The following is a 53,750-nucleotide window of genomic DNA, read 5'->3' as shown; positions in this document are numbered from 1 at the left end:
CCATTTTATAGGGTACAGTTCATAGCAGATAGGCACCTTTCCTTTTCAACTTAAATATAATCTACATGACTCACCCTGAATCCCTTTTTCTCTATCTTTTCAATTAATCGCTTTAATTTTTTTTCATTTAACTCATCCGATATATTTACGATAACACGGCGAATATATTGATCACCGTTATCAAGAGTAAACAGTCCACCGATATTATATGCTTTTAATAATGTCCCAAGCTCTTTAATTGTTCCCTTACAATCTTGTGTTGCAATTGTTAATATATAACCACCCGTCCGCATACCGAACGAATCCTCAATGACATCAAATACATTAGAATGTGTTAAAATGCCGACAAATTCATTATACTCATTTAAAACCGCTAAAAACGGGAGACGACGAATAACGTAAAAAGCTCTAAAAAAAGAATCCTTTTCAAAAATAAACGAATTTGGACTTTCCAGTACATCTTCTGTACTTACATCCTCTAATCTGCTATTACACTTCTTTTCTAAAAGATCTACTTTATAAATAATCCCCGTGAATTCCTTCTCATTTTCTGCTAATACAGGAATTGCGCGAAATCCCGTTTCATTCATAATTTGTAACGCCTTTTCACCAGAATCATTCGTTTTGCAAAATGTCACCTGCTGTTTTGGCAGAAAATGATATTTAACTCGCAAAATATGTTCCTCCTTACATGTCAACATGTAATCTATATATAATAAGGAGACCTATATTTTATGAGTAAAATCTCTTTTTAAAACGCTTTCATTTTTAAGGGATGATAATCTCTGTGAATACATCTTTATATAACAGAACTTTTTGCCCCTTTTATCATTAAAAGCTTTACGTGATAGTTCATTAAATACTCTATACCTTCCAACCATTTTTTCGCTTCTTCTGGAGTTTTCCCCCACACGATCATTCCGTAATTATGAACAAGGACTACTCCTCCACCTTCAATAAAATTCGGAACATTATTTTCTAATAAATTAGCGAATTTCTTTTCATCTTCTACAATTGGAATTGTCATTTCTGTAATACCGTCTTTTCCAAAAACACGTTCCACACTACGTTTTTCGAATGTTACTTCTCCTTCTTTCCCATATAGCTCTGACATTAAATGACTATCTACAGTCTGTACTTGTAAAATGCATTCTGCACTACTTTTTTTATAAATATCCGCATGCATAAATGACTCTATAGCTGGTTTTTCTTCGTTTTCAAATACTGGCTCACACATGCAATTTACGACAATAAAATCTTCTTCAGAAAATACCCCTTTATCTCTTCCCTCTACATTCACTAAAAATGTTAATGGCTCTTTTGACGTACACATCGATAAACTAATTTTCGTACCATAAAACCAATCGCGAAGTGCCAATTCTGCTTTCACATCTTTTAATTCGTTCCATTTTTTCAGAAAAAATAACATTTCGTCACCCCCGGCGTAATATTAATATAATATTCAAATCCTTTCTATATAAAAGGAATGTTTTTTGATTATTCTAAAAATTTAATTGAATTATCACACGAGAATGCCTTTTTGTCAATATGGTTTCAGCACCTATCGGAAAAATAGGCCTATCACATGTAAACACTCCTGTCTATTTAGCATTTGATTTTGTACATATAAAAAATACGTTATTCTTCTTATTAAAGAATAACGTATTTTTCTCATTTATTATTTTTTTATTGCCCTATACAGAAATTGCGCATATTGCTCACGTGTTACGAAATCATCCCCTAAAAAGTTCCCATTCCCGTCACCTTTTGATATATTATTATCGACTAATGCTTTCACATATCCTTCTGCCCAATGACCTGTTGGTACGTCTGTAAAGTTCTCCAAATTATTTTCATTTTCATTTAACTGAAATACTTTTTGTAATACTACTGACATCTCGTACCTAGTTAATACTCCTTCTGGACGAAACTTACCTGTACCATCTCCTTGCATAATTCCAGCTTGTGCAACTGTAGCAATATCTTGCTCAAACATATGCCCTTTCGTATCAGTAAACATCTCTTTCTGCTCTACTTTATTTTCTAATTTCAAGTACCTTTGTACTAAAGACGCAACTTGTCCACGAGTAATACTATCCCCAAATCCAAATTGTCCATTTCCATATCCCTTGAAAATATTTTCTTTCGCTAAATAATGAATTGCTTCTTCTGACCAATGTCCTTTTGGTACATCTTTAAATTCTACTCCCTCTACTTTCTCATCTTCTTTAGAAGTATTGTCTTCTTTAGAATTGTTGTCCCCTTTACTTTCTACTACATTTTGAATTACAGATCCTGTAAAGAAGATTCCTGTATCCGCAAATGGATCTTTCACTCCAAATTCATATACTTTCTCACCTGGTGTACTCCATTTCACTACACCATTACTATACGTACCACCATCACTCTTCAGACGGATTTTTGTAGATACCTCGCCGTCTTTTTCGTATATAGGTACTTTTACTTCTTTATTTACTTCTGTATCCTCTAAAAAGACTTTTTGGTTTTGGACATTAATATAAGCTTTCTTACTTAGTTCTATTACTGGTCTAACATCGCGGATTTCATTTGCAACAAAACTTAAATATACTAACTTATTCAACTTACTAACTGGCGATAAGTCTGAAATATAATTTGCTTCTAAATCAAGTTTTTGTAAGTTTACTAGATTTGATAATGGAGTAATCTCCTTTAACTCATTATTAGGTAAATCTAATTCTGTAAGCTGAGTCATTTTAGCAAGTGGTGTCACATCTTCAATTTGATTTTTACCGATAAATAATTTATTTAATTGATTCATTTGATCAATACCCGATAAATCTTTAACCTTATTACGCGTTAATACTAAGTCCTTTAAAGGTAATGAATATAACGGTTTAATATCTTCAATTTGATTACCTGCTAAAGTTAAGTATGTTACATTTTTCAATGCGCTTAATGGAGCAACATCCGTAATTTTATTATTTGCTAAATTCAAGTAATCTAGTTGTTCCATTTTCGCTAATGCTGTTACATCTTCTATTTGGTTGCCTGATAGATATAAACTTTTTACATTTTTCATTTCAATTAGTGGTGCAACGTTTGTAATTTTATTATTACTCAAATCAAGAGATTCTAAATTTTCCATCTTAACAAGTGGTGTTACATCTGAAAATTCATTACCACGCAAAGCTAAATGATTTAATTGCTTTAAATTCGCAAAGAACGACGGATCTGTTATCTTCGCATTCGCAACTGTTAAAGATTTTAAATTTGGCATATATTTTAATGCACTATAATCCAGAATCTCATTCGTGTTTAAAAACAAGTCCTTTACTTGTAATAACTCTTCTTTCGTAATTGGTGTATTTAAATCTTTTCTATTAAATACTTTTTTATTAACAAGTTCTCTTAATTTGTTATCTGTTATCATATTTTGATTATCAACTGGATTATCTGTTTCCGTATTGCCTGAATTAGAGTTATCATCTGGTTTCTCTGTTTCTTTTTCACCTACAGTTGGATCTTTAATTTCAAATTGAACTTGATATTTGTGATCATATCCAATAGCCGGAATAAATATATGCATTTGCATATTGTGCTTCTGCTCAAATTCGCCAATTTCAAATTGGACTACTTTCGTTCCATTTTTTCTTTTATCTTCTGACAGAACTTTCACATCATGAAATACACCAGGTTGATTTCTATCTTCTATTCTAAAATATTGAAAATAATCGCTATCTTGTATTGTTACAGTAACGATTTTTTTCCCATCTTCAATTGCTACTTTAGGATTTTTTATGTACTGAGAAACCATAGATGGCTCATCTTTTTGATCCTTATATATTTTAATCTCAGTATCATACGTGCGATCACTGGCTGCTGCTAACGCTGGAGTAGAATACGCAGCAAATGGAATAGCTAATGTTGTTGCTACTACTAGAGCTTTAATATAACTTTTTTTCAAAATAATATCCCCTTATCTTATATATATTCCAATTGATAATTACTATCAATTGCTAACATAATAAATGATAATGAATCTCATTATCATTGTCAACAAGAATATTACATTACGTTTATATTTCCATAGATAAAAAATAAAAAACCCTTTACTCAAAGGGCTTTTTTGCCTATCGTATGAAGGATTTCACTTTTTTCTTTTTCATTAATAACACCAATTTTTTGCAAAATGTTTGCATACAATACAAGTTTATTATATATCCGTTCCGACATACTTTCCCTTCTTTCCTTCGACCAACTTTTTTTGTATTGGTAAATTATATGAACGAGATGAGAAAATGTGTCCACTTTTTGCATAAATACAAAGCTTTTATTTTTTTACTTGCTGATAGTAAAACTCCCACCTAAAAATTAGGTGGGAGTTTAAACGTATTCAATTCATTTAGCAAACTGTCCATTGAATATTATGCTTTTTGACTTCTTCTTCAAAACTATAGGGCATTTTCTTATCACAAATAATATGTTGAATACGAGAAAATCCTGCTATTCGGTAGTTCCCTTTTACGCCTACCTTTGTATGATCGCATAAAATATACGTTTTCTCAGCTAATTTCATCATCGCTTCTGACAGTTTCGCCTTTTCTAATTCAAAGCTAGAAACCCCAAAACCTTGCAACAACCCATCAATCGAAACGAATGCTTTATGAAAATGAAATTGATGAATTACTTGCTGTGAAATAGACCCCGACACACGTGAATGTTTTGGAGATACTTTCCCGCCTATAAATAAAACTTCACCGTGAAACATCTTTTTATTAATAGAAGAAATTAATTGTGTTGCTACTGGAAATGAACTTGTTACAATCGTTAAATTTTTACGATGAACAAGATATGGCACCATTTGAAGTGGTGTACTTCCATCATCAATCGCAATAACATCTCCATCTTCCACAAACGTTGCTGCTTTATACCCAATTCTTTTCTTCTCTTCTATATGCAGCATCTCTCGTTCTAACATCGGTGCCTCTATCCCAGCTCCCGGAAGTTGAACGGCTCCACCGTACACTTTCTTCAATTTTTTTTCACGATCTAATTCTTCTAAATACCGACGAATCGTCTCTGTTGATACTGCGAACTCTCTCGCTAATTCTGAAACTTTTACTTTTCCTTTAAACTCTACCTTCTCAAGAATTGTCCTCTTTCTCTCTTCACCTACTACAGACATAGCCTCACCCCATTTATATCTACCTCATAAACTGTCTTACTTATACAAAGTTATAATTTTCTTTTTCAGTGAAAATCTCTTCATGAATATAAATACCGCGCTTTTCTAGTTCGTCAAAAATAATTTGTGGATTTTCGAAAGCTTCTTCAGGAGTAATAACACCGACTTTATTAACTACTCCTTTTGCAATTAACTCTGTAGCGATTCCAAATGGGATACCAACATTTCTTGTATAGGCCCTTAATTTCTCCCAACCTACTACAGAACCGTCAGATAGCGGATGCGTATGGTATAACACATGCCTTTGTTCTTGATTATTTTTCATACCTACTACTTCTACATGAAGTGCATAACCATAAAGCTCTGTTGCTTGTCCTTCTTTCGATTTTAATAGATACTTCGAAATACAATCCATAATACCAATTTCTTTACCGTTTATTTCAATTTGATCATTACGCAATATACCATAATCATATAAAGCACGAACGAGCTGCATATTTTGCTCTGGCCAAGTTCCTCTTGTTTCAATAAGTTGTACACCTTTATCTTCCAGTGCCTTCGCTAACGTAATCGTTTCTGAATGCGGGATTATATACTGCATTGTTTTTCCGTAAGGTGCTGGTAATTCAATTTCTCTCGGGCGCGCAAACGGAGGTACTTGCTTAAATTCACCTTCCTCATACACTGTACGCGTCGGCAAATGTGGATCATATTCATATGTCGTTGTCTCTGTAATTGATGCAGAAAAAGCAATTGGACGATACGAGCCATGACTTACTCGAACTGACTCTACAGTATCTAACTGATTTGCTGCATACATGGCCATCATTTGCGTTACACCTGGTGTCATACCAAACCCAGGTAAACATGTTGTTCCATGTTGAACAAATTTGGAGTGGGATTCATTTTCTTCACCAAATCCATTTAAGTTCACACCGTGACAACCGGCATCTGCGATACAGCGAGTAGACAATCCATTTAACTTTATCGTCGTACCATCCATTACAATGTTATAGCCCTTCATTTTTGCGACCGTATCCTCATGATTTGTCACATCGACTTTCACAAAATCAACACGAGGATCATTTAACCACTCTACTACTTTTCGGCCTTCCTCTTCATTAAAATCGGCTACCGTAATCGTCTCAAAAGATGAAAATTGAACTAAATCTAAAATTGCTTCACGACAAATTTTACCTGCTCCACCTAAGCAAAATACTTTCACCCTATAACAACCCCTTTAGCAATACTATCAACTAAGCGATTAATATCGTCTTCATGTACATCACCGATATTTCCAATGCGGAACGTATCTACTTTCGAAATTTTACCTGGATAAATAACAAATCCATATCGCTTTAATTCATTATATAGCTGCAAAAATTCAAATCCTGCTTCTGGATAAATGAAAGATGTAATAATAGGAGATTGATATTTTTCATCTACTAATGGCTTAAAGCCCATTTCTTTCATTTTGTGCACTAGTAGTTTTTGATTGCTATAATATCGATTGTAACGGGCTCTTACCCCGCCTTCTTCTTCTAATTCAAGTAATGCCTGATAAAAAGCATGTACAACATGTGTAGGTGAAGTAAAGCGCCATTTCCCATTTTGCTCTTCCATCGTTTCCCACTGATCATATAAATCTAATGATAAAGAACGAGCTTGCCCTTTACATTTCAATAGTTCATCACGATTTGCGATGACAAAACCGAATCCGGGAACACCTTGAATACATTTATTCGCACTACTAATTAGAAAGTCAATTTGCAACTCAGCGATATCTATTTCAATACCACCGAAACTACTCATTGCGTCAACCAGTGTAACTTTTCCGTATTGTTTTCCCAATTTACATACGTCTACAATTGGATTAATAATACCTGTAGTTGTTTCACAATGAACAACTACAATATGCGTAATCTCTTTATCTTGTTGTAATAACTGTTCTACTTCTGCAATATTAGTAGGCTCCCACTCTTCTGTTTGACTGACCACCACATCTATATGTAACATCTCTGCCATTTGTACAATCCGCTTACCGTACGCACCATTTGTACAAACTAGCAGCTTTCCGTTTCTAGGAATAACAGAACCAATTACTGCTTCAACCGCAAACGTACCGCTTCCCTGCATTAAAACTGTTGTGTACTTTTCTTCTTCCTTTGTCGCTAACGATACAAGCCTATTTCTTACATCTTGCACCATAGTGTTATATTCAACATCCCACGTACACCAATCGTATAACATAACTTCTTTTACAGTTTTTGTTGTCGTTAATGGTCCTGGTGTTAATAATAAATAGTGATTTTCATTCATGATCGTGTGCCCCCCTTTATGAAATAATAAGTTCTTGTTTCTCGATATGTTCAATTACGTTTTCGAGCTCCTGCATCGTTTCAATTGTAAAATGAGCCCCATTTTCAACGAAACGATTACGAACTACTTCTATTTTTTCACGAAGATCTAACGGATCCATATTCTCAACTTCCTCTTCCGTTAAACCGAGCTCACTACTACCGAGGATTACACCAACTGTCCACATTCCAGCATTTCTGCCCTCTTTCATATCTGACACGGTGTCTCCAACTTTTATCATATGATTCATTGGGTATACACAGAGTTCCATCGCATTTTTATAACACATCCACGGATATGGACGACCTGCTGGAACATCATTTGGCGTCACAAGAAAATCAGGTTTATACCCTTGTATTTCTGCTTCTTTTGCAACAATGTCCATCATTTCTCTCGTATAACCAGTTGTTGATCCAATTTTAATACCTCTTTCACGTAGTGAAGAAACCACTTCTTTTACCCCATCAATTGGCGTGGCATAGTACGGTAAAATAGCAAAGAGAATTTCTTCAAACTCTTCATACATCTCATGAATATCTTCTTCTGTTGGTAATTGTCCGAAGACATGCTTCCACTCATTCGAAATACGGGGCATTTCCGTTAATACCCTAACATGATCAATCTTCAATAACCCCATTGGTTTGCGAGCTTCTTCTGCTGTAATTTCAACACCGCGTTTATGAAAAATCTTCATGAATACTTCTAATGGTGCAAAACATCCGTAATCAACTGTCGTACCTGCCCAATCAAAAATAACTGCTTCAATTTTCATTCTATCCATCACCCTTCTTACTTATCTTTTTTGCCATTGTGACGTTCGGTTACGAAGTGCTTTCGTTCCCCATTCATATACAACCCTCACTACAATATTTGTAACAACAATAAGTACACTCATTGCAGCTGCTGGTGCTACATTTCCTGCATCGTCCATATTTACAATTGATACAGCAGCTAGTTTAAAATCAGCCGCATATAAGAACACTACTGCCGATACAGTCACCATTGAATTTACGAAATAGTACATAACCATTTCTAAAATAGCTGGTAAACACATCGGTACTGTTACTCGAAAGAAAGTTTTATAAAACGGTACGCTCATCGACTGTGAAACAAGTTCAAACTCTCGGTCTAGTTTCTTTAAAGCAGTCGTTGCGGTAACAAACGTTACAGAGTAAAAATGAATGATATTTACTAATACTAAAACAGCAATTGTGCCATATAAGGAATGAAACGGATTTGTTACTGAAAGTCCTAGAATTTGAATTGTTGGTTGACTAAAGAAAAAGACATATCCTAATCCAAGTACTAATCCAGGAATCGCTAACGGTACAATAGAGAAAAAGTAGCCTACTTTTCTGAAAAACTGTAGCTGTTCTATTTTTTCAATCGCATAAGCGAACACAAATGTTAAAATCGCCCCGATAACTGCCGTAATAGCTGAGACAATTACACTATTTTTAAATGCTTCAATTCCGTCTCCTGTCAAACTTGAAAAATTAAAATGCTCAAGTGTAAAACTCATATTATATGGCCATACTTTCACACTTGCAGCAATACCAACTGCCACAAATAAAAGAATGATCATAAACGTGACTACGCTACAATATACGAATGAAATAACATCTCTTTTCTTATTATTTATTATTCTGTAAGGTACTGCTTTTGAAGATAAGAGATTCGCCTGTTTTCTTTGCGTAATACGATCAACTGCAAATGCAAAAATAGCTGGGATCAATAAAATCATTCCGACAGTTGCGCCCATGGACATATTTTGCTGTCCAATTACTTGCTTATATACGTCAGTAGCAAGTACGTTATATTGTCCTCCAACAATTTTAGGTGCCCCAAAATCAGTGAAACTAAGTGTAAATACAACGAACATCGCACTAATTAATCCGTATTTCACACTAGGTAAAGTAACCGTAAAAAACTGTTTCACTTTACTTGCACCCAACATATTAGAAGCTTCATATAAACGATAATCAGAACCTTGGAGAGCAATTAATAAAATAAGGAATGCTTGCGGAAATGTATACATAACTTCAGCCATTACAATTCCTACTGGTCCGTATAACGGTATTTGTATTCCTTCAAATAAACCAAACATTCCTTTTGTTATTAACCCTTGATTACCAAATAAATATGTAAGCGCAATACCGTGCATCATCGTTGGTGCGAATAATGGTAATAATGCTATGTATTGAAATACGCGCTTTCCAAAAACATTTGTACGAGCGATCGCATATGCGTAAGCGAAAGCGAGTGTAACCGAAATAATTGTTGTAGCGCCCGAAATCCATATCGTATTTTGTAGTGATTGAACTAGCGTTGGTGTTGTGAAATATTTACTGAAATTCGCAACACCAACAAAAGCTCCATCTTTATCATAAAAGGCTTGTGTAAACAGTTGTAATAAAGGCAATACAAGCATGATAAAAAACGCGAGAAGCATACCAATAATTAATAGTCTTTGTATCCACTCTTCTTTACCGATACGTCTCTTAATCTTTTTTTTTGTACTTTCTGCCTTAAAGTTTTCTAACATCTCCATCTATACAATGACCTTCTTTCCATATGACAACATATGATTTTCTGAGAAAGAGATTTGAATTGGCTTTCCTTTTCTAATAGCAGTTTCCTCTACTTCTGATGCCAATATATCCACTACAATTTTCTCATTATAAAGGTGTGTTTTCTCTTCTATGACCCGCACTTCCGTCCGGTATACAGAACCGCGAAATTCCATGCTTTCTACAACTGTTTTAATACCATTATTTTGTACAACTGTTACATGTTCAGGACGAATCGCATGTTCTTCGTTATTTTTCGAAAAGAAATTAATAGAACCAATAAAATCTGCCACAAACGGATTGGCTGGTCTTTGATAAATCTCCTCTGGTGTTCCAATCTGCATAATTTCCGCATGATTCATTACAACAATTTTATCAGCCATCGTTAATGCCTCTTCTTGATCATGCGTTACCATAATAGTTGTTACTCCCACTTTTTCTTGCAAATCACGCATTTCTCTGCGCAACTTTTCACGCACTTTTGCATCTAAAGCAGATAACGGCTCATCAAGTAACAAAATATCGGGAGACAGAGCGAGCGCACGTGCAAGTGCTACTCGCTGCTGTTGTCCACCAGATATTTGAGCAGGATATTTATCTTTTACATTCAGCAAATCCACAAGTTCTAACGCCGATAGCGCTTTTTCTTTTACTTCTGCTTTTCCATATTTTTTTGTTTTTAAGCCGTATTCAATGTTTTCAAGTGCAGTTAAATTCGGAAATAATGCATACGATTGAAAAACCATTCCGAAGTTCCTCTTTCCAGGTGGTAATGCTGTAATATCTTTTCCATTCACAGCAATACTACCTGTTGTTGCCTCTTCTAGCCCCGCTAAAATTCGGAGCAATGTCGTTTTCCCACAACCACTTGGGCCTAATAAACAAACAAACTCATTTTTTTTCACAGTAAAAGAAATATCCTTTAACGCTGTAAATGCATCAAACTGTTTTTGGATGTGTTGAATTGATAAATATTCGCTCATTTTTCTCTCTCCCACTCACTTACTTTTTCGGTTCTGCTTTTTGGCCAAACTCTTTTTCCCATTTTTCTAAAATTTTGTCACGATTTTCTGCTGCCCATTTAAAGTCATTCTTTTTATATAACTTTTCTGTCACATCTTTAGGGAATCCATCTGGAAGTTTATAATCATTTTTAATTGTCGCAAATCCATTTTTCTCGAAGTATAACTTCATTACATCATCTGTAATTGCCCAATCTAAAAATGCTTGCGCTAATTTATCATTTTTAGCATTATCTTTTTTAATAAGTGCGTTCGCTTCTACTTCCCAGCCTAATCCTTCTTTCGGCAGTACAACTTCAACTGGTGCACCTTTTTGTTTCTCTTTCAAAGCACTATAAACCATTGATACACCAACTGGATATTCACCTGCACCTGCTAATTTCGCTGGTTTTGAACCTGAATGAGTATAAGTTGCCATATTATCATGAAGTTTCTTCATGTAATCCCAGCCCTTATCTTCTCCCATAATTTGTAGCCATGCAGAAACTGTTAAAAATCCTGTTCCAGAAGAAGCCGGATGCGGCATAACTAGCGTTCCTTTATATTCTGGTTTCGTTAAATCTTCATATGATTCTGGCATCGGTAAATTTTTCTTCTTCAATTCTTCTTTATTTACAGCAATCCCCGTCATAAATGCAGTATTTCCTACCCATTTTTCTGGTTTTTTATCGTCTTTAAATTGCGAAAGGACACGATCTGCTCCTTTTGGAGAGTATCCTTTTAACATATCTTTTTTCTCTAAAGCTAATAGACTAGACGCTGCAGTTCCCCATACAACATCTGCTTGTGTATTTTTTCCTTCAGCTAGCAATTTCGCTGTAATAACTCCTGTTGAATCACGAACAATGTTCAACTTCACGTCTGGGTACTTCTGTTTAAAAGAATCAAGATAAATCGGTACAAGCTCTTCTTCAATCGCTGTGTAAACAGTTAATGATCCAGATAATTTATCATCTTTTACTTTTGCTCCAGCACTTTCTTCTTTCTTTGCACCACACCCCATTAATAACGAAAATACCATTCCAGTTGCTACAGCTTTAAAGATTGTTTTTTTCACTGTCTCTCTCTCCTTTTACAAATCTTATGTACAACTCTAATATAAACAACTAGTGTAAAAGCAGTATTAAACCAACATTAATCTTTTGTTTGTTGTTTGTTTTTGTGTAATACGTTGCTACTTCTATGTTTTTTCGCATTTTTCTGCTAATATCAAACGTGAAATTTACAAATAATTAAAAAAACCTTTATAATCCCACAAAAAAATGAGGCGTTTGTAAAAAACGCCTCATTTTTGTTTACCTTTTTTTGAATTACGATTTGCATACTTCGCACTATTTTCTCCTTCATACTCTAATGCAAATTCTGCATCTGGTAAGCTTTCTTTCGGAGTTTTATTATTATTAATTGCTGCATTTTGTTTTACTTTTCTTTTTACCAACATACTCACCTGCTCTCACGAAATAACTTTCTATTCTAGTTTGAAACAACTTACAGTAATTATTACTGGGAAGTGTTAACAAGTACATAAGAGCTTATAGATGGAAATACTACATACGAACAAGCCATTACAAAAAGGAGCGATTACTTTGAAAGAAAAAGAAACGATACAATCGCCAATTTTAGACGAGACGCTCCCTCATCAAATGAACTTTCCTTCTTTTAAAGGCACAGGCAAAAAGATGCAACAACCTTTTATAAATCAATATGATGTTGTAATTGGAGACAGTAAATACGATTCCACTAACAGTCCTCTTAATAATTGGAGTGATGAGGTAGATCCTGCCATTATGGCTGGGGAAGAATGGATACATCCTACAAATGATATCGGATGGATTTCAGAAGAAAATCAAGAACTACTTAAAAACGAAGTTGATAAGAAAAATGATGCTTTTATGCATCCTCAATTTGGAATTAACGACTAAAAAACCATTCTACCTAACATAGGTAGAATGGTTTCATACTATCCAATAATAATTCTCTCTTTCGGATATTTATAGCGAGGCGGTTGCTCTCTTCCGCCACTAGCTAATATAAATGTTAAAATACCGACGCGTCCGATAAACATAAGTACAATGAGTACAAGTTTACCAACAGTTGTTAAATCAGGAGTAACACCTGTTGATAGTCCCGTCGTTCCGAAAGCAGAACAAACTTCAACGATTAAGCTCATAAGCGGTACATTTTCCGTAATAGATAAAATGAATAGCGCTGAGGCACATAATAAAATCCCCATCGTCATAACGACAGATGCTTTCAACACGTCCTCTTCATGTAGCTGACGTTTGAAAACTCGGACTGTTCTCCCGCCTCTTGCAAATGTATATAACGATAATATACTAACTGCAAATGTTGTTGTACGTATTCCGCCCCCAACTGAACTTGGAGATGCCCCAATGAACATTAATATACTCATAAATAAAAGCGTTGGTTGTGATAATTCACGTATGTCCATTGTAGCGAGTCCTCCACTTCGCGTCGTCACAGATTGGAATAATGTATAAAATACAGTTTCATGCCATGACTTTCCTACTAAAAAATGATTTCGTTCTAATAGAAAAATCATAATTGTTCCAACAATAACGAGTACAAAAAATGTCGTTGTCGTCAATTTTGTAAATAACGAAAAGCGAAATAGTTGTTGTCGCTTTTTACTAAGGAATTGTTTTACTTCCATTAACACTGGGAAACCGATAGCTCCTAAAATAATAAGCAACATATGAATCATTTGAACAATATAATCTTTTTTGTACGGAATAAGTGATTGTCCTGTTAAATCAAATCCTCCGTTCGTTGTTGCGCTCACAGCGGCAAAGAAACCGTGAAAATATGCTTCTTGCCAAGTCGGGAAATATAGTAAGAACCTTGTACCTAACAGTATTGCTCCAATGAGTTCTATCGAAATAATTACAATTAAAATAGAACGCATCAATTCTACAAGGCCCGATAAATTCCCTTGGTTATGGTCTGCCATAATTAATCTTCTTCTTTGCAAACCAATCTTTTTCCCCGTTATAATCCAGACGAATGTACCAAGCGCCATAATTCCTAATCCGCCTAATTGTAAAATAAGGGCTAAAACAATAATTCCTGCCGTTGTAAACGTATCTGAAATCGTAACAACAGACAGTCCCGTAACACTTACCGCACTAACAGATGTAAATAGTGCATCGATAAATGTCCATTTCACTTCAGGCTTCGTAACAAATGGTAAACTAAGCAAAATTACCGATACGACTACTGCTAGTAAATAAAATACAACGATAAGTTGTACGGGACGTAACTTTTGTAAAAACTTTTTTATATTTCTCATTCCATCACTTCGCTACCTTTTTTCTATCGATTAAATAAAGAAAAATCATCACTTTCTTCATTTGTAAATAACTGCTGAAATAGTTTCGCAAATACCATTCCGTATACAGTTCCATTTCCCCCATACGGCAGTGCGTAATATAAATTATGTATTTTTTTATCTTCTTTTAAAATAGGAAGACCGTCATGACTGCCACCAAATGCTGCTGCCCAATAGTATTCTGCCCGTATATTTTTATACTGCGGGAACATTTCTTTTACAATGTTAATAAGAAGATCACGCTTATGCAATAATTTCGTATCGCCGATTTTTTGAATTTTCAGCGCCTCATCTAATCCGCCTATAACAATGCGGTTTTGATACGTTCGACTATACAAATACGGACGTGCTGTTTCCCAAATTAACGATTGCTCATGCCAGCCTTCAAAATAATCTATCTTATTTGTCACAACGGCATAAGACGTTTCTACTGTTGTATTTTTTTCTTTCTTTCCAAAAATTGCTTCATAACCTGTCGCCATAATAATATTCTTTGCTACTATTTTATTTCCTGTATTCGTGTAACAAATTAAATCATTTTGGATTTGTTTAATATGTAATGCCTCTGTATGTTCGTATATAGTAGCGCCCATTTGTTTCGCTTTATGCAAAAGACTATGCGCTAATAAATACGGATTCACTTCTGCATCACCGCTTGTATATAACGCTGCTTGTTTTGCAAATGAATAACGTTTCTTAATATCAGACTCTGTAAAATATTCAACCGGAAATCCATAATGGCGTAACGTATTATATTCTTCTTGTAAAAATGAAACATCCTCATCTCTACTTGCATAATACAAACTATTTCGCGGAATAAAATGGGGATCAATATCGAGAGTTGGCACAACCTTCTCCATTGTTTGCAGCGCTTCATAACAAAGTCTATATGCTCGTACCCCTTTCTCTTCACCAAATGTATGAATAAGAGAGGTTAACGATTTATCATGAACAAATTGTAATAATCCTGTATTTGCAGCTGTGCTACCACATGCAATTGCTCTTTTTTCAATGAGCATAACACGCATTCCAATTTTAGCTAACGAATACGCTATATGAGCACCTGCTTCTCCACTTCCAATTACTAGTACATCACATATCATATCATTTTCTAACGTTGGATAACAAGGCACAGAAACTCCAGCACTCCAAAACAACTTACCAGTCATAAGCTTCATATATTATACTCCTACCATGTAATTTTCTCCTTTCTATGTTTCGTCATTTTCCATAAAAAAATCCAACTAACATACGCTAGTTGGATTTCTTCTCTTTAATTAGAACGCTCTTCAAGCCAATTTCCAACCGTCGGATATGTTTGCTTTACAGCCGTTCCACCATACACAATAGACATATGTCCTGTCGGTAAACATACATACTGTTTATCTGTGCTAGAAATATGATCAAGTAAAGCTTCTACTTGACATGGCAGAGCGATATGATCACGCTTCGCAGAAATATTTAAGACATTCGCCTTAATATTTGCAAGGTCTACCTTTTGTCCGCGAATAACGAGTTCACCCTTCACTAATTTATTATTTTGATAAAAATCACGAATCCATTGTCTATACGATTCACCTGGGAACGGAATACCATCGCCTACCCACTTTTGAACTAATTTCCAACTTTCGACGAAGCGCTCATTTTCTGAACGATCGACTAAAGCAACATATGGACCGACAAAGTTTGTAATTGGTTTTAACATCTTATTTCCGAAATCAATCATTTCTGGCGGAATATTTCCGAATGTATCAACCGCTTTATCTAAATTGAAATATTTCTCATCTAATAAAGGACCGTATAATCCTGTTTCAGAGAAATCAAAAGGACTTGTCATAAAAATCAAGTTACGAATTGGCATGTCCGGATGAAGCGCTGCATAAATAGATGTTAACGTTCCACCCATGCAATAACCAAGTAAAGAAATCTCGTCCGATTTTGCAGTTCTCATTACTTTTTTCACTGCTTTTGCAATATAATCGAACACGAAATCATCAAACTTCAAATGACTATCTTCTAAACCGAATGTGCCCCAATCAAGCATATACACATCAAAACCACGATCTACTAAGTATTCCACTAAACTATTTCCTGGAGTTAAATCCATAATATACGGTTTATTAATAAGAGCGTATATTAATAAGATTGGAACTCTCTGTGTTTTTTCTTGTTTTGGAATGTAACGATACAGCTTCGTTTTATTCTTCGTCCAAATAACCTCTTTCGGTGTTAAACCAACTTGTGGTTCTGGTTCGCGTAATAAAACTTCGCTCGCTCTTTTCACACGGCGATATGCTTTACGATATTCTTCTGGGTACAACTCCAATTGCTTTTCCCATTCCGTTACGAATGTAGTCATTTTTCCTATCTCCTTTTTGGTCAATTTCTTTCTAAAAAAAGAAGTGCATTCCTGCTATGGATATGCACTTTTTTCTTACTTCATTACATGTATAATCCGCCGTTAATGTTTAATTGCTGACCTGTGATATACGCACCGTCACGGCATAGATATACTACACCTTTTGCAATTTCATCAGCTTGACCAAAACGTTTTTTCGGGATTTTCGCAACGATTTTTTGACGCACTTCTTCTGGTACTTCTGCTACCATTTCAGTATCAATAAATCCTGGGCAAATTGCGTTTACAGTTACATTTGTTCTTGCAAGTTCTAACGCTAATGATTTTGTAAATCCTAGCATACCTGCTTTTGCTGCTGAGTAGTTTGTTTGTCCAAATCCACCAGCTTGGCCAATAATAGAAGAAATACTAATGATTCTTCCTTCTTCTGCTTCCGATATGTATGGAAGTACCGCACTTGTCGTATTAAATACACTGCTTAAGTTCACGTCAATTACGCGCTCCCAATCTTCACGATTTAATTTTTTGAATGTACGATCTCTTGTAATACCAGCATTATTAACAAGAATATCAACTTTACCAAAATGATTCACAGCTTCTTCTACAAGTCTGTTTGCATCTTCTACTTTAGAAACATCCGCTTGAACTGCATAAACGTCATGTCCTTCTTTTCCTAATTCATTTACTAAGTTTTTAGCTGCTTCTTTACTGCTGTTATAGTTAATAACTACTTTTGCTCCCTCTTCTGCTAATGCTACTGTAATTGCTTTTCCAATTCCTTTTGCCCCACCTGTTACGATTGCTACTTTGCCATTTAATTGAACCATTTCTTTTCCCCCTTAAATGAATTTGTGAACGATTGTTATGAATCATTTTGGTACTCATACTATTGAGTCCATATATTAATTATGTTTCGTTGTTTATACATGAAAAGAGATTCTCCCTCTCTCTTTTACAAGTTATAAACAAACGCCATTATCATTTTTTATTTTCTGGCTTATTTACAGGCTTTACTTCTTCTTTTACAGGTACTTGTAGTTTAGCTAGTACTGCATTTTGCTTTTCTAGCAATTCTAAAATTTGATCAACTTTCGTTTCTAACGTGCGCATATCTTGTTTTACTTTCGTAACATCACGCTTTAATGTAGGAGCTTGTCCTAATGAATCCACTTTCTCTTCTAGAATTTCCTCGATGTTATCAACTTTATTTTCTAAGTTAATAACAAGCGTAGCTACTCTAGCGATATCCTCTCTCGTCGGCACATTCACCTGTTCTAAATAATTTTTTGTCGTATCATTTAATGCTTTTTGATAAAACAAATTCAAATCTAGAACGCTGCCCATCCAAGCAGAATATTCTTCTGTTTTAATTGTTTCATTGAGCGCTTTTCCCCAAAATGTTTCGGTTTGTTCATAAGCATTTTTCCATGCTTGCAATGGATCGAATTTTTGATCAATCACTTCGACTACACTCCCTTTTTCGTTTTTGAAACAATTCAACCTATTCACTATTTTCTAATATTCCGAATAAAACTTCAAGTATATATTTTATTTTTCTTTATTTTCTAACAAATGTATTGACATTAAAAACAGATAGGTGTAAATTGCACTTATAAGCAAAAAATTCCATCTAACTGATTCATGAGGTGATGCACAATCATGCTACATAATGAACCAGAACACCCAGAAAGTTTGGAAAAAAACCAAGCGAAACAACCAAACTCCATGCCAAAAAACTTCTTAGTTCCTTTCTTACTTCTCTGTCTAAAAGACTGGAGTCTTCATGGTTACAAACTTATTCAAATGCTAATGGACATCGGCTTTTCTTCTGTTGACCAAGGTAATGTGTATAGGACACTACGCAAATTAGAAAAAGAAAATCTTATTTCTTCTACTTGGGATACAAGCGAAGGCGGGCCAGCGAAACGAATTTATTCTTTAACAGAATATGGAGAGCAATATTTAACAACATGTGCGACTTCTTTTGAACATTATCAAAATATGTTGCGGACGTTTTTCACGTTATACACCAATGCATTCTTTCCATTTTCTACTTCTCCAGAAAAGGATGAAAAGGATTCTTCATCTTCACCTGGTGGTACAGCAGAGTAATCTGCGTTCACAATATGCAAAAAAACATTTGGAGGTCAAACAATGGAAACTAAGCCATACGAATTAGTCGATGCATTTTGGAAAAACTGGTCTCAATCTCTTTCCCTCTTCTCTTCAGCTGGGAAACAATTAGAGCAACTTACTTTAGAAACGTTAAAACAACAACAAGACGCTTTGCATAAATTAACATCAGGAGTAGATGAACTAGAAAAAGAACTACACCAATTCACTGCTCAGTTCAATAACCAATATACAGACTATGTGAAGCAATTAACTGGAAACTCCTTAAATGATCAAATTAACGAGTGGCAAGAAAAGTGGAATGAGCTTTCTAATCAAATGCACCAACTTACTGTTTCGCCTACGAAAACATCTTTGTCTATTCTTACTCAAACTAGCGGCCAATTTGAAGAAACAACTAAACACTTTATCGAACAACAACAGTCGCAGCGTGAAGAGGTTCAAAAACAGTTAGAAGTTTTTTTGGGAGAGTTCAAGTCCAAACAACTAGAACTCGCAAAGCAGTTCGAGGAAAACTCAAAAAATCTATTTACTTCCATCAAGTAAGAAAAATGTGGCAACTAACTGCAGCACAAACAAAACTCTTTCTTCCTCCTACTACATCAAGATGGTTTACATTTTTCGATATGGAAAAGAAGGAGGACAAAATGAATCCATTTCAAGAAGCACAAACTGTTCCGGAGCTTCGTTACGATGAGATTCAAGTCGGTGATCAAGCATCACTTACAAAAAAAATTACGGATGAGGACGTTATCAATTTTGCAAAATTGACTGGAGATGTAAATCCTATTCACATTCTAGACTCTTTTGCAAAAACGACAATGTTCAAAGAACGTATTGCCCATGGCATGCTCGTTTCAAGTTTTATTTCTACCATTCTTGGAACGAAACTTCCTGGAAAAAATACGATTTATTTATCACAAAATGTTTCATTCCGTGCTCCTGTCAAAATCGGTGATACACTTCGCGTTGTGGCAGAAGTTATTAAAAAACGGGACGATAAAAAAATTATCACATTGCAAACAAACATATATAATCAATCTGATGATATTGTCGTAGAAGGTACAGCGACAATACTGAAAAAAGAGTAGCAAATTTGCTACTCTTTTTTCTATCCAAGAACTTCTAATCACACCGTTTACTTCCGTGTATGAGTACGTCGTTTACACATAAAATAACATTACCAGATAGCACTTAGCTAAACTGGATTACTCTTTAAGGATGTGTATCAACATGGTGAAAACAAACAAATTACTAGTTCCGGGTGCAGAGCAAGCACTTGAACAATTCAAATATGAAATCGCACAAGAATTCGGTGTAAGCTTAGGATCTAATACAGCATCTCGTTCTAACGGATCAGTTGGCGGTGAAGTAACGAAACGTCTTGTTGCTTTAGCTCAACAACAATTACGCGGATAACTATATAACCTATGGCTTAGAGGCAGATATTCTCTGCCTCTTTCTTTTTTAACATACATAATAGTGCTTCTTCACATACTAGTAAGAGCAAATCGAAAGGAACGATATGTGAAATGAAACGGATTAACATTAGCATGAGTCCTCCCCGTGTTCTTACTGTATCTTTTATTATGCTATCAATTATCGGTACATGCCTATTGAAATTGCCAATTGCTACAACAACGTCTATTTCATGGCTCGATGCTTTATTTACAACGGTTTCTGCTTGTACGGTTACAGGGCTTGGTGTTGTGGACACTGGTAAAGTATTTACCTTATTTGGCCAATGTGTCATTTTAACACTTATACAAGTTGGCGGGCTTGGCATTATGAGCTTTGCTGTTTTAATCGCAATTATGCTCGGTAGAAAAATCGGCCTTCAAAACCGGATTTTATTACAACAAGCATTAAACCAAACAAATGTCGGCGGAATCATTCGTCTTGCAAAAGCATTATTTTTATTTTCTTTTACTGTAGAATGTATCGCTACTTTACTTCTCTCTTTTGAATGGGTACCAAAATACGGGGTTGCCAAAGGTATATATTATAGCTTTTTTCATTCTATCTCAGCCTTTAACAATGCTGGGTTTTCTGTGTGGAGCGATAATTTAATGTCGCACTCCCATAGCATTCTCGTCAATCTCGTTATTTCTTCCCTCATTATTTTAGGTGGGATTGGTTTTACGGTTATCGTAGATATAAAAAGAAAGAAAAACTTTAAAAACCTTACTTTGCACTCAAAGCTTATGCTCTCTTCTACTCTAATCGTCAATATTATTGCTACAGCTTTTATCTTCATATTTGAGTTCCATAATTCAATTTCCATGAGAGGTTTTACACCATTTGAAGAAGGTATGGCTGCTTATTTTCAAGCGGTTTCAACACGTACTGCCGGGTTTAATACTGTTGATATCTCTGCATTATCAAAACCTTCACTTTTATTAATGATGCTTCTTATGTTTATTGGTGCTGGCAGTGCTTCAACTGGTGGTGGGATTAAGTTAACGACTTTTTTGATTATGTTTTTCGGCGTATTTAAATTTTTGCAAGAACAAGATGATATTGTCGTGTTTAAAAAATCCATTAAAGATACGCTCATTGTCAAATCATTAACGATTACTATTATTTCAATTTCGTTTATTTTTCTTTCCATTTTAATTTTAAGCATCACTGAGAAGGTTCCTTTATTAATGAGTGCTTTTGAAGTATTTTCAGCATTTGGAACTGTCGGCCTTAGCATGAATTTGACGCCACACTTAACAATCATCGGCAAAACAATTATTATCTTTATGATGTTTTTTGGAAAGATGGGGCCTTTAACATTAGCCTTTTCATTTGCACGTAAAAAACAAAGAAAAATAAAATATCCCAACGAAGATATTTTAACAGGTTGACAACCGTATAAATTATCCATATAATGAGAGTACAATAGCATATCTCCAAAGGGGAGTAGCGTCCAAGAACTATTTCTTGGAAACAAAGTCGTCATTACGTAGAACTTAGTTCTTCCGGCTTTGTTGGCATTTTCATTACATATGTCTAGCAAGACCTTTGCCTATCAACGGCAGAGGTCTTTTTTGTTTTCAAATTCCTTCCACCGTTGATACGCAGGAGTATGGGGAAACTAAACAGTGGGGAACTTCTTCACTTGTTTAGTCTTTATAGAAATGAGAGGAGAATGTACATGGATGTATCATTATTATTGGAGTATGGTTGGGTATTACTCATCCTAATTGCACTAGAGGGGATTTTAGCGGCTGATAACGCTCTCGTTCTCGCAATTATGGTAAAACATTTACCAGAAGAAAAACGAAAGAAAGCACTATTTTATGGATTAGCAGGAGCGTTCGTTTTCCGCTTCGGATCACTATTTATGATTTCGTTCCTAGTAGATGTATGGCAAGTGCAAGCAATTGGTGCGATTTATCTTATGTTTATCGCGGGGAATCACTTATTTAAAACGTATGTTAAAAAGAATACACATGAAGAAACAGAAGAAAAAGAAGCAAAGAAAAAACAAGAGAACTTTTGGTGGACTGTATTTAAAGTCGAAGTTGCTGATATCGCCTTCGCAGTTGATTCAATTTTAGCTGCTGTTGCATTAGCAGTGACTTTACCGAAAACAGGATTAGGTACGATTGGTAGTCTTGATACAGGTCAATTTATCGTTATCTTTACAGGTGGACTTATCGGATTAGTTATAATGCGATTTGCAGCAACTGCTTTCGTACAAATATTAAAACGTAAACCAGGACTTGAAACTGCAGCATTTTTAATTGTAGGTTGGGTTGGTGTAAAATTAACAGTTTATACGCTAGCACACCCTGCTTTAAATGTCCTTCCGCATTCATTCCCAGAATCCACTCCGTGGAAGCTTACATTCTGGATTGTATTAGTTGGAATCGCAGTTTGCGGTTGGTTCTTCTCGAAAGAAGTAGAAGTAAAAGTAGAAAAGAATTTAGACGAAAAAGCGCTGTAATTACAGCGCTTTTTCTTTTTTCTCGTTTCAATTCCCCTCTCTATTTTTAGAAAAAATTCCATTATACTACCTTTTGTAAACGCTTCCTTTCTAGATGTATGTCCTTTTTGTGAAATATTGCACAAACTTATTGAAAGTATGAACAAATCCATGTACCTTATTCATATAAGGAGTATTTATAGACGATGTATTAAAGGAGCGTATTACTCATGCTAGAACAAGGATTAGATTACGTTGTAAAACTGGCTAAGAGCAAAAAACAAATGCTAGATATAAATCCAATGCAATATTTCATTCGTGCTGCACTTGCGGGCATTTATATCGGTTTTATTATTGTACTATGTTTTAAATTAGGTAACTTTTTTCATATTGCAGATTCACCAGCAACATATTTAGCTTCCTCCATGTTTTTCGGAATTGCTCTCGTACTTATTATATATGGCGGCGCTGAATTATTTACTGGCAATACAATGTACTTCACAGTGGCAACTTTAAGAAAAGAAACAACGATTTCTGATACACTTCGTAACTGGGTTGCTTGTTATGCAGGTAACTTAGCTGGCGCTTTATTCTTTGCCTTACTATTTTACGCAACTGGAATTTTCGAAGCAATTGATCACAGTCATTTAATGAATAAAGTTGTTGAAGGAAAGATGAATACACCTACAATGCAATTATTCTTTAAAGCGATTTTATGTAACTGGCTCGTATGTCTTGCCTGCTTCTTACCTTCTCAAGTGAAAGGTGACACAGCAAAAATATTAATGATGATGATGCTCGTTTTCACTTTCTTTTTATCTGGTTATGAGCATAGCATTGCAAACTTATCACTGTTTGCTTTATCTTTAGTATCACCACATCCTGAGACAATTTCTTTTGCGGGCGCTATTCATAACTTAATTCCAGTTACAATCGGTAACATTATTGGCGGATCCGTATTTGTCGGTATGGTATATCATTACTTAACAAAGAAAGCACCTGTTGTTGAACAAGAGAAAACTCAATTAGTTGGAGCTCAAACGGAGGAAATTATTCCTTTACAAGCACATATGAAACATTAAAAACTCCAAAGTTTTACTTTGGAGTTTTTAGCTCCCTACATATTTCAAGGCAATATAAGGATTAATTTCCCCGTTTTCCTTCCCTCTCTCTATGCTCTTTTTCATCTGATGCATACCGATGACATCATTTGTATGAAGGTGAATTTCATTAACATATAAACCTTCGTTGCAGAAAGCTTCTACGAAATCTAACCCACTTTTTTGTCGCCATCCCATATTATAATCGAGGGAAATAATATTCACCTCATTATCCCTAACAATTTGCAAGGCAGATTCTACTGTAGTTGCCAAAACATATCCGTATGGGCAACTTCTTTGATCATCCATATATACATTCATTTTCTATCTCCTCTCTATTTTGCATATGTGACCAACACATAACATATTGCTCCAAGGCTAATAAAAGGTCCGAACGGAATTGGAGTTCTTATGTTTATACATTTTAGCGCTATACCTATCCCGAAAAAACAAAGACTAAAGCAAGATGCTAAAAATAAAGTTATAAAAACCCCTTTCACTCCGACTATACATCCGAGTAACGAAAGTAATTTTACATCACCTCCGCCAAGACCATCTGGATAAATCTTTTGCATGCAATATAACAAAATGAATATAGTTCCACTACCAGCTAAACTATCTATCCAAGTAACTAACGGTACAAAAATACATTCTAAAATAAGCAAAAGCGCAAACCAAATTAAAATACGATTAGGTATTAGCATATATACTAAATCTGTAACTGAAATAATTAGAAGTAACGAAAAAAGCGATAAAATGATGATGAGCTCTCTTTCCATTCCAATTACATATACAGTAAGAAAAAATAAACTGCCTGTAACAAATTCAAATACTATGTACAAACTTGAGATTTTGCTCTTACAATTCGTACAACGCCCTTTTTGTATACAAAATGAAATGATTGGAATAAGTTCTTTCGGCTGTAACGTATACTTGCAGTAATGACAGTACGAACGCGGTGTAATAATAGATTCCCCTACTGGAACTCTCATCGCAATCACCATAAAAAAAGAACCAAACACCATACCTATTAACAATGCATATAAATAAGTGAACATCCCTTCCTCTCCTTTCCAAAAGAACATAACAAAAAAAGGAGAGAACTTCTACTTCATATTATCTTTATTCTATTAAAAAAGCAGGCCGTTTTCCGGCCTGCTTTCCCCTATTTTATACGATGAAATATACCGCTTTTAACGGCCCGTGTACTCCGACAACAAGATTCATTTCAATATCCGCAGAGTTACTTGGTCCTGTAATAAAGTTAATACAAGACGCGACTGCTTCACCTTTTTCCACACGAGAGTTCATATGTTGAACTGCTTGTGTAATACGCGGTACAAGTGTTTCACGTGGAATAATAGCAAAGTATACAGTCGGTAAAAAGTGTAAAGAACGCCCTTGTCCTTTATGACTTTGTACAACAATCGTACCAGATTCAGCTAAAGTATAATCACTAAATGCAATACCGATATTCGCTTTTTCCGCTATACGCATATTCTCTTCTTTTTTCTGAGGATCCCATACATTTACCTCAACATTTTGCTTTGGAAGCTCTTCTTTAAATAAAGAAGTCAATCCATAGGAATCAAAACGTTCATCTGCTGATAATATAATAGGTCCTCCGCCGTTTTCAACGATTACTTTTTGAATATCTTCACGTAAGCGGTCGTTTGTCGTTTCCACAACAGTTGTATGAATGTTTGTACATTGCTTTTTAAATACTTCTAACAATTCTTCTTGTGAATAATCTTTTAACGTTTCTACATTCACATTACTTTTCCATGCTGGACGTTCTACGCCTTCTGTTTTACGCGCGCGCCCAAGTTCTTTTGCGATATTATCTAGAAAGGACTCACGGTTTTGAATTAATCCTGTCATTATTTGTCCCCGCCTTTCTTATGATCTTTATACCAATCACGGAATCGTTCTTTACTTGGAGCTGGGAATTCACGAATATCCGTCCAGTTTTTAAGTGGTCCAACACCTTTTGATACACGGTTACCAGATGTAAATGGACTCATTGCTGCCGGTGCCATTTTCGATCCCATTTTATATAAAGCTGCTGAAGAAGCACCCATACTAAACATTTTCATTGCTAATTTTTCTGCAAGTGGGGCACGACCTTCTTGCTCAACGATGACTTGACGATGTTTTAATAATAAATCATGTAATGGAATTTTTACTGGACAAGCTTCTGTACATGCTCCGCATAAACTAGATGCATAAGGAAGCTCTTTGTAATCGTCATACCCACCTAAAAGTGGTGTTAATACCGCACCGATTGGTCCTGAATAAATAGATCCATACGAATGTCCACCAACGTGACGATATACGGGACATACGTTAACACAAGCGGCACAACGAATACATTGCAATATTGAACGGAATTCCGATCCAAGAATTTGAGAGCGGCCATTATCAACAACGACTAAATGAAACTCTTCTGGTCCATCTACCTCTTCCTCTTGAATTGGTCCTGCTACTGTTACATAACTTGTTAATTTTTGACCTACCGCACTACGACATAGTAAACCAACTAAAACATCTAATTCTTCCATTGTCGGAACCATACGTTCCATACCCATTACTGCAATTTGTGTTTTCGGAATCGACATGACAAGATCGGCATTACCTTCGTTCGTCACTAAACAAAGAGAGCCAGTATTTGCAACAGCGAAGTTACAACCTGTCACACCAATTTCTGCATCCATAAATTTCTCACGAAGTTGTTTACGAACAAACTTTGTCATTTCGTATGGATCATCAGAATTTTCATATCCAAGTTTTTCTTTAAATACATCACGAATTTGCGTTCTGTTTTTATGAAGTGCAGGCGCAATAATATGTGATGGTGGATCGTTATCTACTTGCAAGATATACTCTCCTAAGTCACTCTCTAACACTTCACAACCAATCTCTTCAAGGGCATGATTCATACTAATTTCTTCAGTTACCATTGATTTTGATTTTACAACTTTCTTCGCTTGTTTCTTTTTTGCAACGTCTTGAATATACTTTGCTGCATCCTCTTTCGTTTTCGCAAAGTAAACGTGACCGCCTCTTTTTGATACATTTTCACTTAACTGCATTAAATAATAATCAAGATTTTCTAACGTATGTTGACGAATTTGTTCACCTAGTTCACGCCACTCTTCCCAGTTTCCCAACTCGTCAGCTGCTTTTAATCGATTTGTATATAAACGCGTTTGTGCAGAAGATACCGCTCCGCGCATAAACGAATCTTGAATTCCATCGCCAACGCGATCATTAAATTTTTTCTCACTGATTTTCATAGACATAGCTTATGTTCCCCCTTCATGAGCGACTATTCAAGACCTCAGCAATATGCATTACTTTTACTTCTTTTCCTAAACGCTCAATACGTCCGCCAATGTTTAACAAACACCCACAATCTGCACCGATTAAATAATCAGCACCTGTTTCCATTACACTATCTACTTTTTCATCTACCATTTGCTCAGAAATTGGAGTCATCTTAACTGAAAACGTTCCCCCAAACCCACAACAATTTTGCACGTTCGGCAGTTCTCTCACAATTAATCCTTTTACGCTTGATAATAAAATTCCTGGTGCCTCTTTTACTCCAAGCAGGCGTGTCATATGACAAGATTTATGAATAGTAGCTATCCCTGGTAAACTTGCACCAACATCTGTAACTTTTAAAACATCTACAATAAATTGTGTAAATTCATATGTTTTATCAGCAACCTTTTGTGCACGTTTAGCCCACTTCGGATCATCTTTAAAAACATGCGGATACTCATGAAACATTGTCGCACAAGATCCAGATGGCGTAACAATATATTCTGCATCTTCGAAAGTTTCAATCATATGTTTCATCGCTTCTTTTGCTGCTTCTACATGGCCGCTATTATAAGCAGGCTGACCACAACAAACTTGTGCTTCTGGAAATTCAATTTCACAACCTAAACGCTCCAATACTTCAACTGTTGCTTTACCGACGTTTGTTTCAAACATATCGACTAAACAAGTAACAAATAAAGTAACTTTCATAACTATAATTCCCCCTCATTACAACTCCGCCAAAAATCATATGGTCATCAGATGACTAAGATTAGAAGAAGTAGGCTCAACCATGGCCTATCCTCTCCCTCTTCTAAAGAAAACGCTTACTTAATCTCTCTCTATTTTATCAGAAAATTAGATTTTTAAAAGATTAAATTACGAATTTATATCGCTTTTACCTGTGACAATATGTTCTACATTTGTTAAATGATCTAGCATCGCTTGCTGCGCTAATTCCACATCTTGCTTTAACACCGCATCATATATAGATTGATGCTCTTCTAAAAGTCGTTCTGATGTTGTTTGTTCACCATATAAAATAATGCGTCTTGATTCACCAATCGTTTCAGCAATCATCTCTGAAACATGATTCATGAGCTCAAGCAAGATGTTATTATGCGAAGATTCTGCAATTCCCATATGAAAATGAAAGTCTGCTTTTTCGCCAGCCTTCTCATCTCCAATGCTCTTTGCCATTTCATCTAACCACTGCTTCATATTTTGCAAATTAGCTTCCGTACGTTTTGCCGCTGCCGCTCGAACTGCCCCCACTTCGAGCACCTTCCGTACTTCTAATAAATTCAAAATATCCTCTTTCTTCATTAATAACTTGTTATTTAGTGATTTTGTTAATGAAGAAGGATCGAAATTCCTTACATATGTACCTTCTCCTTGTTTCATTTCAATTAAGCCCATTGCTCTTAGCGCACTTAGCGCTTCACGAACAGCAGATCTGCCAACTTGAAACTGCTCAGCTAATTGATGAACAGGAAGTAGTTTGTCACCAGGTTTTAACGTACCATTTTTAATCATTGTTAAAATAGCTTCAGATACTTCTTCGTAAATTTTTTTCGGTTTAATAGATTTGTACTCCAGTTAAATCACCTCAGTATCTTCCAAACAACAATTGTAACGTTTTATAAGAACTTAGCATCCATAACTATTTTAGAACGAATTAGTAAGAAGTACAAATGTTTTGTTCATAAAATAGTCAAATTTTTGATATTTGTTTGATATTAATTAATACATTTACGCGTAACTATTTACCTTCAATATGAAGAGCATATTCCAAAAGTTAGAATATGCTCTCCTCATCTTGTGCTTTTAATTTAATACTAACTGTCGTGCCCTTACCTTTTTCACTTTCTATTCTCCACTCACCGTCATGTATATGAACAATTTGCCTTACAATTGCAAGACCTAAACCTGTTCCACCGTGTTGACGACTTCTCGCTTTATCTACTCGGTAAAAGCGTTCCCCCAGATTTTCTAAATGCTCTCTATCAATACCTATTCCTGTATCTTTTATGTGCAATTCACAATAATCATCGATTTGCTTTAATGTTATTATGATATCCCCGTTTTGATTTGTATAACGTATCGCATTATCTAATACATTATGAAGTACTTGTTGCATACGATCCTCATCAATCATTACGATAATTTCAGGATTTAAATTCGTTGAAATACGAAGGTTTTTTTCTACAAACTGTAACTCGTACGTATTTAGTACATCTTCAATAAGCTGTGAAAAAACGATAGGTTGTTTCTTTAATGGAAAGTGTTCACCTTCTAGCTGCGCTAGATCTAATAAATCATGAACGAGGCGCTGCATGCGACCTGCTTCTTTATGAATAAGTTGCGTTACTTTTTCCTGCTGCGGTCCCTTCGCTACACCGTCTAAAATAGCTTCACTATATCCTTTAATATAACTAAGCGGTGTTCTAAGTTCATGCGAAACATTAGCTAAAAATTCCTTACGCTTTACATCTTCTGTTTCTAAGGAATTTGCCATTTTATTAAAGGCTTTTCCCAATCGTCCAATTTCATCTTCTGAAGAAATTGTAATCCGCTCTGAGAAATCTCCAGTAGCCAAATGATTTGCAACTCGTTCCATTTGCGAAAGCGGTCTCGTAATGGCGATAATAATTTTTCTACCAATCCATATTGTAATTAAAATCATTGCAAGTGCTAACGGCGCTAAAATAAGACCCATATCAAATATTAAGTCTTTTATACTTTTTAAAGGAATATAAGAGTATACAATACCAACTAATTTTTTATTATCTAAAACAGGGATGACAACACCCATAATATTACGATCAAAATGTTCTTCATACCCTATCTTTGTCACTGTTTTCCCATCTAATAGCGCCTGTCTATCCCCTTCACTTATAAGAGAATGATGGTGAACATCAAAAGGCAAACATGCGCTTAAATCACGCGGATTGTATACGAAAAGGACATCTGAACTAGATATTTGATCATATGCCCTTACTTTCTCTTCAAAAGTGGATACTCCTTCACGTTTATCATATTGCGTGGCAAGACGTTTCCCTTCCATTACTAATGAATCTTTTAAATTATCAACGTATAACTTTTCATATGAGTATAAAGATACAAAATAAAGAAAGGAAACTGTTACACATACTGCACATACTACTGTAAGCCAAAGCTTTTGTACCATCGTAAACATACGTTACACCTCAAATTTATAACCTACACCCCAAACGGTTTGAATGTAGTTTCCACTTTCTCCTAGCTTTAGACGCATCGTTTTCACATGCGTATCTACCGTTCTTGTACTTCCTGCATAATCATATCCCCACACCTTTTCAAGCAATTGTTCCCGGCTAAATACTTGTCCATTATGTTGACAAAGAAAATATAGTAAATCGAACTCTTTTACCGTAAGAGGAATCGTCTCACCATTCGTCTCGACCCTCCTACTTTTTTCATTAATAAGAATCGGTCCAAATTGAATCTCTTCTTGCTGTTCTTGCTTTGTATATCGTCTTAAAACAGCTTCCATACGAGCAATTAGTTCCCCAGGACTAAATGGCTTTACAATATAATCATCTGCTCCCATACGTAAGCCGTTCACCCTATTCCACTCTTCACCTTTTGCTGTTAAAAATATAATAGGTACATCCGACGTTTTTCGAATCTCTTTACAAACTGAAAGCCCATCCATCTCAGGCATCATAATATCTAGTACAACGAAATCGTAATGATCCGTCTCTAATTTTCGAAGTGCCTCTTTTCCATTTTCAGCTTCTCCCCACTCGTATCCGAAGTTATCTAAGTACATTCCGACAAGTTGCCTCATATCACTTTCGTCATCTACGACTAGCACGTTATATTTACTCATTGTCCTTCCCCTTCTCTCTCTATGAGTTGAAACGGTCCTTTTCCGACTTTAATTGTTTGTTTTATTTTCATATTCTTCATATCCATTACGCATACTTCATCGCTATCATAACTAGCTACATATCCTTCTGCACCGCTTTTCAAAAATGCAAATGGATTAGATCCTACTTCTGCAAATCCTGCCTCTTGATACGTACTTGCATCAAACTTTCTAAGCGTATTTGAACCGTGACTTAGCGCATATACATACTTATCATCCTTTGTTATATTCACAGGCATAAACGGAGCATGTAAAGAACGCATCATCTCTCCGCTCTGTAAAGAATACACTAATACTTTCTCATTCACTTGACTTCCATCACCATGTCCACCAATCCATATTTCTTTCCCATCAGCGCTAACCGTTGCTCCTGTTGATGCTGGTGGAATCATAAAGGACTGTATCACTTCTTTTTTCTTTGTATCAATGGTCGTTAGTTTCGTATCATAAAAGTTGAGTACAGATAACTGGTTATGATGCTCTACCATCGTTATCGGCCCTTTTCCTGTTGAAACACTCCCTGTCTCTTTTCCTTTTATCGTAAAGAACCTTACCTTTTGTTCATTTTGATCGGCAGCAAATAATTGTGTTCCATCATCTGATGCGATAACATTAGCAATTCCTTTTCCAATCTTATACTTGTCCACTTGTCTTCCTTCTGCTAATGAATATACATACATATATTCTAATTGCTTACCATAAACAAGTATTTCCTCGCCATTTGGAAGTAGCGTAACCCCCGCAATCGGCTCATTTAATTCCCATGTTGTTAATAGCTTCTTTGTTTTTTTATCAATAAAACTAATACTACCTTCCTTTATATTCGTTGTTATAATAACACTTTTATCTTTAGCAATCGGTGTATATGAACTTCCTTGACACCCTACTAATAGAAATAAAAAACAGAGAAGAAAAACATACTTTCTCAAAAGATTCCCTCCATCTTCGGATGATTTCGTTATAATTGTAAAATAACAAATAAATGTGTGGAAAATGTGAAATCTTCCTTTATTAATAAACTTACATATATAATGTACAACAAATAGAATTTGAGGTGTGTAAATTATGCTTTTTCCTGATTTAGCGAATAAAATTGTACGTGAAGTACGCAGATTAATTACTGAAAACATTATTATTATTAATATACAAGGCGTTATTATCGCAAGTACAGATGCGGAAAGAATCGGTCAATTTCATGAAGGTGCACTCCGCTGTGCGAAACAAAAGAAAACTGTCATTATTACAAAAGATGATGAACGACGACTGCAAGGTGTAAAAGCTGGGATGAACCTTCCTTTACTATTCCATGACGAAGTAATCGGCGTGATTGGAATTACAGGAGAACCTGAAAATATTTCACAATACGGAGAAATATTACGTAAGATGACCGAATTATTAATTCATGAAAACTACTTTTTAGAACAACTAGAACTTGAGCACCGGTCTTATGAAGCATTTGTCTTTGATTGGCTTCAAAATACAGACTGGTCTCCAAGTTTTCTCGATCGTGCAAAAACGCTTGGCATTGATTTATATAAGAAGAAACAACTTATTTTATTATCAATCGCCCAAGATAATACGATGCTCCAGCGTAAAATTTGGCAACATATGCGCAACATTTTAGCAAAAGAAAATTTATTTGTTCGCTGGGGAAATGATCGGTTTATTTTGTTTACAACAATCCAATCCAAAGAGCAAACCTTTCAATTTTTAAAACGGTTAAAACAAGACTGTGAAACTTTATTTTCTATTACTTTATATATCGGGATTGGACAGACAGTTACGCCAAGCAATATGAATTTATCGTACGAACAAGCATTACGCGCCCTTTCAGTATCACTTGAAACGAAAAAAATTGTATTTAATGAAGATTTACGTTTAGAAATGTGCTTACAAGATATTTCTACTGAAACTCGAGAACAGTTTCTAGAGCGTACCATTGAAAACTTAGTATCATCTCCTGAGCTTATGCACACTTTACGTTTATTTATCGATTATAACCAATCTTATAAGCAGACAGCTGAGCAATTACATATACACATTAACACATTGCATTACAGGCTAAAAAAGATTGAAGAACATACAGGACTTGACCCGAAACAATTCAAAGATTTAAATATTTTATACTTCGCACTCCTCTTATTAGATAATCATACAAAAAATAACGATAAAACAGATTAATCTTTAGGTGATTGCACATAGAAAGAATCCTCCAACTTTTTTATCATTATAATGAAAGCACTGTTACAACGTTTTTTATTATGACGAAATACGTTAACAGTTTGAGGGGGATTTCCAATGTTAGAAAAGCAAATTATTGATTCATTCGTATCTATTGTTGGCGAAGATAATGTAGATACATCCAATATGGGGCGTTTAACTTATAGTTATGATGCCACTCCAAACTTCCAAGCGATGCCTGATGCAGTCATTGCTCCTCGTAATACAAATGAAATAGCAGACGTGTTAAAAGTGTGTAACACTCATAAAATCCCTGTATACGTTCGCGGGTCTGGAACAAATCTTTGCGCTGGAACTTGTCCACTTGAAGGTGGTATCGTCCTTATTTTCCGCCATATGAACAATATTTTAGAAATTGACGAAGAGAATTTAACAATTACTGTACAAGCTGGTGTTATTACACTTGATATTATTAAAGCAGTAGAAGAAAAAGGTTTATTTTATCCACCAGATCCAAGCTCTATGAAAATTTCTACAATCGGCGGTAACATTAATGAAAACTCCGGCGGATTACGTGGTTTAAAATATGGCGTAACACGTGATTATGTAATGGGGCTTGAAATTGTTTTACCGAACGGCGATATCATTCGCACTGGTGGTAAATTAGCAAAAGATGTAGCTGGTTATGATTTAACTCGTTTATTTATTGGTTCTGAAGGAACACTTGGTGTTGTTACGGAAGCTATATTAAAACTTGTCCCTATGCCTGAAACGAAGAAAACGATGCTTGCGCTATATGAAGATATTAACGAAGCTGCTCGAGCTGTTTCTGCTATTATTGCAAATAAAATTATTCCGGCGACACTTGAGTTTTTAGATCAACCAACAATTGAAGTTGTAGAAGAGTTTGCACAAATCGGTTTACCAACTGACGTTAAAGCAATTTTATTAATTGAACAAGACGGCCCGCCCGAGGTTGTCAATCGAGATATCGAAAAAATGGCTAACGTTTGCCGTGCTATGAATGCGGTCGATGTTCGCGTTGCAAAAGATGAAGCGGAAGCAGATGCGCTTCGTACAGCACGCCGTAGTGCACTATCAGCACTTGCAAGACTAAAACCGACAACAATATTAGAAGATGCAACTGTACCACGTTCACAAATCGCTCCAATGGTTGAAGCAATTAATGCAATTGCAAAGAAATATAATATTCCTATTTGTACTTTTGGTCATGCTGGTGATGGTAACTTGCATCCGACTTGTATGACAGATGCCCGTAATGAAGAAGAAATGCATCGTGCCGAACAAGCTTTTGCTGAAATATTTGCGAAAGCGATTGAGCTTGGTGGTACGATTACTGGTGAACATGGTGTTGGCGCAATGAAAGCTCCGTATTTAGAAATGAAATTAGGTAAAGAAGGTATCGCTGCTATGCAAGGGATTAAACAAGCCTTCGACCCAAACAACATTATGAATCCTGGAAAGATGTTCGCGAAAGACTCTCGTAAAAGAGTGGTGGTTGAGCGATGAACACATTAAATAAAGAAAACATTCAAAAGGAATTTAAAGAACGATTAAGTGAAGATGAACTACTAAACTGTATGCGATGCGGCTTTTGTTTACCAACTTGCCCTACTTACATTCAATCTGGGTATAAAGAATCACATTCCCCACGCGGACGTATCGCCTTAATGAAAGCCGTCGTTGATGGTTTAATTGAGCCGGATGAAGATGTTGAAGATACATTAAATGTTTGCCTTGGCTGCCGCGCTTGTGAACCTGTTTGTCCATCTGGTGTGAATTATGGACATTTATTAGAAGAAGCTCGTGATATTATTAATCAAAATAAAAAGTTCTCCATGCCCGTGAGAGCTGTTCGTAAAGTTGTTTTTGAAGGACTATTCCCACATCAAAACCGAATGCGAACATTAACAGGACTAATCGGATTTTACCAGCGTTCTGGTTTACAAACGCTAACACATAAAACAGGTATTATGAAGTTATTCCCTGAAACACTTGCAACGATGGACCTCGTTTTGCCAAAAGTCCCTAAAATGAAAGCAATGAAAGATCGTCCTGAATTTTTACCTGCTGAGGTGGCAAAGAAGAAACAAGTTGCATTCTTCACAGGCTGTTTAATGGATACGATGTTTTTAGAAACAAATAACGCAACGATGAAACTTCTTCAACTTGCTGGTTGTGATATCGTTATTCCGAAAACACAAAGTTGCTGCGGGGCATTACATGGGCATGCTGGTGAAAAGAGTGGAGCAAAAGAATTAGCAAAACGAAATATAGAAGCATTCGAAGATTTAAACATCGACTATATTATTACGAATGCAGGTGGTTGCGGAGCTTACCTCGTAGACTATGATTATCTGTTAAAAGATGATCCCAAATGGGCTGAACGCGCAAAGCAATTTGTTTCTAAAATTAAAGATATTACTGCTATACTAGTAGAACTAGATTTCCATAAACGTAATGACTTACGACTCACGCCGCAAATCATTACGTATCAAGACTCTTGTCATTTACGCAATGTTATGCGAACATCTTCGGAACCTCGTATGTTACTAGAGGCCATTCAAGGCGCAACATACCGCGAAATGAAAGATGCGGACCGTTGCTGTGGTTCTGCTGGTATTTATAATATTGTCCATTCGGAGTTATCAATGGAATTTCTAGATTACAAAATGGACCGTGTACATGAAACAGATGCAGCGACAATTGTTACTGCAAACCCTGGATGTCTATTACAAATGAAACTAGGTATTGAACGCGAAGGTCTTTCTCATAAAATGAGAGGAATTCACATTGTTGATCTATTATTAGAAGCAATTGAAACCAACTCGTAACATACGTAATAATAGGAAAACGGCTATCTCCTTCGTCTAGGTAAAGAGATAGCCGCTTTTTTGTCCGCTACAACATTAAAAATATGTTACTTTATTATAAAAAAGAACAACAGAAACATTACAGTTTTGTAAAAATACATCCAGTATATTCCTCAAAAAAATGCTAAAATCATTGATACAATAGGATTCTTCATTTTTAATATAGGTACATTTATCCAAAAACCCCCTCTTAAAACCAAGTATAAAAATGCTAAAAATTCCTTTTATACTCTATGTTTCTCTTATTTCATCCCTTTCCTCTTCTTAGGATAAATTAGGAAAATTTTAAGTCTATGAATTTTTTTCCATCTTTTTTCTCGCAAATTGTATGCTACGATGAATTGGTCAGTCAGACAGGCTGTCAAAAACAAATCGTGTGAAAACAAATTAAAACTTTATATAGGGGGACACACATCATGAAAAAGCGTGTTTTATTATCTGTAGCTGCTGCAACAGCTCTTACTTTAGGAGTATCTTCTTTAGATGCACAAGCTGCAACAGTACAACCATCTAACATAAAGGTTCAAAATATTCAGCATTCAAAAATGATGATGAAGCAAATGAGCCAACAAGAATTACAAGCATTCTTACAATCTATGGGAGTTGAATCATTAGCACAATGGAACCAAGGACAATTCCAACAAGATTGCTTCATTCCTGGTCAACAGCCTACTGAAAATGTTGTTACTGAACAACCAACAGCTAAGCCAGAAGCTCAAAAGCCTGCTGAGGAAACTCAAAAACCAGCTGAACAAAAGCCTGCTGAAGAAGTTGCTAAACCAGAAGCTCAAAAACCAGCTGAAAACAACAATACTCAAAACGAAACACAAAAACCTGCTGAGCAAAAGCCTGCTGAAGAAGCAAAATCTTTAAGCGAATTCGAACAACGCGTTGTTGAATTAACAAACGCAGAGCGTACAAAACAAGGCTTATCAGCATTACAAATCGATACTGAATTAAGCAAAGTAGCACGCATTAAGTCTGAAGATATGCAAAAAAACAACTACTTTGATCATAACAGCCCTACATACGGGTCTCCGTTTGACATGATGAAAAAATTTGGTATTTCTTATAAATCTGCAGGTGAAAACATCGCCCAAGGACAACGTACTCCAGAAGAAGTTGTACAAGCTTGGATGAACAGTGCCGGACACCGTGCAAACATCTTAAATAGTGGCTTCACTCATATCGGTGTTGGCTATGTAGAAAGCGGCAACTACTGGACACAACAATTTATTACGAAGTAAATAAAAAGAGAGTCTTCTAGAAGAAGACTCTTTTTTTATGTTTCATAGCTTTCTAATATGTATGCGTATAAAATGTAGAACATAAACAAAATAGACCCGCAGCTTATTACACTAATTAACAAGTAAAACCCCCACTTCAGGCTCAAAAGCAACGAAAATAATATGCTGCATGCCATCACTTGAAAGATTCGCCTACTAACTAAACGGATTTTTTGTAATTTGATCGGTTCTTTCTCTCTATCCTTCACCTTTTTAAACACTTTACTAAACATAAAAAGAAACATACTAATTCCAATCGTTAGTCCTGTCTGAAAGGATATAATACTTCCCAAATTAATAAAGAGAATTAGTATATGGACAAATATCATAAATAAAGTAATACTCTTTATAAATCCATTTATAATGAAATACTCCCCTTCATTAAACTTATATATATTATGTAAAATAACATATACTAATCCATGTAAAATAATAATAAGGACAGGGATAAATAATACGACAACTTGTTTACTCATAAACTCGTTCGCTCCACCATTCTCGTTCCAATGCACTGCCATACGAGTTGGTAAATATGGATAAATACATAGAGTAAGTAAAAGACAAGCGAAAAATATCCCTAGCATATATTTATATTTGATCAAGTAATTCTCACCTCTCTTTTCTCTTAACGGCTTCGCCTCTTTCAGAGAAATCCCTGCAAAAATCTACCTTTTTCAACTTTAAACTTACACTTTACCTATTTTCTCTTTCAAATTTTTTCATTGTATCGTTTAAATTTGTAGGGAAAGGTACGTCAACAACGATCTCTTCTTTCGTAATCGGATGCAAAAAATTAATCTTCATCGCATGTAACGCTTGCCCGGACATATATGTTGTTTGCCCACCATATAATACATCCCCAACTAATGGATTTCCATTATAGCTCATATGAACGCGAATTTGATGCGTTCTACCGGTTTCTAACTGTAACGTTACGAGCGTCGCATTTTGTTTTTTAAAATATTTCTCTACTTTATAATACGTTATAGCTTGGTCTCCCTTTGGAGAAACACGACGCCTTGTAGCATGATGTCGATCTCTTCCGATAGCTGCATCAATTGTCCCCTGCTTCTTTTTTACTTTTCCTTCAACAAGTGCCATATACGTTCTTTTGATTTTCCGTTCCATTAATAAACGATCCATAATTGCACCCGCAATTCTATGTTTTGCGAATACAACCCCACCTGTCGTATCTTTATCTAATCTATGGATATGCCGAACCCTCGTCTCTAAACCTTGCATTTGAAAATGAAAAGCAACAAGATTGGCAAGTGTTCCCGTCCCATTTTTTTCAGAAGGATGTGTATCCATTTGCCCCTGCTTATTTACAATGAGTACGTGATCGTCTTCAAACACTACATTTAATTCACCATATTCCGGCTCTACGCCGTACTCCTCCTCCATAAACATATGAACTTGTAACTTATCTCCTTCTTTTAAAAGTTCATTCCATCTCCTTTGTTCTCCGTTAACCGTAACACCTTTTTCCATACGAAGCTGATGTAATAACTTTTTTGGTAATTCCCATTCTACTTTTAACAACGACTCAATACTTATACCATTCCACGTCGCTGGAACCGTAATTTCGCACCATTCGCCCTTTTTCTTTGTTTCCATACTATAATCACCTTATTTCTATTGATTCTCTCATTGTAACGGAAAACATAATTTGATGCACCGTCAAAAATAGAGGACAGCCTTATAATCGACTGTCCCCTCACGCTCTAAGCCTTTTCATTTCCTGCAACACTTCTTCAGCTTTTTGTTCATACAATAAATCTTTAAAGAAATCCGCCAATCGTTTATAGTCGTTGTACGTATCTAATAAGTCGTCTATTTTCTCTCCTTTCATAACTTGTTGCTTTTGCTTCATTTTTACTGGATAGCGATACCCCGATACTTCTTGTATTTTGTAATACTCATCCTCTACTTGAATGACTTTTACAAGTTCCTCTTCTTCCGCATCCATCGTATACCCGTCAAAGTCTCTAAGCAGTTCATAAATAATATGAGTCCATTCATCTTTTGGGTAAAACCCTTTTTCCAACCGATAACCGACAATGCGATACATATGCCCATCGTTTTCAGCAAACTGTACTGTATCATTTAGCTTAAACTTAAAATAACGAAACATTGCCTTCACCTACTTGTATGTAATGTTCTTATCACATACTATGCGCAAAATATGGGCCCTGCTATTCATAAAAAAAACTCATCTTATAGATGAGTTTTTTTTACGATGATTTTTCTCTTTTCTTTCGAAATGGTAGCCACCAGTTCCAATCCCCAAACAATTTCATTAAACTTGGTACGAGCATAAGACGGATAATTGTTGCATCAAGAAATATTGCTAATGCAACCCCAAGCCCCATCTGCTTTACTGGTAAAATATCAGTAAAGGCGAACGCACCGGTAACAACAATCATAATTAAAGCGGCGGACGTAATAATCCTACTTGTCGAAACAAGCCCTTCTAACGTTGCTTGATCGTTATCTCCTGTTTCTTCATAAAGCTCATGAATACGTGAAATAAGAAATACTTCATAATCCATGCTAAGCCCAAATACGAGGCCGAAAATAAAGATTGGTAATACAAATAAAACTGAACTCTCTTCTAATCCGAAATGACCACCTTCAAATAACCAAATAACAATTCCAATTGTTGCACTTAAACTAAGTACGTTCATAATAATAGCTTTAATTGGAATGAGTATAGAGCGGAATGCGAATAATAAAATGACAAAGGTTGATCCAAATATAACAGACATACCAATTGCAACTTTATCTTTAATTTCATCTTCTAACTCTTGCTGGAACGTCGTCATACCGCCCAAATAATAAGTAACATCATTTTCTTTATAATTCTTTTTGAAATCACGAACCCATTGTTTTGCGGTTTCTGTACTTGGCTTCGTATCCAAAAAGACTTCCATTGTTGTTTTATTCCCTTTCGTATACGCTTCAAATACAGGAGCTATTTTCGCAGCCTCTGGCGACTGTAACATTCCAGCAACTTGATCTGCTTTCATTCCATTTAGCCCGTCATATACACTTTTCACCTTATATACTTGCTTATCGTCTTTTAACTTTTGAACAACAGCTTCTATCTTTTGTAAACTTTCTTTTTCTGTTATATCTTTCTTCGTCTCTACTACTAATGTCACATCAGCGTGTGTTTGGACAGTTTTATTAAAGGCTTCTTCATACTTCTCAAATGCAACTCTCGTATCACTCTTTTCAGGTAACGCTTCAACACCAGGAAACTGCAAGTTAGCTGTACGTAGCGGTAATAAACAAATAACAATAAATGTTGTAACAACAATAATCATGACGATTGGATGTTTCATTACAAACTGTGCAAATTTACGCCATACATTTGATGGCGTAGGCGCCGCCTGATTCTTTTTTAATATCCTTTTACCAATTAAAGATAATAGCGCCGGAAGAAGTGTGAGCGAAAACAAAATGCTCATAATAACGACAATCATCCCGCTAATAGCAACAGACTGAATATAATCTATCTTAAAGAAAAATAAGCCTGATAAACCGACGAATACACATAACCCTGAAAATACGATAGCACGCCCTGCCGTTTGATACGTAATCGCTATCGCTTCTTTCACTGTTCTCTTCGCAACTTCCTCTCGAAAACGATTTACAAATAACAGTGCGAAATCAATTGATAATGCGAGTCCAATCATCGGTGCAACATTTAACACGAAAATAGATAGCTCTTTATCACTACCTATAAAATATAAAATCCCCATCGTACTAATGACACTAAGCGCGCCATTTACAATCGGTAAAATAGACGCAATCAGACTACCAAATGAGAATAATAGTACGAGAAAAGCAATAGGTAATCCAATCATCTCTGCTACTTTTAAATCATTTTGCGTTCTTTCATTAATCTCTTGATTAATTTTCGGATATCCTGTCGGTGTTACTTTTAATACGCTATTACTTTCCTTCTCGATTTTCCCGGCAAATTGTAATGTCTTTTCCATTCGTTCTTTATTTGTTTTCCCGGAAAATAAAATCGTCGCATAACCGATATCATCTTGTAACATCTCTTTATTTTGCATTGGATGATGGAAAGATTCGTATTTTTCTTTCTCTTCAATTTGATTTATTATCCCCTCTATACGCTTTTGGAACTCCTCATGCGAAGTATCCTTTTCCTTCTCAAAAACGAGTAAAAGTGTATCTTGAGACTGCTTAAAATCTTTATCTAAAATTTCTTTCGTCTTTTGATAATCCCCTTCTGTTTGGAAACCATCACCGCCCAGTACTCCTGGAAGTTTTGGAGCAAAAATACCGAGCACTATCGCAAGTAGTAGTAATGCTACAATTACTGTATAACGAAATTGATACAAAAAAGTTCCTAACTTCCCCCACTTATCAATTTTATGTACATTTGTCTTCACACATTTTCACCTACTTTATATAATTCACTTGTCATTTATACTGTATCACATCTCCCCGTAAACAAAAAACGTCTAGAAAAACTATAATACTAGTTTTTCTAGACGTTTTTCTATCTCTCGTTATTAAGTCCCAATCTCTCGGTAAGTAAACGATGACAATAAATTGCGATGATTAACAAAATGCCACCTACGCAGTAACCTGCTAAAATATCGGTTGGATAATGAACATTTAAAATGACTCTACTTAATCCAATCAATATAATTAATATGCCCATTGAAATCGTAATACCACATTTTCCAGCTACACTCTTCAAATTCGCAGCAATGATATAGGCAAGAAAACCAAATGTTATAATAGATAGCATTGCATGTCCACTTGGGAAGCTATACCCAAGTGCGTCAAGTGCCTCATTTAATGATGGGCGGTCTCTTTTTGCAATTTCTTTTATTCCCTTATTAACAAGGTGTGTCATTAATATAGCCATTGGGTACACAATCATAGCAGCATAATAACGCTTTTTCCAAAAAACGAGCAAACTTATAATTAGTGTCGTTATAACTCCAATTGCAGATCCTAGCTTTGTAAAATAGGAGAAGAATGTAAGTGAGCTTTCCGTTTGCAATCCTTTTACCATATCACGTACGTATGTATCCATCATTGTAACACCACCTACATATACCCTCCAAGCGATGATACTAAATAGAACAAACAACAAAATGATACACATTAATTCATACTGATGTAACTTTTTCTTCAATCGATTTCCTCCTACTATGAAAAAATGCGATTTCTACTTTAGAAACCGCATTTTCTTACTTATTTACCTTTTGTTTTCAGCTCTGTCCAGTAGCGATCGTAGTCTTTTAACTTATCGTCTACATCAACAAGCCACTCTGTACGATCTAATTCTTCTTTTGTTAAGAAGATCATGTGATTATCACGATATTCTTTACTATGAAGAGGATGAGCTTTTTCATTTGGATTACTGTAACCAATTGACTCGTAGTTTTTCACACTTACTTTTTCATCTAATAAGTAGTTCATAAACTTCTCTGCAAGTTCTTTATTTTTCGCACCTTTTGGAATTGCTAACGTATCAGCCCAAATTGTGCCACCTTCTTTTGGTACAACGTATCCTACATCTTTATTGTCTTTCGCAATGAATGCTGCGTCTCCAGACCAAACTGTCCCGATCCAAGCATCTTCTGTAATGAATTTTTGTTTAATGTTATCTGTATCGAATGCTAATAAGTTTGGAAGTAGCTTCTGCAAATCAGCAGACGCTGTCTTTAACTGTGCATCCTCTTTCGTGCTATTAGAGAAACCGTTTTTCTTAAGTCCCATTCCTAATACTTCACGAGAATCGTTTAATAAAGTAACATGTCCTTTATATTTCTCGTTCCATAAATCATTCCAGCTTGTAGGTGTTTCTTTCACATACTTTTTATTGTATGCAATTCCTGTTACACCCCAAGTATATACTAGAGAATACTTATTCTCTGGATCAAACGCAGGTGTTTTAAAGTTAGAAACAAGGTTCTCGATGTTCGGGATATTCTTCTTATCTAAAGGCGCTAATAAGTCCATCTTCGCCATCGTTTTCACCATGTAATCAGATGGCTGAATTAAATCATATGTCGCGCCACCAGCTTGTAATTTCGCAAGCATTTCTTCATTACTTGCATATTTATCGTAGTTAATTTTCACGTTATATTTCTTTTCAAAATCTTTTAAAACTTGCTCATCAAAATTGTCAGCCCAGCTATAAATGTTTAATTCTTCTTTTTTCTCACCACAACCAGCAAGTACACCTGCAGCAAGACTGAAGCTAATTGCTATACCAGCTAATCTCTTCACTAATTTCATCGGTTTATTACCTCCTCGTTCTTTCTATATCATTCGTATTATAAAGGAAGGTGTCCTCCAGAGTTCTCTTCACCGTCTGCACCTTTATTACGGAAGATTTCCGATAGCACCATTAATCCTACAATTACAACAATTAATATTGTAGAAAGAGCATTAATTTCAGGCGATACTCCACGCTTAACCATACTATAAATGTATAATGGCAATGTTGTTGATCCTGGTCCTGATACGAAGAAACTAATTACAAAATCATCAATCGATAATGTGAATGTTAATAATGCGGCTGAAATAACTCCTGGTGCAATTGCTGGAAACGTTACATAACGAAACGTTTGCCACGGCGTTGCTCCTAAATCGTTTGCAGCCTCTTCTAAATCACGTCCCATACCAGAAAGACGTGCCGCTAAAATAACAACAACAAATGAAATACTGAATGTAATGTGTGCAATAATAATTGTTGTTTTTCCAAGTTCCATACCTAATTGACTAAATAGGATAAGTAAAGATAATCCCATTAAAATATCAGGAATTAAAATTGGTAAATATACAAGACCGTTAATGGCCCCTTCAAAACGATATTTGTAACGGTGTAATGCAATAGCAAAAATCACACCAAGAACTGTCGTCACAATTGTCGTTATAACAGCAATCGTCATACTATTTACAAACGCATCAATAACATCTTGTTTTTGAAATAAATCTGTATACCAATGGAGTGTAAAGCCCTCCCATTCCGCATTAATGCGAGAATCGTTGAAGGAATATACCATTAAAACCATCATTGGAAAATACAAAAACAATAAGATTAACCAAGAATAAGAAACTAAAAACTTCTTCATTTTTGCCTATTCCCCTCCGTTTCCATCATATTTATATACTTTCGTTGCACGATAATATAAGTAAATTAACAGAACAGAGAATAGAACAACAATCATAGATAACGCGGAACCAAACGGCCAGTCACGTGAACCTAAGAATTGGTTTTGAATTACGTTTCCGATTAATGCTACTTTCGATCCACCCATAACGTCTGATACAACAAACATTCCAATAGAAGAAACGAATACTAAAATAGAACCAGTAGTAATCCCTGACATCGTCATCGGTACTGTTACATTCCAAAATGCCTTTACTGGTGTTGCTCCTAAATCATAAGCCGCCTCTAGCTTACGCTTATCAAGCTGCTCAATTGCTGCATACACTGGTAAAATCATAAATGGTAATAAAGAATATACCATTCCGAGTATTACAGAAGGCGTATTATATAGCAGATTTAAAGGTTCACTAATAATACCTAGTTTCAATAGCAATGTGTTTACAAGACCTTGTGAACGTAAAATAACAATCCATGCGTATGAACGAACAAGAAAGTTAATCCAGAACGGAATCGTTGCCAATAATAGAAGGATAGAACGATATTTACGATCAACAATTGTAATTGTATAGGCGAATGGATAACCGATTAATAAACATAGTACTGTCGTAATAACAGCTATCTTCACTGTTTCCCATAACGTCCCCATATATAATGGATCAAACACACGTGCTATGTTATCTAATGTAAATTTCATTTCCACTGTCCCGTATGCTCCGCGCTGCATGAAGGCAAATGCTAATACGAACAGAAGTGGAATTAGGAAGAAGAGTAACAGCCATACGACTGTAGGTAATGCGAGTAATTTCCCTTTCTTCAATTTAAGGTCACCTCGTCCTCTTGCTCCCAGCCTACATATACATTATCTCCAATGCTCCACTGCGTTGCTTCTTCAGCAGTTTGGTATGCCATTAGTAATTCCGCTGTTTTCTCCTCACGTACATATAGCTTTTCCATATTTCCAACAAATTCAATATCTTCAATATGTCCAAGATGGTATTCTTTTAAAATTGGCTCTTCAACCGAGCGAACTTTTACATTTTCAGGGCGAACTGCTACGTAGTTTTCCCCATTTTTCACGATATTATTTTCACCGATGAACGTCGCAACAAACAATGTTTTCGGCTTATTGTAAATTTCCTTAGGCGTGCCGACTTGTTCGATATGCCCTTTATTCATAACGACAATACGATCACTCATACTCATCGCTTCTTCTTGATCGTGCGTTACATATATGAACGTAATTCCTAAATTACGTTGTAAGTTTTTCAATTCACGTTGCAAATCTTTTCTTAACTTAAAGTCAAGCGCTCCAAGTGGCTCATCTAATAGTAATACACGTGGGTTGTTTACAATTGCTCTTGCAATTGCTACACGCTGCTGCTGTCCACCAGAAAGCTTCGAAGGTTTACGATTACGGAACTCAAGTAACTGCGTTAAACGCATTGCCTCTTCCGCACGTTCTTTCTGTTCTGCTGCTGATACTTTTTGCATTTTCATACCGAAACAAATATTTTTTTCAACATTCATATGTGGGAATAGTGCGTAATGTTGGAACACTAAATTCATATGACGCTTGTATGGCGGCAAATCGTTAATCTTTTCATCATCTAATAAAAGATTCCCTTTAGTTGGGGTTTCAAATCCTGCGATCATACGAAGTAAAGTCGTTTTCCCGCAACCACTCGGTCCTAAAATTGTTAAAAATTCTCCTTCTTTAATATCTAAAGAAAGAGGGGGGATAATCACTTGATTTCCAAAATGTTTTTCTACTGCTTCAACTTTAATAATCTTTTTCATTTTCCCGTCCTATCTACCTTAAATTTTAATTTTTATATTCATGAATAAATATTTATGTTCTATAGACTATTTTTTTGTTTCGATCCAAACAAAAATGGTTGTTTAGCAGCGTTCTCTTCTATTCTTTATGTAGTATGTTTGATTCATTTTCGCATGATACATATGTCGAACAGAAAAACCCCTTCAGTTGCGAAGGGGTTTTTATCATACGGCTACGCCTACTGATAAACACCATCATCATTTTAACAACTTTCGTATGAATTTTAAAGCACTTTTTGTAGAAGAGTAACGAATTTTCATGTCGAATGCTGTAGATTGGGACAAAATGCTTTTATAATGGGAAAAAGTCCGAAAACTTTGTTCACCATGATAGCTGCCTAATCCACTACTTCCAACGCCCCCAAAAGGTAAATATGGCGTTGCAAGATGATATACGACATCATTTATACATCCTCCGCCATATGAAATATTACTCGTCACTTTCTCTTGCACTTTTCTATCTTCAGAAAATACATATAGTGCTAACGGCTTTGGATGGTGCTGAATCGTTTCAATTACCTCTTCTATTTTGTCATATTCTATAATTGGTAAAATCGGCCCAAAAATTTCATCTTCCATAACAGCACTTTGCCATGTAACATTCGTTAACACTGTCGGCTCGATGTGTAATGTTTCTTTCGTATAATTCCCGCCAATCACAGGTTTACCATCTTGCAAAAATGTACATAAACGTTCAAAATGACGCTCACTCACAATTCGCACATAATTGTCATTTTGCAAAGCATCTTTTCCATATTGCTCTGCGATTTCATGTCTTAATGCCTCGATTAACTGCTCTTTCACTGAAGAATGAACGTACATATAATCAGGTGCTACACACGTCTGCCCAGCATTCAAAAACTTGCCCCAAACGATACGTCTTGCGGTTACATCTAGCTTTGCATCTTTATGTACAATACATGGGCTTTTCCCGCCAAGCTCTAACGTAAGAGGCGTTAATTTTTTCGCCGCTGCTTCCATCACAACTTTTCCGACACCAACACTACCTGTAAAGAAAATATAGTCAAACGGTTCCTTTAAAAGTGCAGTGCTTTCCTGAGCGCCGCCTTCTACTACCGATACAAGCTCTTCTGGGAATAATTCACCTAACATTCTCGTAAGCACTTTTGAAACGTTTGGCGTTAACTCTGACGGCTTTAAAACAACTGTATTCCCAGCTGCCAGCGCTCCTACTAGAGGTGCAATTGCTAACTGAAACGGATAGTTCCACGGTGCGATAATAAGCGTCACACCATACGGTTCTGGTACTACCTTCCCCTTCGATCCGAAATGAGTTAGTGCTGTTCGAACTCGCTTCGGTTTACTCCACGATGACATATGTTTCAATTGAAAAGAAATTTCTTTTAATACATACCCCACTTCCGTTGTAAACGACTCATGAACTGACTTATTTAAATCTAATTTCAATGCTTGAAATATCTCTTCTTCAAAACGCTGAATTCCATCATAAAGCTTTTTCAAATTATTTTTTCTTGTTTCTATACTTCTCGTATATCCATTATAAAAATATTCCTTTTGTTTATTTACAATAGAGGAAATACTCATTCACTCACCTTCTCCCACTATGTTTATCCAATTCTTTCATTATTTATATAGACTTCATATGTAACAAATTTCTATTCTTAAAGTTACATTATATATAACTTTTCCCTTTATATAAAATTCATTGCTCACAAAAAACTACCGAAAGAAAATCTCCCGGTAGTTTTACTGTATTAACGGTATAAACGAACAGCACCTGCAGAATTATCATCAGCTTGTCCTACTACTTCAAACTTCAGACCAAGCTTCGGTAAAATACGTCCTGCATCTGGAATCTGCTCATTAATATACTTTTTAGAGTCATCGAACTTCGGTACCCCTGGTAATCCATCGTATACGAATGTTCCACGCGTTGGAGATACAACTTTCCAAGCTGGCGTTTTGTCGAATGAGAACGCCGCATCAGCAATTTGGAATCGCGTACTGCTTGTAAATGTTGGTTTGCCATTTAAAGTTCCTGCAATTGCTTCTGGATGAGAGTCAACTACACCAAGGAAACCATGTCCTGGATGTATGCCAACCCAGTTATCTGTGTAAGCTGAATCCGCATACCATACAACCATACCAGTGTTATATACTGGACCGCGAGCAAATTTCAATGCGTTATCTGAACCCGCATAGTTTCTCCACTCTACATAGTAGTTATGCTTTTTCTTATCCATTCCGTTAGATGCAACGAAACCGTCCAATTTGAATTGTGGTGTACCTTCTGCATCATCAGAGAATGCAACATTTCCATCTACAGTTAGTGACGCATTATCAAGTGTAAATCCATTTAACGCCAATCCACCGTCTGTAATATATTCAAATACTAGTTTCACTTTCTTACCTTTGAATTGACTTAAATCATATGATTTATCAACCCATTTTCCATTTGTCGTAGCTGCATTTCCACTATTTGCTTTCTCACCAATTCTTTCAATCAACGTTTTTTGTCCATCTTCTGTTACAGCGTGTACTTCAAGGAAATCGTACTCTGCTTCGATTTCATACAATGACTTATAATCGAATTTTGCAGTCGTTGCTTTCGTTAAATCGAATAGTGGCGTTTCCATCGTTGTATGAAGGTCATCACCTTTTGTGCTGTAGTAATACTGTTTACCAAATGCAGGCTGAATTCCTTTTACATCTTTATCTGGTAAGTTAACACGAATCAGACCTGGACGATCTGACTTCGTAACACTTTGGTCTAAGTATGTTGCAAGACCGATACCTTTATTTAATTTCTCGTAATCTACTTCTACGATATTCGCCCAGTTACCACCGATTGTTTTTTGGAAAAACTCTTTATTTTGTGGTGATAAACTCGTTGGCGTTGTTCCTGCGATTTTACCAGCCCAGCTTCCGCCACTCATAATAGACCAAGCTTCAACCGGTTCACCATCACCGCTATACTGTGTATCATACTCATCTGGAAGACCTAAATCATGGCCATATTCATGTGCGAATACACCAACCGCGCCATCTTCTGGTTCAATTGTGTAGTCGAATGCTGCCATATTTCCGCCCCAATATGGAACTTTCGCTTGTGTACCTTCAATTGCGAATGGTTTTGGTCCAACTGTCCAGCGATGTGACCAAATTGCATCATCACCTAATTTACCACCGCCAGCTTCTTGTCCAACACCCGCATGAATAATCATTAAGTGATCGATTAAACCGTCCGGTTGATTTTGATTCCCATCACCATTTACATCATATTGATCGAACTGATCAAACTGTGATAAATCAAGTCCGCTATCTACAGCCGCTTTTAATGCATCTTTTACTAGATCACGTGGTCCTTTTGGTCCTTTATTATCATGACCTGTACCAGCATCTGCACCGTAATCAGCAGCTTTACCTGGAACTGTTAACCATTTTGTGACTGTTCCGTCCACTGTGTAACTACCACCTGATTGCTCTTCGTAATATTGTTTAAACGTTTCGATTTTGCTTCCATCTTCTAACGCGAATGGCTCATTACCGAATAACATTTTTTCATAATGTTCTTTGTTAAAATCGTTAGAATACATGTAGCCAGGCTCTTTATCAATATTGTTATGCTTGAAATCAGCGTACTCTACAAGTAAAACAAGTACTTTATCTTTACGAACTTCACCGTTATACTCTTTTTGCTTAGCAGGTGAAGTTGGTACTTTCCCATTTAAGCCTCCTCTAACTGGACCTGTTCCTGCTGTAGTCCCGTTTGCTGGCTGCTCTGATTTTTCTTTCGTATCTGCCTTTGCATCTTTCACTTTCTTTAAAAAGTCAGATGCATCTTTCGTAAGTTGGTCCCCACTTGCCGCTTCTTTCCCAGGATTTTCACCCTTCTTTTTCTCTACATACTTTTCGACAGCTTTCTTTGTTTCTGTCCCTGAAGCAGATGAATCAATTACCCCACGTTTTTTTAGCGCATTTGCTAATCTCTCTTCTGGGATTAAGTGATCATCAACTGGGCTTGTAGCTGTCTTGTTCTCCGGCGTTTCAGCATATACAGACTGGCTTCCAGCACCAAACGACAAGCCTAGAACAGCTGTCAAAGCAATTGATGATAACACTTTAAATGGTTTCTTTTTCATCCCTTATTGCCTCCCCTAATATAAAATATGTATTACACACTCTATATTATTAAAAATTCAATATATTTTCAATATTTAGTTATATTATGTAATTTTTTTAATATATTTGTAAAAATTTCATAGTTAGTATACGAATATATCACAATTCAACAATATTTTCAGAAAATATTGAAAATATTTGTCAGAAACTTTATAATCGCCATAGAGGGAATTTAATGGGGATTTTATCTTTGTTTCATCTACAAAATATTTGATAATTCACTATATAAAATACAAAATCCGATTGCATTATCATATATTCTGTAGCAGCAATTATGACCACTAATTAGGGAGGAATTACATTTGTACAAAGATAAGGCTGACTCACTAGATCAAGAATGGATTGATTTAATACTTGAAGCTCTAGATGCTGGCATTGCCCTGCAAGATATTGAACACTTTTTTCAACGTATGAAGCATACGAGCCAGGCTCAATAGCCTCGTTCTTTTTAACGAATTTTATGTTATAATAATCACATCATAAGACGACTACATATTGATAGAAAGGTGCGCAAATATGATAGGAGAACGTATAAAACGCCTTCGTTTACAAAAAGGCATTTCATTAACAGAACTCGCCGAAAAAGCTGGTGTCGCTAAATCTTACATTAGTTCTATAGAACGGAATTTACAAAAAAACCCTTCTATTCAGTTTCTTGAAAAAATTGCAGCTGTTCTACAAATTCAAGTTGATACTTTACTTCACGATGAAACAACAACGGAGGGTCACCTAGACTCCGAATGGACACAACTCGTTAAAGATGCAATGAGCTCTGGTGTCTCAAAAGAACAGTTCCGTGAATTTCTAGAATTTACACAGTGGAAACAAAATCAAAAATAATATATATGAAGGAGCGTATAAGACTAGCGCTCCTTTTTTCTTTATTAAAAAAAAGCGGGAGATACCCGCTTTTTTTTATTTATTATCTTTCTTCGCCCGCTTCTTGGTTAGCATTGAACGTCCATTCTAAGTTTAATGAATCACCTTGGAATTTATTTTGATCTTGACCATTCTCTTCGAATACAAATTGTACCCATAGATAGTCCTCTGTACCAGCTTCTAAGCCACCTTTTTCTCCCCACTCAGGAGCAAAGATGTCTTTAGCTAAAAGATCTGGATCAGCATTTTGTAAATCAGCTAAAGTTGTTTCATATACAGGCTCGCTTTGTTTATCCCAGTTCCAAAGGAATTTCACTTTAATATGCTTACCGAAGTCTTCACCAGCATTATCACCTTTTGCATCTTTCACAGTATACTTTGTCGCTAATTTAACGTCTTTAATTGTTAAATTACCGTCGTTCTTTAATAAGAACTCTTTCTTAACAGAATCCCCTGGTTTCAAATCTTTAATATCTACAAGCGTTTTAGGGTTTAATGTAAGATCTAACGTCCCGGCTGCAAATGTATTGTTTGATACTTCTTTATCGCTAAAGTAAGCGAATGTTCCTCCACCAATTAAAGATAACCCCAATGCTGCTGATGCAACTCCCATACCTAATTTCTTTTTCAGACTCACAATCAATTCCCCCTAGCTGTTTTTTGTATTTTTATCTCTTATTTCAAAATAAGAGGTGTAACTAAAACTATATTAGCTTAGCTAATATTTGTTCTTTTTTTAAAACCTTAAGTTCATTATAACGAACAAGACTATATAAATACAATATATATTTTGATTATTTTTATTTCTCAACATTTTTTCCTTTTTTTCAGAAAAGTATTGAGAAATAAAGTGAAACTTTAATCAGTGTTTTTCTGTCCATCCCCACTGATCATTAACCTTCACCAAGCGGTGGGCTTCCAACTAACTTCCTCGCATTCGTTAAATTTTTAGGTGAAGACCTTATACCCACGAATAGTGAAATAAGAAAAACAAAGCAAATAGGTGAGTCGTAGGGCTCTCTCACCTATTTGTCGTATCATTGTATTTATTCCTTCCGAAATGCTGCTGTATTTTACTTACTATTCCTTCTTTTCTTCTTGCTTCTTACTCTCTTCTAGTTTTTTCGCCTCTTCCTGCTTCTTACTCTCTTCTAGTTTTTTCGCCTCTTCTTGTTTCTTACTCTCTTCTAGCTTTTTCGCCTCTTCTTGTTTCTTGCTCTCTTCTAGCTTTTTCGCTTCTTCTTGCTTCTTACTCTCTTCTAACTTTTTCGCCTCTTCTTGTTTCTTGCTCTCTTCTAGCTTTTTCGCTTCTTCTTGCTTCTTACTCTCTTCTAATTTCTTTTGCTTCTCAGCCTCACTCACTTGCTTTGCTGTTTCATCTACTAATAATTTTTCAAAAGCTTGAATTTGTTTATCAATCACCTGTAAATTAACCTCTTTATCAACATACTCACAGTGCTCTTTAACTATATGAAAACCAGCATTCACATACGAGAATACTTGCTTATTAGATTCACTTTTATTTCCCTTTAACTCTTCTTTCACTTTGTTATAAGGATTTTCTATTGATGCATATACCTTTTGTAACAGTTCCCTCTCAGTAACAATTTTCTCACGTCCTTGCTTCCACGTAACAAGCGCCTGTTCTAATTCTTGAGTGGAAGTGAAAGTTACTTTCGATTTCATCTCTTCATACTCATGCAAAATTACTTCCTTATGTTGCTTAGCTTGTTCTGTCAACTGATCAACTGTTTTTGGAAAAATACTTGCTGTAGAAATAGTAGCCTGCACTTTCGTCTCATGAATGAAAGCTGCCTCTGTATAAGTCATCATTTGAGAACCTAAATAAAAAGTAATAGAGCACAAACATGGCAATATAAGCATCTTTTTGAATTTGCGAGGTGCCTTCAGCATTTTAATCTCTCCTATCGAACAACTTGTTCTTTATCAAGAACTATACCTTTATTATAATAAAGTGAATTACAAAATGATATAAAAATTATGTTTCTTTTTACATTTCTCTTTTAACACAAAAAGAGACTACCACTTTTGTGGTATTATCCCCTTTAGGTAGACAGTGTAAAAAAGACCATGTGCACACATGGATGTTACACTATTACTTGGA

52 protein-coding genes and 1 riboswitch are annotated in these 53,750 nt (G+C 35.6%); of the genes, 14 read left to right on the top strand and 38 right to left on the bottom strand.

The window, feature by feature from the left end:
• Window positions 1-50: 50 nt before the first annotated feature.
• The 11 genes from cbpA to B5P40_RS32955 form a co-directional block, all read right to left on the bottom strand.
• Entirely contained in the window at window positions 51-674 is a 624-nt protein-coding gene (cbpA, locus tag B5P40_RS25130) for a cyclic di-AMP binding protein CbpA (RefSeq protein ID WP_002188875.1), read from the bottom strand.
• A gap of 125 nt (window positions 675-799) precedes the next feature.
• Window positions 800-1,429 carry a class II aldolase/adducin family protein gene (locus B5P40_RS25125; protein ID WP_002011549.1) on the bottom strand — a complete coding sequence of 210 codons (630 nt, stop codon included), beginning with the start codon at window positions 1,427-1,429 and terminating at the stop codon, window positions 800-802.
• A gap of 249 nt (window positions 1,430-1,678) precedes the next feature.
• Window positions 1,679-3,946 carry an NEAT domain-containing leucine-rich repeat protein gene (locus B5P40_RS25120; protein ID WP_113710108.1) on the bottom strand — a complete coding sequence of 756 codons (2,268 nt, stop codon included), beginning with the start codon at window positions 3,944-3,946 and terminating at the stop codon, window positions 1,679-1,681.
• Window positions 3,947-4,384: 438 nt separating this feature from the next.
• Complete coding sequence (locus B5P40_RS25115) at window positions 4,385-5,167, bottom strand: DeoR/GlpR family DNA-binding transcription regulator (RefSeq protein ID WP_002030497.1); 783 nt, start codon at window positions 5,165-5,167, stop codon at window positions 4,385-4,387.
• 40 nt (window positions 5,168-5,207) lie between these two features.
• Window positions 5,208-6,392: a saccharopine dehydrogenase family protein gene (locus B5P40_RS25110; protein ID WP_002126167.1), complete on the bottom strand. Its 1,185-nt coding sequence runs from the start codon at window positions 6,390-6,392 to the stop codon at window positions 5,208-5,210.
• Entirely contained in the window at window positions 6,389-7,486 is a 1,098-nt protein-coding gene (gene phnW / locus B5P40_RS25105) for a 2-aminoethylphosphonate--pyruvate transaminase (RefSeq protein WP_002126166.1), read from the bottom strand. Before phnW ends, B5P40_RS25110 begins: the two co-directional genes overlap by 4 nt.
• 16 nt (window positions 7,487-7,502) lie before the next feature.
• Window positions 7,503-8,297: a phosphonoacetaldehyde hydrolase gene (gene phnX / locus B5P40_RS25100; RefSeq protein WP_002186358.1), complete on the bottom strand. Its 795-nt coding sequence runs from the start codon at window positions 8,295-8,297 to the stop codon at window positions 7,503-7,505.
• 21 nt (window positions 8,298-8,318) lie between these two features.
• Window positions 8,319-10,076 carry a putative 2-aminoethylphosphonate ABC transporter permease subunit gene (locus B5P40_RS25095; protein WP_002188873.1) on the bottom strand — a complete coding sequence of 586 codons (1,758 nt, stop codon included), beginning with the start codon at window positions 10,074-10,076 and terminating at the stop codon, window positions 8,319-8,321.
• Window positions 10,077-11,078 (bottom strand): putative 2-aminoethylphosphonate ABC transporter ATP-binding protein, encoded by a 1,002-nt coding sequence (locus tag B5P40_RS25090; RefSeq protein WP_016119857.1) that lies wholly within the window; start codon window positions 11,076-11,078, stop codon window positions 10,077-10,079.
• A gap of 19 nt (window positions 11,079-11,097) precedes the next feature.
• Complete coding sequence (locus B5P40_RS25085; RefSeq protein WP_002030507.1) at window positions 11,098-12,174, bottom strand: putative 2-aminoethylphosphonate ABC transporter substrate-binding protein; 1,077 nt, start codon at window positions 12,172-12,174, stop codon at window positions 11,098-11,100.
• Between the two features lie 228 nt (window positions 12,175-12,402).
• Window positions 12,403-12,558, bottom strand: a complete 156-nt coding sequence (locus B5P40_RS32955; protein WP_002011566.1) for a hypothetical protein — start codon at window positions 12,556-12,558, stop codon at window positions 12,403-12,405.
• A 97-nt stretch (window positions 12,559-12,655) separates the two neighbouring features.
• Between B5P40_RS32955 and B5P40_RS25075 the strand changes: the two genes are divergently transcribed.
• The gene (locus B5P40_RS25075) at window positions 12,656-13,039 is read left to right on the top strand and encodes a DUF3905 domain-containing protein (protein ID WP_002188870.1); all 384 of its coding nucleotides are present in this window, start codon (window positions 12,656-12,658) and stop codon (window positions 13,037-13,039) included.
• Between the two features lie 38 nt (window positions 13,040-13,077).
• Here B5P40_RS25075 and B5P40_RS25070 read toward each other — a convergent pair whose 3' ends face one another.
• The 5 genes from B5P40_RS25070 to phaR all read right to left on the bottom strand — a co-directional run bounded on the left by B5P40_RS25070 (window position 13,078) and on the right by phaR (window position 18,286).
• Window positions 13,078-14,427: a TrkH family potassium uptake protein gene (locus B5P40_RS25070; RefSeq protein WP_002188869.1), complete on the bottom strand. Its 1,350-nt coding sequence runs from the start codon at window positions 14,425-14,427 to the stop codon at window positions 13,078-13,080.
• A 23-nt stretch (window positions 14,428-14,450) separates the two neighbouring features.
• Entirely contained in the window at window positions 14,451-15,644 is a 1,194-nt protein-coding gene (locus B5P40_RS25065) for an NAD(P)/FAD-dependent oxidoreductase (RefSeq protein ID WP_002188868.1), read from the bottom strand.
• 95 nt (window positions 15,645-15,739) lie between these two features.
• A complete protein-coding gene (gene phaC, locus B5P40_RS25060) occupies window positions 15,740-16,825 on the bottom strand; it encodes a class III poly(R)-hydroxyalkanoic acid synthase subunit PhaC (protein WP_000206840.1) in 1,086 nt (361 codons plus the stop codon).
• 83 nt (window positions 16,826-16,908) lie between these two features.
• Window positions 16,909-17,652: an acetoacetyl-CoA reductase gene (locus B5P40_RS25055; protein ID WP_113710107.1), complete on the bottom strand. Its 744-nt coding sequence runs from the start codon at window positions 17,650-17,652 to the stop codon at window positions 16,909-16,911.
• Window positions 17,653-17,803: 151 nt separating this feature from the next.
• Window positions 17,804-18,286, bottom strand: a complete 483-nt coding sequence (gene phaR, locus B5P40_RS25050; protein WP_000566956.1) for a polyhydroxyalkanoic acid synthase subunit PhaR — start codon at window positions 18,284-18,286, stop codon at window positions 17,804-17,806.
• 198 nt (window positions 18,287-18,484) lie between these two features.
• Between phaR and phaQ the strand changes: the two genes are divergently transcribed.
• The 7 genes from phaQ (at window position 18,485) to B5P40_RS25015 (ending at window position 23,956) form a co-directional block, all read left to right on the top strand.
• Window positions 18,485-18,937, top strand: a complete 453-nt coding sequence (gene phaQ, locus B5P40_RS25045) for a poly-beta-hydroxybutyrate-responsive repressor (protein ID WP_000903018.1) — start codon at window positions 18,485-18,487, stop codon at window positions 18,935-18,937.
• A 42-nt stretch (window positions 18,938-18,979) separates the two neighbouring features.
• Entirely contained in the window at window positions 18,980-19,504 is a 525-nt protein-coding gene (phaP, locus tag B5P40_RS25040) for a polyhydroxyalkanoic acid inclusion protein PhaP (RefSeq protein ID WP_002011575.1), read from the top strand.
• A gap of 101 nt (window positions 19,505-19,605) precedes the next feature.
• Window positions 19,606-20,049: a MaoC family dehydratase gene (locus tag B5P40_RS25035; protein WP_001067911.1), complete on the top strand. Its 444-nt coding sequence runs from the start codon at window positions 19,606-19,608 to the stop codon at window positions 20,047-20,049.
• Window positions 20,050-20,191: 142 nt separating this feature from the next.
• The gene (locus tag B5P40_RS25030; RefSeq protein ID WP_000241212.1) at window positions 20,192-20,377 is read left to right on the top strand and encodes an alpha/beta-type small acid-soluble spore protein; all 186 of its coding nucleotides are present in this window, start codon (window positions 20,192-20,194) and stop codon (window positions 20,375-20,377) included.
• A gap of 113 nt (window positions 20,378-20,490) precedes the next feature.
• Window positions 20,491-21,810, top strand: a complete 1,320-nt coding sequence (locus B5P40_RS25025) for a TrkH family potassium uptake protein (protein WP_033708914.1) — start codon at window positions 20,491-20,493, stop codon at window positions 21,808-21,810.
• A gap of 38 nt (window positions 21,811-21,848) precedes the next feature.
• Window positions 21,849-22,021, top strand: a riboswitch (yybP-ykoY riboswitch).
• Between the two features lie 79 nt (window positions 22,022-22,100).
• On the top strand, window positions 22,101-22,895 hold the full coding sequence (locus B5P40_RS25020) for a TerC family protein (protein ID WP_002011580.1): 795 nt from the start codon (window positions 22,101-22,103) through the stop codon (window positions 22,893-22,895).
• A 209-nt stretch (window positions 22,896-23,104) separates the two neighbouring features.
• On the top strand, window positions 23,105-23,956 hold the full coding sequence (locus B5P40_RS25015; RefSeq protein ID WP_002011581.1) for a formate/nitrite transporter family protein: 852 nt from the start codon (window positions 23,105-23,107) through the stop codon (window positions 23,954-23,956).
• Window positions 23,957-23,983: 27 nt separating this feature from the next.
• Here the strand turns inward: B5P40_RS25015 and B5P40_RS25010 are convergent, their stop codons facing one another.
• The 9 genes from B5P40_RS25010 to B5P40_RS24970 all read right to left on the bottom strand — a co-directional run bounded on the left by B5P40_RS25010 (window position 23,984) and on the right by B5P40_RS24970 (window position 32,143).
• The gene (locus tag B5P40_RS25010; protein ID WP_002064363.1) at window positions 23,984-24,295 is read right to left on the bottom strand and encodes a cyclic-phosphate processing receiver domain-containing protein; all 312 of its coding nucleotides are present in this window, start codon (window positions 24,293-24,295) and stop codon (window positions 23,984-23,986) included.
• A 14-nt stretch (window positions 24,296-24,309) separates the two neighbouring features.
• Entirely contained in the window at window positions 24,310-25,032 is a 723-nt protein-coding gene (locus B5P40_RS25005) for a prepilin peptidase (RefSeq protein ID WP_113710106.1), read from the bottom strand.
• 112 nt (window positions 25,033-25,144) lie between these two features.
• Window positions 25,145-25,855: a LutC/YkgG family protein gene (locus B5P40_RS25000; RefSeq protein ID WP_060751333.1), complete on the bottom strand. Its 711-nt coding sequence runs from the start codon at window positions 25,853-25,855 to the stop codon at window positions 25,145-25,147.
• Entirely contained in the window at window positions 25,855-27,276 is a 1,422-nt protein-coding gene (locus B5P40_RS24995; protein ID WP_002011586.1) for a LutB/LldF family L-lactate oxidation iron-sulfur protein, read from the bottom strand. Before B5P40_RS24995 ends, B5P40_RS25000 begins: the two co-directional genes overlap by 1 nt.
• 16 nt (window positions 27,277-27,292) lie before the next feature.
• Window positions 27,293-28,012, bottom strand: a complete 720-nt coding sequence (locus B5P40_RS24990) for a (Fe-S)-binding protein (protein ID WP_002011587.1) — start codon at window positions 28,010-28,012, stop codon at window positions 27,293-27,295.
• A gap of 168 nt (window positions 28,013-28,180) precedes the next feature.
• Window positions 28,181-28,870, bottom strand: coding sequence for a FadR/GntR family transcriptional regulator (locus tag B5P40_RS24985; RefSeq protein WP_201053587.1), 690 nt, complete (start codon window positions 28,868-28,870; stop codon window positions 28,181-28,183).
• A 229-nt stretch (window positions 28,871-29,099) separates the two neighbouring features.
• Window positions 29,100-30,500, bottom strand: a complete 1,401-nt coding sequence (locus B5P40_RS24980) for a sensor histidine kinase (RefSeq protein WP_002011591.1) — start codon at window positions 30,498-30,500, stop codon at window positions 29,100-29,102.
• A gap of 3 nt (window positions 30,501-30,503) precedes the next feature.
• A complete protein-coding gene (locus B5P40_RS24975; protein ID WP_002126137.1) occupies window positions 30,504-31,175 on the bottom strand; it encodes a response regulator transcription factor in 672 nt (223 codons plus the stop codon).
• Window positions 31,172-32,143 carry a YncE family protein gene (locus tag B5P40_RS24970; protein ID WP_113710105.1) on the bottom strand — a complete coding sequence of 324 codons (972 nt, stop codon included), beginning with the start codon at window positions 32,141-32,143 and terminating at the stop codon, window positions 31,172-31,174. The genes B5P40_RS24975 and B5P40_RS24970 overlap by 4 nt, the downstream gene beginning before the upstream one ends.
• 136 nt (window positions 32,144-32,279) lie before the next feature.
• Here B5P40_RS24970 and B5P40_RS24965 point away from each other — a divergent pair, with 136 nt between their 5' ends.
• The 4 genes from B5P40_RS24965 to B5P40_RS24950 all read left to right on the top strand — a co-directional run bounded on the left by B5P40_RS24965 (window position 32,280) and on the right by B5P40_RS24950 (window position 37,536).
• The gene (locus B5P40_RS24965) at window positions 32,280-33,395 is read left to right on the top strand and encodes a CdaR family transcriptional regulator (protein ID WP_002011596.1); all 1,116 of its coding nucleotides are present in this window, start codon (window positions 32,280-32,282) and stop codon (window positions 33,393-33,395) included.
• A 117-nt stretch (window positions 33,396-33,512) separates the two neighbouring features.
• Entirely contained in the window at window positions 33,513-34,925 is a 1,413-nt protein-coding gene (gene glcD / locus B5P40_RS24960; protein WP_002188861.1) for a glycolate oxidase subunit GlcD, read from the top strand.
• Entirely contained in the window at window positions 34,922-36,250 is a 1,329-nt protein-coding gene (locus B5P40_RS24955; protein ID WP_113710104.1) for a (Fe-S)-binding protein, read from the top strand. The genes glcD and B5P40_RS24955 overlap by 4 nt, the downstream gene beginning before the upstream one ends.
• A 455-nt stretch (window positions 36,251-36,705) precedes the next feature.
• The gene (locus B5P40_RS24950) at window positions 36,706-37,536 is read left to right on the top strand and encodes a CAP domain-containing protein (protein WP_002030537.1); all 831 of its coding nucleotides are present in this window, start codon (window positions 36,706-36,708) and stop codon (window positions 37,534-37,536) included.
• Window positions 37,537-37,571: 35 nt separating this feature from the next.
• Here B5P40_RS24950 and B5P40_RS24945 read toward each other — a convergent pair whose 3' ends face one another.
• The 11 genes from B5P40_RS24945 to inhA1 all read right to left on the bottom strand — a co-directional run bounded on the left by B5P40_RS24945 (window position 37,572) and on the right by inhA1 (window position 50,706).
• A complete protein-coding gene (locus tag B5P40_RS24945; RefSeq protein ID WP_113710103.1) occupies window positions 37,572-38,177 on the bottom strand; it encodes a DUF1648 domain-containing protein in 606 nt (201 codons plus the stop codon).
• Window positions 38,178-38,268: 91 nt separating this feature from the next.
• On the bottom strand, window positions 38,269-39,192 hold the full coding sequence (locus tag B5P40_RS24940) for an RluA family pseudouridine synthase (protein ID WP_113710102.1): 924 nt from the start codon (window positions 39,190-39,192) through the stop codon (window positions 38,269-38,271).
• Between the two features lie 100 nt (window positions 39,193-39,292).
• Window positions 39,293-39,709, bottom strand: a complete 417-nt coding sequence (locus B5P40_RS24935; protein ID WP_002126125.1) for a hypothetical protein — start codon at window positions 39,707-39,709, stop codon at window positions 39,293-39,295.
• A gap of 100 nt (window positions 39,710-39,809) precedes the next feature.
• Window positions 39,810-42,002: an MMPL family transporter gene (locus B5P40_RS24930; protein ID WP_002166118.1), complete on the bottom strand. Its 2,193-nt coding sequence runs from the start codon at window positions 42,000-42,002 to the stop codon at window positions 39,810-39,812.
• 110 nt (window positions 42,003-42,112) lie between these two features.
• Window positions 42,113-42,760 (bottom strand): phosphatase PAP2 family protein, encoded by a 648-nt coding sequence (locus tag B5P40_RS24925; protein ID WP_113710101.1) that lies wholly within the window; start codon window positions 42,758-42,760, stop codon window positions 42,113-42,115.
• Window positions 42,761-42,819: 59 nt separating this feature from the next.
• Window positions 42,820-43,869 carry a spermidine/putrescine ABC transporter substrate-binding protein PotD gene (potD, locus tag B5P40_RS24920; protein ID WP_002011485.1) on the bottom strand — a complete coding sequence of 350 codons (1,050 nt, stop codon included), beginning with the start codon at window positions 43,867-43,869 and terminating at the stop codon, window positions 42,820-42,822.
• Between the two features lie 38 nt (window positions 43,870-43,907).
• On the bottom strand, window positions 43,908-44,708 hold the full coding sequence (potC, locus tag B5P40_RS24915) for a spermidine/putrescine ABC transporter permease PotC (RefSeq protein ID WP_002011483.1): 801 nt from the start codon (window positions 44,706-44,708) through the stop codon (window positions 43,908-43,910).
• A 6-nt stretch (window positions 44,709-44,714) separates the two neighbouring features.
• Window positions 44,715-45,563: a spermidine/putrescine ABC transporter permease PotB gene (gene potB / locus B5P40_RS24910; protein WP_002126118.1), complete on the bottom strand. Its 849-nt coding sequence runs from the start codon at window positions 45,561-45,563 to the stop codon at window positions 44,715-44,717.
• A complete protein-coding gene (gene potA, locus B5P40_RS24905) occupies window positions 45,560-46,543 on the bottom strand; it encodes a spermidine/putrescine ABC transporter ATP-binding protein PotA (RefSeq protein WP_002030425.1) in 984 nt (327 codons plus the stop codon). The genes potB and potA overlap by 4 nt, the downstream gene beginning before the upstream one ends.
• A 237-nt stretch (window positions 46,544-46,780) precedes the next feature.
• Complete coding sequence (locus B5P40_RS24900) at window positions 46,781-48,148, bottom strand: aldehyde dehydrogenase (RefSeq protein WP_113710100.1); 1,368 nt, start codon at window positions 48,146-48,148, stop codon at window positions 46,781-46,783.
• Between the two features lie 170 nt (window positions 48,149-48,318).
• Entirely contained in the window at window positions 48,319-50,706 is a 2,388-nt protein-coding gene (gene inhA1, locus B5P40_RS24895) for a M6 family metalloprotease immune inhibitor InhA1 (RefSeq protein WP_002188852.1), read from the bottom strand.
• A gap of 342 nt (window positions 50,707-51,048) precedes the next feature.
• On the opposite strand from inhA1, the gene B5P40_RS24890 reads away from it, so the two are divergent.
• Both B5P40_RS24890 and B5P40_RS24885 read left to right on the top strand, forming a co-directional pair.
• Entirely contained in the window at window positions 51,049-51,183 is a 135-nt protein-coding gene (locus B5P40_RS24890) for an anti-repressor SinI family protein (RefSeq protein WP_002011474.1), read from the top strand.
• A gap of 79 nt (window positions 51,184-51,262) precedes the next feature.
• On the top strand, window positions 51,263-51,586 hold the full coding sequence (locus tag B5P40_RS24885) for a helix-turn-helix domain-containing protein (RefSeq protein WP_113710099.1): 324 nt from the start codon (window positions 51,263-51,265) through the stop codon (window positions 51,584-51,586).
• A gap of 82 nt (window positions 51,587-51,668) precedes the next feature.
• Here the strand turns inward: B5P40_RS24885 and calY are convergent, their stop codons facing one another.
• On the bottom strand, window positions 51,669-52,262 hold the full coding sequence (calY, locus tag B5P40_RS24880) for a biofilm matrix protein CalY (protein ID WP_113710098.1): 594 nt from the start codon (window positions 52,260-52,262) through the stop codon (window positions 51,669-51,671).
• Window positions 52,263-52,705: 443 nt separating this feature from the next.
• Window positions 52,706-53,539 carry a DUF4047 domain-containing protein gene (locus B5P40_RS24875; RefSeq protein ID WP_002168858.1) on the bottom strand — a complete coding sequence of 278 codons (834 nt, stop codon included), beginning with the start codon at window positions 53,537-53,539 and terminating at the stop codon, window positions 52,706-52,708.
• Window positions 53,540-53,750: the final 211 nt, after the last annotated feature.

It is taken from the genome of Bacillus sp. SRB_8 (assembly GCF_003264205.1).
In the GTDB taxonomy this organism is placed as follows: Bacteria; Bacillota; Bacilli; order Bacillales; family Bacillaceae_G; genus Bacillus_A; species Bacillus_A mycoides.
Note: the sequence above shows the minus strand (reverse complement) of the source record. Positions and strands in the feature narration are given on the sequence as shown.

Bases quoted from the DNA above. Each gene is read 5' to 3' on its own strand.
- B5P40_RS25125 (WP_002011549.1), bottom strand. From the start codon at position 1,429: ATGTTATTTTTTCTGAAAAAATGGAACGAATTAAAAGATGTGAAAGCA.
- B5P40_RS25115 (WP_002030497.1), bottom strand. From the start codon at position 5,167: ATGTCTGTAGTAGGTGAAGAGAGAAAGAGGACAATTCTTGAGAAGGTA.
- phnW (WP_002126166.1), bottom strand. From the start codon at position 7,486: ATGAATGAAAATCACTATTTATTATTAACACCAGGACCATTAACGACA.
- phnX (WP_002186358.1), bottom strand. From the start codon at position 8,297: ATGAAAATTGAAGCAGTTATTTTTGATTGGGCAGGTACGACAGTTGAT.
- B5P40_RS25095 (WP_002188873.1), bottom strand. From the start codon at position 10,076: ATGGAGATGTTAGAAAACTTTAAGGCAGAAAGTACAAAAAAAAAGATT.
- B5P40_RS25090 (WP_016119857.1), bottom strand. From the start codon at position 11,078: ATGAGCGAATATTTATCAATTCAACACATCCAAAAACAGTTTGATGCA.
- B5P40_RS32955 (WP_002011566.1), bottom strand. From the start codon at position 12,558: ATGTTGGTAAAAAGAAAAGTAAAACAAAATGCAGCAATTAATAATAAT.
- B5P40_RS25075 (WP_002188870.1), top strand. From the start codon at position 12,656: ATGGAAATACTACATACGAACAAGCCATTACAAAAAGGAGCGATTACT.
- B5P40_RS25070 (WP_002188869.1), bottom strand. From the start codon at position 14,427: ATGAGAAATATAAAAAAGTTTTTACAAAAGTTACGTCCCGTACAACTT.
- B5P40_RS25065 (WP_002188868.1), bottom strand. From the start codon at position 15,644: ATGAAGCTTATGACTGGTAAGTTGTTTTGGAGTGCTGGAGTTTCTGTG.
- phaC (WP_000206840.1), bottom strand. From the start codon at position 16,825: ATGACTACATTCGTAACGGAATGGGAAAAGCAATTGGAGTTGTACCCA.
- B5P40_RS25055 (WP_113710107.1), bottom strand. From the start codon at position 17,652: ATGGTTCAATTAAATGGCAAAGTAGCAATCGTAACAGGTGGGGCAAAA.
- phaQ (WP_000903018.1), top strand. From the start codon at position 18,485: ATGCTACATAATGAACCAGAACACCCAGAAAGTTTGGAAAAAAACCAA.
- phaP (WP_002011575.1), top strand. From the start codon at position 18,980: ATGGAAACTAAGCCATACGAATTAGTCGATGCATTTTGGAAAAACTGG.
- B5P40_RS25035 (WP_001067911.1), top strand. From the start codon at position 19,606: ATGAATCCATTTCAAGAAGCACAAACTGTTCCGGAGCTTCGTTACGAT.
- B5P40_RS25030 (WP_000241212.1), top strand. From the start codon at position 20,192: ATGGTGAAAACAAACAAATTACTAGTTCCGGGTGCAGAGCAAGCACTT.
- B5P40_RS25025 (WP_033708914.1), top strand. From the start codon at position 20,491: ATGAAACGGATTAACATTAGCATGAGTCCTCCCCGTGTTCTTACTGTA.
- B5P40_RS25020 (WP_002011580.1), top strand. From the start codon at position 22,101: ATGGATGTATCATTATTATTGGAGTATGGTTGGGTATTACTCATCCTA.
- B5P40_RS25015 (WP_002011581.1), top strand. From the start codon at position 23,105: ATGCTAGAACAAGGATTAGATTACGTTGTAAAACTGGCTAAGAGCAAA.
- B5P40_RS25010 (WP_002064363.1), bottom strand. From the start codon at position 24,295: ATGAATGTATATATGGATGATCAAAGAAGTTGCCCATACGGATATGTT.
- B5P40_RS25005 (WP_113710106.1), bottom strand. From the start codon at position 25,032: ATGTTCACTTATTTATATGCATTGTTAATAGGTATGGTGTTTGGTTCT.
- B5P40_RS25000 (WP_060751333.1), bottom strand. From the start codon at position 25,855: ATGACAGGATTAATTCAAAACCGTGAGTCCTTTCTAGATAATATCGCA.
- B5P40_RS24995 (WP_002011586.1), bottom strand. From the start codon at position 27,276: ATGTCTATGAAAATCAGTGAGAAAAAATTTAATGATCGCGTTGGCGAT.
- B5P40_RS24990 (WP_002011587.1), bottom strand. From the start codon at position 28,012: ATGAAAGTTACTTTATTTGTTACTTGTTTAGTCGATATGTTTGAAACA.
- B5P40_RS24980 (WP_002011591.1), bottom strand. From the start codon at position 30,500: ATGTTTACGATGGTACAAAAGCTTTGGCTTACAGTAGTATGTGCAGTA.
- B5P40_RS24975 (WP_002126137.1), bottom strand. From the start codon at position 31,175: ATGAGTAAATATAACGTGCTAGTCGTAGATGACGAAAGTGATATGAGG.
- B5P40_RS24965 (WP_002011596.1), top strand. From the start codon at position 32,280: ATGCTTTTTCCTGATTTAGCGAATAAAATTGTACGTGAAGTACGCAGA.
- glcD (WP_002188861.1), top strand. From the start codon at position 33,513: ATGTTAGAAAAGCAAATTATTGATTCATTCGTATCTATTGTTGGCGAA.
- B5P40_RS24955 (WP_113710104.1), top strand. From the start codon at position 34,922: ATGAACACATTAAATAAAGAAAACATTCAAAAGGAATTTAAAGAACGA.
- B5P40_RS24950 (WP_002030537.1), top strand. From the start codon at position 36,706: ATGAAAAAGCGTGTTTTATTATCTGTAGCTGCTGCAACAGCTCTTACT.
- B5P40_RS24940 (WP_113710102.1), bottom strand. From the start codon at position 39,192: ATGGAAACAAAGAAAAAGGGCGAATGGTGCGAAATTACGGTTCCAGCG.
- B5P40_RS24935 (WP_002126125.1), bottom strand. From the start codon at position 39,709: ATGTTTCGTTATTTTAAGTTTAAGCTAAATGATACAGTACAGTTTGCT.
- potD (WP_002011485.1), bottom strand. From the start codon at position 43,869: ATGAAATTAGTGAAGAGATTAGCTGGTATAGCAATTAGCTTCAGTCTT.
- potC (WP_002011483.1), bottom strand. From the start codon at position 44,708: ATGAAGAAGTTTTTAGTTTCTTATTCTTGGTTAATCTTATTGTTTTTG.
- potA (WP_002030425.1), bottom strand. From the start codon at position 46,543: ATGAAAAAGATTATTAAAGTTGAAGCAGTAGAAAAACATTTTGGAAAT.
- B5P40_RS24900 (WP_113710100.1), bottom strand. From the start codon at position 48,148: ATGAGTATTTCCTCTATTGTAAATAAACAAAAGGAATATTTTTATAAT.
- inhA1 (WP_002188852.1), bottom strand. From the start codon at position 50,706: ATGAAAAAGAAACCATTTAAAGTGTTATCATCAATTGCTTTGACAGCT.
- B5P40_RS24885 (WP_113710099.1), top strand. From the start codon at position 51,263: ATGATAGGAGAACGTATAAAACGCCTTCGTTTACAAAAAGGCATTTCA.
- B5P40_RS24875 (WP_002168858.1), bottom strand. From the start codon at position 53,539: ATGCTGAAGGCACCTCGCAAATTCAAAAAGATGCTTATATTGCCATGT.